Here is a 57,671-nt window from a genome sequence, read left to right as displayed (position 1 = left end):
TTCATGGTATGGCGATGGGTATGGCGAGTACTGCGACAGGAACGATCGTCGCCCAGATCATCCCGGCAACACGAAAAGGTGAAGGCATCGGCTACTACAGCATGAGCGCAACACTTGCGACGGCAATCGGCCCTTTCATCGGTCTGTACATGGCTCAACATACAAGCTTCCAAGTGATATTCAGTTTCTGCCTGGCTTTAGGGGTCATTTCTTTAATTACTGCATTCTTCCTATATGTCCCGGCATTGAAAGTGACGGCAAAAGTGACTGAAAGTAAAGGATTCAAGCTTTCCAATTTCATTGAGCCTAAGGCACTGCCCATCTCAATCATTACTCTGTTATTGGCATTCTGTTATTCCAGTGTCCTTTCTTTCATCAGTTTCTATGCCATAGAAATCGACCTGGTCAATACAGCAAGCTTCTTCTTTGTCGTTTATGCAGTAGCCGTATTATTATCACGCCCTTTCTCAGGACCGTTAATGGACCGGAAAGGAGCCAACTTCATTATGTATCCAGCCTTTTTGATTTTCGGAGTCGGTTTGCTCCTTCTAAGCATAACAACCAATAGTTTCACTTTACTGGCAGCTGGTTTCCTCATTGGCCTCGGTTTCGGTAATATGCAATCAAGCTCGCAGGCGATTGCCGTTAAGCTGACACCGCCCCACCGTATGGGGATGGCAACGTCCACCTTCTTTATCATGCTTGATGCAGGACTTGGATTCGGCCCTTATATTCTGGGATTCATCATTCCAGTAACAGGGTACAGCACACTTTATGTCATCCTTGGCGTTGTGGTCATCGCAACTTCCGTTCTTTACTACTTCTTGCACGGCAGAAAAGAACGTTCAGCCAGAGCGAACTTAGCTTCCGTTTCATGATAATCCGAACGAAGGGATATCCCATTGAAGGATATCTCTTTTTTCATGATTTTTATGCCATTTAAAGAATACCTTTACTAAAAAAAAGCTGTCTCAAAGTTATTGAGACAGCTTCTAATGATCATCGTCCTTATTTGACTTCCATGTAATCGATATAAAAACCAAATTTTTTGCCGTTGTTTTTATCGGTTGAGTGCATGACTGTTTCACCTTTATATAATATCTTTCCAGTCTTTAAATCAGCAATTAGTAGTTGGGCAGGTTTGGATATTAAATTGCCCTCTTGATCCATTCGATTGCTTAAAAGGAAGTATAAACGCCCATTCTTGATGGTGGTTTCGAAGGATTCCCCTTCCTTAGGAACAGCTAGGTCTAACTCCATGTCATTCGTTATCTTTTGACTGCTTAGATCAAACGTCTTAATGTGATATTTATCGGACTTGGTATCAACTACGTATAGACTTTTCCCATCCACGTATCCTGATCTTACCTCGTCCAGGCTAAGCGATTCTTTTTTGGGCAATTTAACCGTTTCTAATTTTTCCGTTTCATAATTATAAGATAACAGCTTGCTTTCCTTTAGTTTTTCCTCAAAGGGACCATCCTCATGATTTACTCCTTTAATTAAAGAAATTAAAACCATGTTGTTTGGCTGGGAGGGAGCAACATCAATTGGCATCTCAAAATCAACTTGATTAGGGTAAGTAAAGGTTTCAGATAAAAGGGTTTTATCGCTCAAGACTTTCTTATTAGCTAAATCGATCGTATATAGATGAACCTCTTTCGTTTGCTTCTCATTGTTTGAATTCACATCATTCATCGTTAAAACCTGTAGTTTTGAATGGACCAACTGCACATCCCTGATATCAGCATTCATGATTCTCTCTTGATCGGGAAGTTCAATTTTGAAAGAAGTTTCATCCTCGCCTTTCTTCTCCAGTAAACCGATTTCAAACTCCGCTTCCATTTTCCCGTTTTTCGTAATTTCGCTATTCACCCAAGCGTAAGCCAAAAAATCATCGTCTTCATATAAAGAACTAACGGAATCTTTGCCACGCATAAACGAACGATGTTCTTTTATTAATCTTTCAATTTGATGATCTGGTCTTCCAGTTAAGTTCTCCAAGTAAGACCTTTCACTGCCATATGTTGTTTGATTGGATTCAATCGTGAATGGTTCATAAAAACTCCCATTTTCAAGCGTAGCATGTATGATCACCGGATCAAGCTCTTTATCACTGCCTTCCAGTGTCTTGAACGTATACTTTGGAAGGCTGGAAGCGGAGGAAGCTACTTTGACATAATAGGTCCCGATGCTTAAAATGACAACCATTCCAATAATGATACTGCATAAATAACGTTTCACCTTGTTCACTCTCCTTTAATAGTTTTTGTTATACGGTAACGCGATTTTTCAATAACCAAGAACCAAGCCAAACTGATAATCCTGTCACGATGATTCCCAATGTGAGCAGAAGACCGAATAATTCTTTCGAGTAAAAATGGAAAATTCCACTATCCATTATGAAAACAGGAGCTAAAAACAACACAGCAGCAATTCCGCAATACACCAAGCCCATAACGATTCCTTTTATGCGGAAACTCCTTTCAAACATGATCGCCGTGAATAATATCGACATGATCATAAGGCCGCTGCCATAGGAAAGCAGGAATTGCGTGAACGTGCTTGGAATGATCAACATCAATACCCTATTGGCTGCCGCTATGGTGGAAGTGGACATTTCCATATTCAAGAAAGCTTCCGGCACATTTGAATTAAATAGGGCATTTTCCATGGGTAAAATGATAATCTGGAAAGCAATTAATCCTAACACCATCAAGAAGATGGCTGTGGCTTTGGAAAGGTAGATTGATAATCTGGATGTTGGTAACATCAATAGACGATAAATGAACGTATTCTTTCCAAACCAATCACGATACCAAATGAGAAAAATGTAAAAAATTAGGGCAACGGCACTCAGCGCGATCGGTCCTAGAAACCAGAGAGTATTGGCGATATGGGTAAAATCAATGCCACCATAAGTCGTAACAAAGGCAGCTTCGGATAGTTTTTCATCCGACATGGTTTCCTTAGCTCCATCAAGAAAATCCTTCGTTACCATGAATACACCAACAAATTGCGAAACCAAGGTTATCAACAATAAGCTAAGATAGATTTTACTAAAACGATTGATTTCAAAGTTCACTAGTTTTATATATCGCATCATGCTTGATACACCTCTCTCATTACATCGACTACCGATTTTCCTTCCTCTTCACGCATTTCTTCTGTATTGAACTCTTTAAGGACTGTGCCATTATCCAATAAAATGACCTTATCAATTAAATGTTCAATATCACCGATTTCATGGGTCGTGATGATGACTCCTCTATCTTCAATAAGGTGGCTCGCAAAGACATCGGCAATTTGCTCGCGGCTAAACATATCGATTCCCGAGAATGGTTCGTCCATCAGTACATAATCGACGTCAAGGGACAGACCAAGCATCAGGTTGAGTTTAGCTGTGTTCCCTTTTGACAATTCCGAAATGGGGGTTTCTTCCTTTAGTTTGAAAAAATCCAATAATTGATTAGCTCTTTCCGGGTTCCAGGTCGTATAAAAATCCTGCATAAATACCATTGCCTGTTTAACCGTCATTTGCGGAAGCATTGTCGGAGCGTCTGGAATGAAGGTGATTTTTTCATAACTGTCCTTAGTCATCTTTTGATCATCAATCAGGATCTCACCTTTATATGGCGTCAATCCCATAATGGCTTTGAGTGTAGTCGTTTTACCGACACCATTTATCCCGATCAGACAAGTGACTTCACCTTTATTGGCAGTAAACGAAACACCATCCAAGATTGTCTTCCGGCCGTATTTCTTAGAGATTTGTTTTACCTCTATCATTTTTCTTCCCCCTCCCTTATTTCTTCCGAGTATTTTTCTTTAACCACACGAAGCAATTCATCAACTGGTACATTAATCGGACGTATCGCATCGACAAACGAATCGACGGCTTCCAAAATCAATTCCTGCCTCACAGCCTGTAAAATCGTTTCATTCGTCGTGATTTGACTGGGAAAATTTCTTTCTGTATGAATCAAGCCCTGTTCCTCCATTTCTTTATACGCTTTTTGAGCTGTATTAGGATTAATGTTCAGTGAAGCCGCCAGTTCTCTTCTGGATGGAATTTCCTGTCCCGCTACGAATTTCCCTATGGCAATTTGTTCTTTAAAATGCCTAACGACTTGCAGATATACCGGTTCCCGGGTATTAACGTTCATAAAACCACCCCCTATTTATTTAGGAAAAAACTCTGATTTGAAATTTAATAACGAGTGTATGTATTAAGTAGTTCATACACCTTATAGATGTACTATACTCGTAATACACCTTCACTGTCAATCATAATTTTCAACAAAATGAAAACCCCGAATTTGCAGTGCAGCCGGGGTTTCTTTTATTGCTTTAATTAAAGTTTTTATAATCCCTTTGTTTTAATGGGAAGTGAGTGGATAAAGCTCATTGGAATAGATGATGAAGCAGCCGATCTTTATCTTCAAAAAACTGTTTCATCAACAAATAGTGATTGGACTCCTCTAAAGTCACTTCACTCATTCCCTCATCTGAAATTTGGAGGATTTTAGCATCCGGGTAGGCCATGATGATCGGGGAATGGGTGGAAATGATGAATTGGGAACCTTGTTTAACAAGCTCGTTTATCCTGGCTAACATCGATATTTGCCTTAATGGAGACAAAGCGGCTTCAGGCTCATCGAGGATGTACAATCCATTGCCTTGAAATCGTTCTATGAAGGCTGAAAAAAAAGATTCCCCATGAGATTGTTGATGAAGTGATTTCCCGCCAAAGGAATCGATGATCTTCCGTCCCGAAGATGCCTCCCTGTCCAATTCCTCTATATTTGTCGCTACATTATAAAAGGTTTCCGCCCTAAAGAAAAAATGATCCTTCGGTTTGTACACGCCTTTTTTCAAACGGAGGTATTCGTCCAAATTGGAATGCGAATCATAATTGGAAAAATTGAAGTTCAACGTTCCTCCTTCTGGATTGAAGCCATACGCAATCGCAATACCTTCAAGCAAGGTGGACTTCCCCATTCCATTTTCTCCGATAACATAGGTAACACTGGGATGAAAAGCCACTTCTTGAAGGTGCCTGATAACCGGCAGATCAAGAGGGAAATGGTCATACGAAGATATTCGGTCCCTATTCAGGTAGATGCCCCTGATGTACTGTGAATCATGATCTAGTTTCATTAGTAATCACCTTCTGTATAATAGATTTTTAGCATTGAATAAGCCATCATTTAAATGACAGCCCACTTTGGATGCAATTCAATTAAACTTCCTGTAATACGTTGGGTTGAATCTTTCACTACCGATTCCTTTATCAAGGCAGGCAATTCCTTATCCACGTACCGTTGATATGAATAGTCATTGTCCCATAATGAGGCGACCAGATATCTCCCGTTTTGCTTTTTACCGAATGCACCTGACATCATGCCCGGTGCATACATTATCCCTTTGTTCCATACTTCTTTTTGCATCTGCTCAAAGTGGGCTTGTTTATTTGTTTCAACATAACATTCAGTCACTCGAAGTAGTTTCCCCTTGCAAAAAAAAGCGGTAATATCTGTAGTTCCTATATTGAATATTTTCTCGAATATATCGACAGAAATATTTGTATAAGTACTTCTTTGGTCACTCTTCACGAATATTTCATCATGTTGATGCTGCATGAAACATTGATAAGAATGGAGATCTTTCCATACGGAGAGAATGCCTGCTTCAAGGGGCCCATTTTTATTCCACCCTCCGATTTGACCCATGAAACCAGCTGAATGGAGCAACTCTCCCCATCCCTCTTGTGCTGTAGAAAATGCACGCTTGTTTTCCCCATTCACTTGGCATTTAATCCACTTCATTAACATGATGATCCCCCTTCTCATTCAAGGACGCCGCCCATTTTTTCGCTCTTTCATCCACCTTTTTTATAAAATCATTTTTCCCGTTTACATACCCTTTGATATCATCTGGAAATTCCGCTGCCAAGCGCTGTTTCAGCTGACTATACTTTTGTGCTTCATAAGGGTGTGCCAGCATATAATCCCGAAAAGCGAGGTGTCTGGAAATTTCCGCATGTCCTTTTTGAAACATGTGAATATGGTGCGTCCTCTCATCCCCGCCTTTAAGAAAAAACCTTCGTCCAGCGATTCCATTTTCACCCCTAGCATCATAACCTATCCGTTCCATCTCTTTATTAAAACCAGCGACACATTCCACATCTTTAACCACTGCCAAAATATCTATTACTGGCTTGGCATGGATTGCAGGTATGGCCGTACTGCCAATATGGTATAAATTTATCATTTCATGCCCGAAAATATCCTGTAATCTTTTGCATTCATCATGAAATAGCTTGGACCATACTTTCTTATGTGAAACGACTTCGACCTTTCTCATGAAAGCCTCCCCCCTTTAGTTAATGTTTCTTCATTGAATGCTGCTTGTAAATTAGGCTTTCTTCTGTGAATGGTAGCCTGTTCGAAGGCATATGTCAGTTTTATCAGTAAGCCTTCACTAAAAGCGGTGCTGGCGATTGTTATACGAAAAGGGCGGCCGCTTTTCATGAGACCAGCAAGTACCGCAATGGACGGATATCCCGCTTTGGCGCAAATGGTGGAACATATGTACGAAAAAAAAGAATCGCATCAAGGTCATCCTTCTTCAAGGTAAAATCAATGCCCTGTTCCTGGAAAAAATATAAATCTTCCAGTTTCGCATTCAAGTATTATGGGTTTCTTAACGTACTAGGGAGACATTTTAATGCTCGTTCGTATTCTAGCTAGTGATCCCAATTTCCATTGCTTTCTGGACGGCTTCTTCCTTGTTACGGACTCCTAGCTTTAAATAGGCCGAGGAGGCGTAGTTTCTGACCGTGCCGTCCGACAAATACAGCTTGGAAGCTATCGTCTTGTACCGGAGCCCTTTGGCAACAAGCTGTAATATTTCTATTTCCCTGGTCGTCAGGTCATAGTCGTCAGCGGCTTTCGATTGCGATGATTCGATGCTCTCATCGAACTTCTCGAATATTTTATGGGACATCCCCTGATCGATTAGAGTGCCTCCCCGGTGAATAAGCCGAATCGTATTGGCCAGCTCGAGCGTTTCTGTCGATTTCAGCAGGAAGCCGTCCGCACCGTTGCGCAACAAGTCCAACGCTTGCTCCGAATCCTGGAACGTCGTAAGAATCAATACGCGGATATGCGGCCATTGCTGCTTGATCATTTTGGTTGCCTCGGCTCCGCCCATGCGCGGCATATCCAAATCCATAAGCACTACATGGGGCTGAAGGCGCCCGCACTGGTCGATTGCTTGTTCGCCATCCTCAGCCAAGCCATCTACGTTCAAATCTTGGTACCTGTCGAGCAACGTCCGCAGACTTTCCCGAATAAACGGCTGGTCGTCGACGATCAACAGGCGAATAAACCCGTCTGCCATTTCCGCTTGTCGCGGCAAAGTACAGGCGACAAGCGTCCCGTCCCCGGGATTCGTATAGACGGACACTTGGCCTTGCAAATTCATCGCCCTCTCCTTCATCGCGTTCATGCCGAAGCCCTCCCGCCACTCTTCCATCCCTCTTCCGTTGTCGTGGACCTCCAGCCTCGTATGTTGCTGCTCGAATTGCAGAGAAACGGTGATTTCCGTCGCCTGCCCGTGACGAACAGCATTCGTAAGCGACTCCTGCAAGCAGCGAATGAACGCCATCTTCGCTTGCCGGGACAGTTGGTACTCCTCTCCGAACACCCGAAAGCTTACATCGACCTGGGCATGCTCCTGAAATTCATCTCCAAGCTTTTGCAGAGACTGGACCAAGGAAAGCGACTGCTGCGGAGACTCCATTTGATGCAAGTATCCCCTCACTTCCTCGATGCTTTTGCGGCCCATCTCAAGCAAGGAATCAAGCCTTTGTATCCCCGTTTCGTCAGCAAGCTCGGGGCGCAGCGTTTCCATTCCCATGATGATGGAAGTATAAGCATGGCCGACTGTATCGTGGAGCTCCCTCGACAGCCTGCTTCGTTCTTCTGCCAGCGTAATGCGCTCGATTTGGGACATATATTGTTCAAGCACCGCATTTTGTTTACGGATCGTTTCATTTTGCCGATGATTGACGATCAATAAGTGAAAAGCGAATCCCAATACATAAGCAAATCCGTAGTAGGTTACCATGACCCAATAGCTGTTGCTTGGCGAAACCGCATGGAAAATTCCGGGCATCACAAAGACCGTTGCCGGAGCCGTCCAATGATAGGAAAGATGATTGCTGTTTGCCGCGATAAGAAACGCCGATACAATAAATGTAGAATAAGCATCCGGAAACAATGAGGTTAAATATATGCATAGTCCGCCATATAGCAGTATTTCCATGAACAAATAATATTTATAGTTGAGCAGCAAGCAGACCCAAGGAATGGAGAAGGCGGCAATCTCCCAAAAAATAACGATCCAAAGCGGCAGCGTTAGACCTTCCTGAAAACTTACCGTCGTAAGGATGAATGAAACGCTAGTAATAAGGCGGAGTGCCAACATAATCCAATCAAACCAAAACCACTGTTTAACCATATCCAACAAGTCGTTCACCCCCTAAGTAGCCTTCTGTTTTGTTCCTTATATTATAGACCTAACCTTCAATCAATTACATATTTTTCTAGTCAACACTGCAGTCCTACACAAAGTCCGGAAATAAGACCTTTATCGGTTTAGCTGCCGAATCATCATTCGTGTATAACCTCCCAATTTTTTCGCCAAAACATCTGCAAGCTTAAAGCTTATTGCAGTAAGCACCGCTCCCACAGCCATTATAAGGAGTGATTTCGCAAAAGTATCTACCTCCATATAAATGACATTCATATGGAGGTATCGATACAATAGTGGTGCAACCAGGAATGCAAGAGGTGCTAAATAGAGAACGGCTGCGCTGACGAGACTGAAAAGTCCGATCACGAACTTCTGCATTAACCAAAAGACGGCAGACCAGTTGCGGCGATCCGTAAGCTCTAATTTTGCTTGAGCCCAGACCGCTGCATCCGTTGTTACGATTCTGTCGTAAGGAGCCGTCGTAATATCGGTATAGATTTTCGTCTGCGTGCGCTCGAATTGGATGAACGTTGTAGTAGTTCGCAATACGCGTAAAACTAGTGGAATGCCGACTACCGTAAATGAAAGAGTTAAACTGAACGACAGTGCTACCATGTAAAAACAAAAGTAAAACAATCCTGTAACGAAAGTTAACAATAAAAAATAACCATTCTGGATGAAACCTGATTTCATAAGGTTCATCACTCCTCTCTGTGTAATATCCGCATCGTATAGCTTCTTCTGTCAACCGCACAAGTGTAAAAATGTCATATGACATTTTCGAAGAGTTACTTCCTATGCGGTTTGTGAAGTTTATTATGACGCCGATAATCGGAGTTGGAGTATTGGCTGTTCTCCTGCTTATTGGCATGTATAGCGAAAAATATTTTGAGCAATAAGCCCGCGAATGCCACAACGGCTCAATTGGTTTCAGGTGTCCAAGCTGTACTCCCAAACCGACAGCAGTCTAAAAACCTGGCGCTTGTTCCTGTTCCGAAAAACGAGATAAGCTTACGAAATAATCCAATATAGGATGGTCTCCAGACATGACAAAAAAGCAAGCTAACGTCATTTTAAAAATGACGTTAGCTTACGATGCCGCATATGGAAATCACTCTGAGATTTGGAAAGGAGAATCCGGTCTGATTACCGCTCTTATTATCTTTATTACTGCACTCATTGTGTCCAGAACCCCCAAGCTCGCAAAGCATGGAGTTGGCTGGAAACCATATATGGCAGAAACACACGCTGTAACCGGTATGCTCTGTCGTATTTCTCAATGGAAGAGCGGTCGTCAAAAAAGTGGAGTTAAGTAGGGTATCTTTCAGGAGGATTAAAGTTTGAAATAAAGTTTAATGAAATAGTGATTCAATCATAAAAGAATCCCACGCAATCTGAAAAAAGATTTAATCAGGATGCGTGGGATTAACTATATTCGTATTTCTTGGTTTCACATTAAATTTCATGACATTCCAATGGTACTTTAGCAATCTTGGTTACCTTTGCGGGCTATCCATAATCTTCATCAGACTTTGCTTTTCTTTTTTTTCATGAATCCACGAATGATCATTCCGGCAATAATGAGAACCGCCACAACTGCGATTGGCTGGATATATGGCTTGGCCATCTCATTAATCTGTCCCCAATTGCTTCCTAACTTCATCCCGAGGAATACAAAAAGTATAGACCACGGAAGTACAGCTAGTAGCGTATAATTCGTGAATTTCATTAAGGACATCTTAGAGATCCCTGCTGGAATCGAAATAGCATGTCTGACAACCGGAATGAACCTAGCCGTAAAAATGACGCTTGGACCATAGTTAGTAAACCAGGATTCTGCTAGTTCAATATGTTTTTTGTGAATGAATATATACTTTCCATATCGTTCTAAAAATGGTCTTCCCCCATAATATCCGATTAAATAAACAAAAATTTGGGCGATAGTTCCCCCAATCGTTCCAGCAATAACCGCCCCAACAAAACTGATGCTACCTTGGGAAACTAAAAAGCCACCATAGGATAATACAATCTCACTTGGAATAATTTCAATCATAAGACCAAGGGTAATTCCTAGGTACCCATAATCCATGAGTGTAAGTAAAATAGTTTGGATAAAGTCGTTCATAATTCAACTTCTCTCTTTCATTTTCGCTTTTCTCAAAACGAATCACAAATGTTGTTATTAACTTCCCGTGTTAATAGACCACTAGCGACAAGGATAATAGAATGACCAATTAGCTATAAATAACTTTTGACTGATTTGTGAGATAGGATGGCTTATTGACTTGTTTAAGATTAAGAATCAATTTCATAATGCTCACCATTTCCTCAGGGTTTTCCAATTCCATTTCCTTTTGATAAGTTTCGATGGATTTATCCCACTGATCCATTTTTTTATGGTCCTTTAATATATTAACCATTTGTTTTTCAAATGAGAATTTGCGATTGATTTCAAATACAAGTTTATAGTCTTTTAAATACTGTAGATTAATTTCCTCCTGTCCCGGCAACATCGAATGGACAAAAATCGGAAGCCTTTTTCGAAGTGCTTCACTAATGGTGACACCACCTGGTTTCGTAACGATTACATCTACTTCTTCATAAAGTTTGTTCATTTCCGATCTTGATGAAATATAAGGTAATGGTTTAATATGAGCTACATCCCATGTTTTGATCTCATCAAATAGCTTTTTGTTGTTGCCACAAAGTACAAAGTAATCAAAGTTGGTTGATTTCTTTAACTCACCAGCTAAATTCAATATCCCGCCAAGGCCACTATTTCCTCCTGAGATTAAAACTTTGGGCCGATCGGCGTTTTTTAAACCACTGGCCTTTTTAGTGATTTCCTCATGCACAGGAATACCTGTCACCATCATACTATGTTTCGGTATTTGATTCTTGCTTAATAGCTTTTCTTTCAATTCTTGACTTGGAATAAAGTGAAAATCAATCCCCTTGCTTCCCCAGACATTATTAATAAAGAAATCCGTATACACGTTGATAATTGGGACACTGCATTTCCCTTTTAATTTTAACTGGCTTAAGATTTGGGAAGGAAATCCGTGTGTACACACAATTAAGTCTGGATTTTCCTCATCTATCAATTGTTCCATTTTCTTCAAGAATATATGTTGACACCATTTAAATGGACGTTCCTTTTCCGAGTTAGCGTAAAAAAGGTTTTTGTAGGTGAGATTATAGGTTTCAGGTGCATAACGGATCCATTTCAAATATCCGGTCGTTATCACTTTTTCTAAAGAATTATTCGTATAACTTAACAGATCCACTTTTTTCAAAATGACTCCGTTTGTATGTTTTTTTAACAAATCCATTAAGGCCTCTGCAACTTGATGATGTCCCGACTGCATGCGGAAGAGAGGTAAAAACAAAACCTTCTTCATATATGTCATCCCCTATAGAAATCATTCTTTTTATCGATGGATACGTACTAAGAAAAAAGTCCATTTGTATGTTTCAATATCTTTTTTCCCCTTACAATATATCACTGTTTTTGTTAAAACCTTTCTTTTTAATCAATTTTTAATGATATGTTCATGGAATCATAAGCCCCAGTCCAAACTTAATAGCCCGATTAGAAAACCAATTATAGAACACTGGTTAATCCAATCGGGACGGTAATTTATTCTTTTTTTTCCTCTTCATATAATTGATTAAAATATATATCAATAAAAAGACTAAGAATACGACACCTAAAAGCGGAACATATTCCGGATTTATATGAAAGGCATTACCGATATAATACCCTGCCACTATAAGCGGGACAGTCCAGAGAAACGCGCCTAACAGGGAAAGGAGAATAAATTTGAACAGGGGAATATTATTGATTCCTGCGAAATACGGACTGATTTGTCTTATTCCAGGTAAATAAAATCCAAACACGATCGTTTTTTTGGTATTATTCATATACTTTTTCTGTACTTTCTCCCAGCGATCATTGGTAATGCCCACGAATTTCCCATATTTTTTTATAAATGGATACCCTACGTATTTCCCACATACATAAGCGATAAGCATCCCTATAAAGGCTCCGAGAAATGCACTGAGCACGGCTAAACCAAATGAGAGCTTATTTTGCCCAATCAGGACTCCGATTAGAAATAGAAGAGATTCTTCCGGAGCAGGAATCCCCACAATGCCCATGAGTAAAAAAAGAAATATGATAAGATAGCCATATAAGTTAATAAAATGCAGGATACTATCTATGTTCATAAAGTCCCCCCGAATCAGTTATAAGTCTTTTAATGTAATAAATTGAGTTCCCTTTTTTATAGTTTCCTCTAGGTAAATTTCCAAAACTTCAATCATATATCGGGGTGCTTCTTTATCCGCCCCTAAGGTTTCCCCACAGTCATGGAGCAGGAGGATCGAATTTTCCGTTGAGGTTGTCCGCAATTGATTAAGCAGGTCATTCCTGCATGTTTCCACTTTCCAATCTCCGAAAATGTCTGACCACATGATCACTTTATATTTCCTGCTGGCCATTTTCGTAAAAATATTAAAATGGCCCCAGGGTGGCCTATAAAAAGTGACTTTTTCATGCGTACATTCCATTATCGCCTTTTCCGTCATCCTCAACTGTTTCGATAACTGAAAGGGCGAGAGGATCCAGCTTGAAATATGATCAAAATGATGGATTCCAATTGTATGCCCCTCTTCATGCATTCGTTTAATGATATCGGGGTTATTTTTCACTTTACTGCCCACCACAAAAAACGAACCCTTTATCTCGTACTTTTTTAAAAGATCAAGTAATCGTGCCGTATATTCAGGGTTTGGGCCATCATCAAAAGTAAGGGCTATCCCATTATTTCTCTTGTTTGTTTTGGTGATGCCCAGTCTGCATACACGAATAATTACAGTAGGAAAAATCGAATAAATTAGAAATAACAATACTATGATACTCAGACTAAGTATCCCTATATGTGTCACTCAAAGAACACCTCATTCTTGTATTTAGCAGCAAATTACCTTTTGGGTAAGGATAATACCATCTCTGTTCCTATTCCGTCGATACTGGCCACTTTAATTTCCCCATTATGTTGATTCATTATATTTTTGGCTATCGACAAACCTAGCCCTGTTCCGCCTGTCTCCCGGCTTCTAGCCTTATCCACCCGGTAAAAACGTTCGAAGATATTTTCCATTTCATGCTCAGGAATACCAATCCCATAATCTTTTACCCGAATGACCGTAGAGTATAACTGATCCTCTACATATACATCAATTTTGCCTGTACTATATTTGATTGCGTTATCTAAAAGGATAATAATCACCTGTTTTATCTTCAATTCATCTGCTGTAATCGTAATGGTATCTTCTTGATAATGAAAATTTATTTCTCGCTCATAGACCTCTTTGAATTGTTTAAACACGTTCTCGCATAAAGTTATTATATTCACTGATTTAATATCTAAAGTATTTTCCATTTCTGTATCGGCTAATTCCAGCAGCCTTTCCGTCATTATCTGTATTCGGGTTGCCTCTGAATGAATTACATTTATAACATCCAATGCCTTTTCTTCGCTTTTTATCCGGCGGCGACGCAAGAGATCGGCATAACTCTTTATTATTGTTAACGGAGTCTTTATTTCATGTGAAGCATCTGAAATGAATTGCTTCTGTTTATCCAAATTTACATCCAATCTGCTCATCATCCGATTGAAAGTAACAGCCATTTTTTGCAGTTCATCCTTTGTTTCCTCTTGGATGATGATTTTTTTCGGAATACCGCTTTGTTCAATATCCTCCATCGTATTAATCATATTGGAAATAGGTCTCATAATTACACTCGATAACCACCTGCCGCCTAGCAGCGATAACCCCGCCCCTAATAGGGTACAAAAGGTGAGAATGGAAAGTAATACATCCTTCCCTAATTCCAGTCCTAGTAATCTATCTCCAATTTCTAAAGTTCCAACAACTTTACCTTTGGATTGGATAGGAACCCTAACGATTAATATTTGTTCTTCTTTATGCGCTTGTTTAATTGTGCTTCTTTGCGCTTCTTGTTTAGTAGAAAATTCCCCTTTAAATTTCTTAAGCAAATACTGGTCGCTGGACACTTCGCTACTGATTTTAGAATCAGGTTGAATGATTCTTATAAATGAATGATTCGTCAAATATGTGGTTAATTTTTTTTCTAATTCATGGGGCGTATCATCCATTTGTATTTCAGCAATGACATTTTGCGCTTTATGAATTAATATATCCTCTTCCATATTTACAGTAATCTTCATAAAAGAAAAAAATACAACAGCATTGACCGCAATCAACACACAGAGTATCCAAGCCGTAGTAATCAGGTTAATTTTTGTTGTAATTTTCATTACTTATTTCTCCCTTACAGTATAACCAATTCCTCTTACCGTCTGAATGATTGTCGGGTCAGAAAAACCTTCTTCCGTTTTCTTTCTTAAATGGCGGATATACACATCAATTACATTGGTCTCCCCTTCATACTCATAACCCCATACATTCATCAGGATATTTTCCCGCGTCACGATTTTGTTTTTATTGGATAGTAAGTAAATGAGTAAATCAAATTCCTTTGGGGTTAACGCTATGGAAGAATCCCCCCTCTTAACCTCTCTAGTATCGAGATTTATGAATAAATCTTTTATTGATAAGATCGTTTCCTCTTCTCTCGAAGCATTGGCAGTTATTGAATTATGACGTATAGCTGAACGTATTCTTGCCAATAACTCATCGATTTCAAAGGGCTTCGTTATATAGTCATTGGCCCCTTGGTCTAGTCCTGCAACCTTATCCATTGTAATATTGCGAGCTGTTAAGAGGATGATTGGCAGTAAGGAGTTCTCATTTCGGATCCTTCTTAAAACTTCAATGCCATTCAGCTCAGGTAACATAACATCTAAAAGTACTAAATCTAATTCTTCGTGCAATGCGGCTTCCAACCCCGACTTGCCGGTATGGGCAACAAGCACTTCATACCCCTCGTATTCGAGTTCTATCTTTAATATCGCCGCTATCTGGATTTCATCTTCTACAACCAAAATACGCTGTTTCATTTAAAACCCTCCTACTTGAGTGGTATATGGCAAGGAGTTCACACCCAAATGTGTTTATCGAATTTAGCTAGGAATATTCCTTGCATCTTATACACGAAAAATTGTCCTCCGCTAAATAATTCAATCCCCTTTAAATTTGCTCCAAAGTCCTGTATTTTAATCGGTTCCAATTATTCTTGAAACGCTCTTCCTTCAATTTAGCATTATTTTGCTTTTTATTTCGCTTTTTAATTGATTTTTAATCCTTTTTTCAAGTTGCGTTAAGGTTGAATTGATATATTGTCTCTAGGGAACAGCAGAAATTGCCAATGAAGTTTTATCGAAAACGAAATAAAACAAGAGAAAATCAGGAGGGTTCATTAATGAATGATATAAAAGGCCCGTCCATCGGGCGTCAGATGTTGAACAAAGTTCCTGAAGTCATCATTTACTTCTGGATAATCAAAGTAATGGCAACCACTGTGGGCGAGACGGCTGCAGACTTCCTGAGTGACAATCTGAACTTGGGCTTGGCCAATACGACCTTAATCATGAGTGTTCTTTTAATCATAACGCTTTTCTTCCAATTCAAAGCGAGTAAGTATGTGCCAAGGATTTACTGGCTCACGGTAGTGATGATTAGCGTTGTAGGTACGCTAATTACCGACAATCTCGTGGACAATCTCGGGGTCAGTCTGGTGACGACAACTATCATCTTCACAATCGCGATGGTGGCGACATTTGCGGCTTGGTATGCGAGTGAGAAGACGCTGTCCATTCACTCTATCTACACATCTAAACGAGAAGCGTTCTACTGGTTGGCCATCTTGTTCACTTTCGCCTTGGGTACAGCAGCTGGTGACCTCATAGCAGAAGGTCTCGATATCGGCTACTGGAAGTCTGCACTTATGTTCGCGGCGTTGATTGGGGTGGTTGCCATCGCCCACTACGGTTTCAAACTAAATACAGTGCTTTCCTTCTGGATCGCCTACATCTTGACCCGTCCTCTCGGCGCCTCTCTTGGCGACTATCTCTCACAGCCTCATGATAAGGGTGGACTTGGTCTAGGTACGACGGGAACCAGTTTGGCCTTCCTCGTTATAATCTTAATCCTGGTCGTCTATTTGACCAAAACAAGAAGAGATGTGAGCAAAGTTGTAGAGTAGGGCAAGTACAATCTTCTGATGAAATCAATGTCCATCACTTAACATATAGACGCCTTGGTTCAGAGGATTCCCCTCACTACACCCATGCCGGGCGACAACAGTAAAAGCCACCAAATTGGTGGCCTCAGTTTGTAGACAAAAGGGCTTCGGAAAACGTAACTTTGATCAAAATGGAACAAATTGATACCACCCTTACATCTCATTTTAAGAGTGATACGGTGCTTATTTCCGATGCTCACAATTCTTACAAATCTTATACGTCTAGTAACGATGTGGAGCACGTTATCATAAACGGCAGTAAGAAAGAATATGTAAAGAAAGGCATCTACCACCTCAATAATATTAATAATTACATTCACGTTTAAAGAAATGGATACGTCTTTTTAATGGTGTTTCTACGAAGTATTTACAACTTTATTTAGTGTGGCTTCAATTCCTCGACAATAGAAAAATGGAAAGTGATTTGAGCAAGAAAAAGCAAATGCTTATCTTGGCAAGTGTTCATGGAACTTGGGAAACCGCAGATAAGTTCAGACTGAGAGATTTTGCATTCTAAGTGCCAAGATTATTCGTTTTATACAGGAAATAAAAAATGAGCTGGGAAATGAATCTCCAAGCTCATTTTATTTTGGTGTCCATTTTTTAAAGCACCAGTTAGTACAATAACTAACTTGTTCGAAGTATCCATAAACTGAGCGATAAAAAGGCTCCTTAAATTAGGAACCAATAAGACTTTGAAAAAGATGGACGGTCAAAATTGTTGTTAACAAGCACCCAAAGGAAGTTAATAATATTATTTTTCTATTGTCTTGCTTTTCTTTAGGTTTAATTAATTCATAAATCTGTACAATCCATATCACCATAGTTACAAGGGTTAGAACCCCGGTGGACAAAACACTCACCTCCGAAAGATTATTCAGACTTGTTGTTTATTAAAAAGAGAAACAAGAGTGTATTTGGAAAGTTATTTATTTCGCAGTGACCAAACTTTTTGTTTACTTGTTCAACAAAACTGTTGCGTTAGTTTCAGTACATTCTTTCAAAAACTTATTTGTATTTTAACATAAATATCCATTTCGAGTGAGTCTTATTTTATTTGATATATGGCAGAATTCATAATACCACTTTTCGATAAATCAACCTTTACCTTTAACATAGCCATTTTATAACACAGTTGATTGGAGTGGAAGGTGCGAGACTCCTGAGGGAAAAGCGCGTCTGGGGGAGGCCCCGCAGGCGCAAGCCGAGGGCTGACCGCCCGCGGAAAGCGAGTTTCTTGAGCGGAAATCAACGTCCAAATTTTACTAGCCATAAAAAAACACCCCGTAAATGTTAGTTTCGTGTCTAACATTTACGGGGCAGTTCAGAGTTTGTCTACAGTCTGAAACACCCAAATACAGGGTGTTTTTTTAAAACATGTAGTTTGTTGTAAAACAATAATGTATAAGAGTTTATTTACTGGAAATTTCAAGGAAGTTATACTAGAGATATAAATACAAAAATGGAATAAAGACGAATTAAAATCAGTAAATCACTTTTAGGGGGACAAACCTTGCTTGCTTTTAAAAAAATTACTGTAGGACTTATTGTTATATGGAGTCTTTCTGCTTGCGATAACGATCAGGAAAAAGTCATTAAAAATGAAGAAGCAGACTTACCTCAACAAAACCAGGTTCAAGATTCTACACAACAGAACAAAGAGCCTTCGTTCAGCGCACCAAAGTATCATATGGCGGGCGGTTGGACAAATGATGAATTTTACATAATGATCAATGGCAGCAGCGACATTAAAGGTGCTGACAAGTATATACTGCAAAAAATCCCGAAAAAGGGAAAAGAGAAAGTCATAAAGCATTTACAGTTAACCGAATCAACCGGAAATAAGCTAACTGCTATAATCTATAGTGAAGATTCAAATAAGACTTCATTTCTAACGTTAGAAATGAACAACGAAAAAACTGAAATAACTATAACAATGCAAAATGAAAAACCCGTCACTTACAAAAAAACAGATCTTATTCCAAGCGAATTTAATCCTGAATATGTATGGGGCACTTAAAACCAAAGATAAATACACCCCCGAAAACATAGTGAGGATGTCAAAAAAAATAAAAATTAAACTCTAAAATACCCTATAAGAGGTATTTTTTTCTGACCTCTGAAATCAGTAAAAAATAAACAAAGGTGATAGATCACCTATCACCCAATTAAACCAATGTATCTTTATTTAAAAACTGATCGTTTAACAAAACAGCGGAATTAGTCCAAATCTTCAAATCCATACTTTTTAAAAACCTTGTCAGAATCTACACTTTGAAGATAGTCGTAAAATAGTTGCGCTTCCTTTGGGTGTGAACTATTTTTGATCATTCCTACCGGATAAATGATCGGATCGTGTAAATCTTCCTTGGCTGTTGCAACGATATCAACTTTTGATGAGCTCATGGCATCCGTTTTATAAACGAGTCCAGCGTCCACGTTTCCTGTTTCCACATATGTAAGCACTTGCCGGACATCCTTGGCATATATCAATCTATCTTCAGCCTCTTTCCAGAGATTCATGTTTTCCAATGTTTGTTTCGCATAATGCCCTGCCGGTACAGACTCTGGCGTACCGATCGAAATTTTAGTAGCCTTTTTGAGGTCTTTCAATGATCCCATTTCCTTATCGGAGTCCTTTGGCACCACCAGCACCAGTTTATTTCCGACTAAATCGATCCCGTTTTTCTCTTCAATAAGATCTTCATCTACTAATTTATCAAATTTATCTTCAGCAGCTGAGAAAAACAGGTCCACAGGTGCGCCTTGGGAAATTTGCTGCTGAAGAGCTCCCGAGGCTCCAAAGTTATAATTAACTTTCACATTTGCATTTTCTTTTTCAAATGAATCTTTTATATCATTTAAAGCATCTTGCAAACTTACAGCTGCGGAAACCGTCAATTCCACTTGCTCCGCCTTCATTTCTGTGTTTTCCGCTTCATCATTTGAACACCCTGTCCCCACTGTCACAAGCAGCATAATCGAAAAAATCATAAAGTATATTTTTTTCAAAATCACCCTTCCTTTCTAACCAGTTATAACTAGTTATATCTAATTATAACTAGTTAATCTAATATTTCCTATTTATCTATGAATTTACTTTTCAAAGGGCACTAAGATACAATAAGGACGGAGGGATGCACATGTCGCAGGAGCTATCCTATACAATCGAAGAAGTGGCACAGCTTTTAAAAGTATCTAAATTGACGATATATGATCTTGTTAAAAAAGGGGAACTGCCTGTATTCCGAGTGGGCAGGCAAATGAGAATGGATGCAAAGGACTTAGAGAAATATATCACTGACAGTAAGTCCCTTACATCCCCGGGTCCTATCGCCGAACCCCATCGGAACGAAGAGAAGGGCACACCACCCCTTGTCATCAGCGGTCAGGACATGGTTTTGGATATACTCGGGCAGTACATCGAGAAGGATTCCGGCCATAAAACACTACGATCGAACACAGGGAGTTTAAGCGGGCTTATATCCATGTACAATGGCGATTCCGACATCGTGAGTATGCACATGTTTGATGGAGATACGGGTGAGTATAATCTTCCATATATAAAAAAGATCTTGGTTGGCTATCCTTATATTTTATTTAATCTCGTTTCAAGGAATGCAGGTTTATATGTTAAAAAAGGGAATCCTTTCAATCTCACCACCTGGAATGATTTAAACAAGGATCACTTGACCATCATCAATAGGGAAAGAGGATCTGGTGCAAGGATCCTTCTTGATGAGCAGCTAAGGATCCATAAGATTCCGCCTAAAAACCTTAAGGGGTATGAAAATGAGGAAACCAACCATTTAAGTGTCGCATCAGCTGTTTCATCAGGCATTGCGGATGTCGGCGTTGGAATTGAAAAAGCGGCAAAAATAGTCGGAGTCGACTTCATTCCATTGATAACGGAACGTTATGACCTTGTTCTATTAAAAACTCCGAAAAACGAGCAAATCATAAAAATCGTCAAAAGAATTTTATCCTCGAATCCATTTCAAGCGGAAATCGATGCTTTAGGTGATTATGATATTTCCAGGACAGGCTCGATCATTCACGAGACATTTTAAAAAGGAAGGCTACTGCAACAGCAGCCTTCCTTTTTACTTTTCTTTTTTTCATATTTCCTAAAGAGCACATTCTTCGATTTCAAACCCCAGGTCTTCGATGATTCCCCAATCCGCCGTTGGTTCTTGACCAGCTGTCGTTAAATAATCTCCGACGAAGATGGAATTGGCTGCATAAAGTGCCATGGGCTGCATGGAACGAAGATTGACCTCACGACCGCCGGCCAGACGGATTTCTTTGCTCGGGTTGACGAATCTCATCATCGAAATCAGTTTCAGGCATTTAGTGGGGGTCAACTCGGAAGTTCCCTCAAGAGGCGTTCCGTCAATTGCATTGAGAAAATTACAAGGAATGGAATCCGCATCAAGGCTGCGTAAGGATAGAGCGATTTCCACTGCTTCCGCAGCAGATTCCCCCATACCGAAAATGGCACCTGAACATGGGGACATTCCAGCATCTTTCACAGTTTCGACTGTATCTACCCGGTCCTCATATGTATGTGTTGATGTAATATTGCTGTAGTTTTCCTGTGATGTATTCAAGTTGTGGTTGTAGCGATGAACGCCTGCTTCTGCTAGTTTTCCGGCATGTTCCTCATTCAGGAAACCTAAACAGCAGCAGATTTTAAGATCCGTCGTTTCACGGATTTCTTTTACCGCTTCAATGACATGATCAATTTCCCTGTTGGTCGGACGACGGCCAGAAGCAACGATGCAATATGTACCAGCTTTACGACGGATTGATTCTTGCGCTCCCTCGACAATCTTTTCTTTAGTCAGCCATGCATATTTATCGATCGGGGCTTCCGACACGATCGACTGCGAGCAGTAGCCACAATCTTCGGGACATAATCCTGATTTCGTATTGATGATCATATTCAATTTGACCTTTTTTCCATAATGATGCTTGCGTATGAGATATGCTGCATTCAAAATTTCCAAAACTTCGCCATCTGGGGCTTGTACGATTGATAATGCCTCTTCGGCCGTAACTTTATATCCTTTAATCACACTCTCCGCTAACAACTTCCAATCCCTTACTAATGTTTCCAAATTCAATCCCTCTTTTCTTTTAATGTTGTCTATTCCTTTCCATGAATCTGCCGCGATTCATTACGAAGGACTCGCGAAGTTCCAATCGATACGAATACTGGTGCCTAGATCCCGTGCTTATGTACTTCCTTGGGAAGGAGCTTGGCCCGGGCAAGAATCGATGCTTCCCTCCCGACACCTGCAGATAAAGTGAACGCTAACACTCCGACTCTAAAGAGATAGTCTATCAAAGACCTGCTTCCTGCAATTTATCCCACCTTCTGTTGCTACCGCTTTTAGAGCGTCCCCATTTCGATATCCATCTTTCCCTTCAAACCAAAATGTTCGGAAGTTCCTCATTTAGAATGGTAGAAAATCCCTGGTAATGGAGCATTAAGTGAAATTAATGGCATAAACGAACACCTAAAACACTCAATGTGTTAACTAAAATGGTTTAAAGTTAACATATGGATGAATAATACCATACAAACAAAATATTATTCAATGGCTATTTTTCAATATTTTCCTAGTTTGTCCTTGAAAAAATGAGAAAGCATGTGCTTTATATGTTAACTTAAATATAAATTAGTTGACATATAAAATAGGAATCAGGCAAACTAATAGTGGGCATTTTGCCTGCCATTTCTAAAAAAGGAGGTGAAAACCTTGAAAGCAAGAACGATTTCTTATGTGGCCCTTTTTACTGCGTTAACCGCAATTGGCGCCTTTATTAAAATACCTATCCCTTATATACCATTCACACTGCAAATTCTGGCAGTCTATTTGGCAGGCGCTTTGCTGGGGCCCCGTCTTGGGTTGCTCAGTCAGTTATGCTACGTCTTGATCGGACTTATCGGGTTACCAGTGTTTGCTGAAGGCGGGGGATTCGGTTATATATTCAAACCCACTTTCGGCTATTTGCTCGGATATATTCTGGGAGCCTATGTAAACGGATGGCTGATCAACCGGTTTTCCCTCTCCACAATTCGTTCCATATTCTTTGCTAACGCTGCCTCTTTGCTGACCGTTTACTTCTTCGGCTGCATATGGCTGTATGGTGCAATGAAGTGGATTGTGGAAACGCCGCTTTCAATCAACCAAACGATTCTTTACGGCTTCTTATTACCGGTACCCGGTGATTTACTGCTGTGCATTCTATGTGCTGTCATCATTCAACAAGTACGTCCGCGAATTGCAAGATACATAAACGTAAAGGAGCTGAATCATCCATGGGCCAAGCCTACTTCATAACCGGAACTGGCACGGATATTGGAAAGACCATCGTCACGAGTGCACTTTATCTGTCTCTTCAAACATTTGGAAAAAGCGTCACGATATTCAAGCCATTTCAAACAGGGTTCAATGAGGAAACGAATACATACCCGGATATTTCTTGGTTTGAGCAAGAACTAGGTGTAAAGGAATCAGGGTTTTACACACTGGAACCCGAAACCTCTCCACATTTGGCGATTAAATTAACTGGGAGTCTAATCGATGAGAAGAAAGTCGTGGAAAGGGTTCAGGAACTTGAGGAAATGTATGACATCGTATTAGTCGAAGGAGCAGGTGGATTGGCTGTGCCGCTCATCGAACGGGCGGAAGGTTTCTATATGACGACGGATTTCATAAGGGATTGCGGCATGCCTGTCCTCTTCGTATCTACAAGTGGTTTAGGAGCGATTCATAATGTTGTGACGACGCATTCTTATGCACAAATCCATGATATATGCGTTAAAACCATTTTGTATAACCATTACCGGCCAGAGGATCGGATTCATCAAGACAATATCGAAACCATTGAAAAGCTGACAGGGCTTAAGGGGCTCGCCTGCATTCCAACACTGGCCGATGTTAGAAAAGATTTGAGAATCTGCATCCTTGATTTACTTGGTGACCAAAATTATACCCAACAATTGAAAGAGGTGTTCAAAGCATGAACAGTCAGGATTTAGAACAATGGGATAAGGAATATGTATGGCACCCGTTCACACAAATGAAAACGTATCGGGAAAGTAAACCGTTAATCATTGAGCGCGGGGAAGGCAGCTATCTGATTGATGTGGATGGCAAACGCTACCTGGACGGCTATGCTTCATTATGGGTGAATGTGCACGGACATAACGAGCCGGAATTAAACGGCGCTCTTATTGAACAAGTGAACAAAGTCGCGCACTCAACGCTGTTGGGATCTGCAAATGTACCATCGATCTTACTGGCAAAGAAGCTGGCAGAGATCACTCCTGGTTCTTTATCGAAAGTCTTCTACTCTGACACGGGATCTGCCGCTGTGGAAATCGCCCTTAAAGTCGCTTATCAATATTGGCAGAATATCGATCCCATCAAGCATCAGAATAAAAACAAATTCGTCTCCCTTGACGAAGCATACCATGGCGATACTGTTGGAGCTGTAAGTGTAGGCGGGATGGATCTATACCATAGAATCTTTAAGCCCCTCTTATTTCAACGGATTTCCGCCCCTTCACCATATGCCTATCACATGACTGAATATGGTGATCAAGAAGCAGTGAAAAGCCATTGTTTGAAGGAACTGGAGAAGTTGCTGCAGGAACAATCAGAGGAAATTGCCGGATTGATCATCGAACCGCTTGTGCAGGGGGCGGCAGGTATCATAACCCATCCCCGGGGCTTTTTGAAAGAGGTTGAGCAATTATGCAAAAAGTACGATATCCTCCTAATTTGTGACGAGGTGGCCGTAGGGTTCGGTCGCACCGGTACGATGTTTGCCTGCGAACAGGAAGATGTCGTCCCTGATATCATGTGTATGGGCAAAGGGATAACTGGGGGATATATGCCACTCGCAGCCACCATCATGAGCGAGCAGATCTTTCAATCCTTTTTGGGAGAACGAGAAGAACATAAAACCTTCTATCACGGCCACACCTATACAGGAAATCAGCTAGCCTGTGCACTGGCCCTGAAGAATATCGAGCTAATGGAAAGCCGGAATCTCATTAAAGAAATCCAGAAAAAATCAAAATACCTATCCGAAAGACTGCAAGCGCTATCCGAACTTCCGATCGTAGGCGATATCCGCCAGCGCGGCTTCATGATTGGAGTGGAAATCGTTAAAGACCGCCAAACAAAAGAAACGTTCACACTCCAAGAGAACGTCGTTTCCGGAATCATCCATATCGCCCGGGAAAATGGACTGATCATTCGAGAACTCGGTCCCGTCATCACGATGATGCCCATTCTTTCCATGTCAGAAAAGGAACTCGATTTCATGGTCGAAACGGTCTACCGTGCCATTAAGGAAGTCTCCATTCATAAAGGATTGATCCAAGCAGCAAACTGATATAAAAAGAACCGGAAGAGCATGCCTCATTCCGGTTCCTTCTCGATTGGATTTTCATTTCTTCGCAGGAGACTTCGTGAAATACGCAGCCATTAAAAGAAAGATCACAGATAATGTCCACAGTGTAATTCCCTTCCATGGGAAATCAACTATTAAACCAATCATCTGCACGGCTGCACTTAATAAAATGCAAATCATCATTGGCCGGATTTTCATCCTGCACCTCCTCTGGTTAATTCATATGAGAATTTTTACTTTAATTCAATTTTCTTGGACCAAAACTCTAATGCCTCCATTGGCTCTTCTCTTGTGTGTATATAATACAATTCCACATCACTTGGTTTTATGTTCCTTGGGAGATTGAATGTAAATTCAAATTCACTGCTTGTATGTAAATCAAAAATTTGCGGTTCCCACTCGAGATGAGTTGTTTGCCCAATCCAATCTTCTACTTCTTTCTCTAAAAGTTTCCCATCCATTTCATTGTAGGATTTAACTCTATTTCGTTTAACATTGGAGACTTTCTCATTATTAGGGATATAGAACACAAGAAAATCAGCAGGAAATCGAAACGCATCTAACCGGTCCTTCCAAACTCCCCCTACGATGTATGCTTCATTTTCTTTATGAACAGTTAGTTGCAACGAGTCAGGTGTTGTGTGGTACAACGTATGATACATGAAGTATCCTATAAATGAAATTACTGCTAGTAAAGGACTCAACAAGAATATCGATACTACCCTTTTTCTCTTCCAAAAACGAATGCCTCCATATGTACAGCCTATAATGATGAGTATGATAATAAGAAACATGAAAAATCCCCTTAAAAAATTTTTATTAATGAATTCAACTTAATCTCTTAAAACAAAAAATTAAAATTTTCTAAACCCTTACATAAAAAAAATTATTAGGATAAAAATATAGTGAAAAGGAGTGATGATCCGGTGCTATATAAAATAGGTGTTGTTATTTTATTGTTTTCCTTAACTATTTCAACTACAGATAATGCACAAGCTCAATCGTTATCTAATCAAAATCAAAAGATTGTTTTTGAATATACGCCTAATTACAATCGTCTATATAGCTTTTTGAATATAACTGATCAGGAATATACAAATTCAATTAAGGCAGGAAAGACTATGGCAGAAATTGCTGAAAATCAAGGCATTTCAAAACAATCTTTAGTTAATTTTTTATCAAAAGAGATGACTGCTCAATTAGATAAACAGCTCAATGAAGGCAAAATCAATAAGGAAAGCCATGAACATATAAAAAGTAATTTAAACAGTACTATTCAACATGATATTAATTACAGATTTCAAAAACCTAATTCAAAACCTTAATGATTAGAAATTAAGGACAACAAAATAATGAAATTGAAAAGAGCTGCGCGTAATAGTCAATAAAACTGACTATTACGCGCAGCTCTTTTTTTAGATCATCTATAAATTTTAGCTCCAGGACTTATTACATAATACCAACCATTTGTATCATTATTAGTTTCAGCAAACCATGTAAGTGAATAATCCCCTCTTGGAATGTCTTTAAAAGTTATATTTGAGTTGAAGTCAGAAGTAACATAAATTCGTTTAACAAGCTTTCCTGTATCCATATTTACTAAATCCCATCTTGTTGAAGCTTTTTCACCAGAATGAACACCCCATTGTTTAATTCTAACCACGATGTTCCCACCCCCATGGTTATCAATAGTACACCCATCATATGTACCCTTACTTGTAAATCTAACTGGAAAATCATCACTGACTGTAGCACCAGCTTGAAATGGGAAAATAGAAACAGATAAAAATAAAACTAGTAATACAAGTAAATTCTTTTTAAGTTTCATAATATAAATGCGCCCCCTTTTATAAAACTACCATTATATTCTAATTATACTTTTTTATTACAATTTTTGTATTTAATTAATAATACAAATTTTTACATAATTAGACGTTTTTCCTTACAGACAAGGTACCTTATCGCCACCTCGACAGAAGCCCATAAATAGCATTCTATGAGCTTTTATTGTTTTCCCTTAAAAAGGCGCAAATTTGTTTGAAAGCATTATAAATGGAATTGAACAGGCAGGTAGAAACATACAATGGGAACAAACTTGTCAGCAACCACAATTTAAGGGCAAATCTAAAGGTATATCAAGAAAGCCTTATCAAGGCATGGAAAGAGAATAAAAAAAGGCTCCCTTAAAATGAGCCTTTTAGCCTTGAAGACTACTGATGTTTCTAATAATTTTCTGACGATTTCACATTTTTTGGAAAATTATGTTATTGTTCTTATTATAGGGTGTAAAGGGAGGCGTTTATTATATCCAGAGTACTAATATTATTGGTTACATTATTATTAGTTTTACAAATATTTGATGTGGATACTAAATTGAACATCGACCATAGAGTATCCGTAATAATAACACTTGTTATATTTTTATTAGCAATTTTGCTGAAGAATAGGAAAGGAAGAATCTAATGAAAAAATTCAAAGTTTCTGCCTCTATTTTGGCTTGTGGATTAATGTTTGCATCTATTAGTCCGTCATTCGCTGAAGCAAGTAATAATAAAAGTAATGAGACTACATGTAGTTGTAATGAAATTCCAGACTTTTCTACAGGAACACCAATAGATCCTAATTTTACAGGTCCCGTTGGTGATCAAACAGTTAATGGAATTTTATATAGTAAATATCACATCAACGCTACTCAAGCATCAAAAATAGGGAAAGCTTTAGCAGGAGGCGCTGGAGCTGCGGCGAGGCGAATCAAACAAAGGGATTTCGGGCGGCATCCCGGCTTCAGGCAAGAAATAAATGAAAATGGTGAAACAAATGATAAGCATGGAAAAGATGATGGCAATAAACGAAATGCTCAAGAGAAATTTCTTACTTGCTAAATATAAGCTGATCACCAGACTTGCAAACCCAATGATCAAATAAATGCTGGCACCAACATATGAATTCAACTTTGGGAGAATCCCCGTGATGAAAAGGAGAACGAAAGTCATTTGCAGGGATATGCATATTCCAAGTATTTCATTTTTACCTCCTTAGAAAAGTTGAGTGAGATATTTAGGGAAATATAACACTCACCTCTAACCGCTTCTTCATGAACCATTGATAGCCAAGTGGTTTCTGCATGGAAAATTCACACAGAATAAAGTTCTAATATTTTTTGTATGGGTAACTTATTCGCATGACTCAAATCAACAAAAAAGGGTAGTTGCCACTTTTGAGTTGTTATTGCCTGTTTACTAGTTGGATTATCCCAAATAGGATAAATCCTTATTGCCATTTTCCCTTTTACATTTTGCGTTTTAAGGATATTTTGTTTTGCGAGAATTTCTTTCGGAAAAATAAATTGCCCAAAATGGTTATTACTCATTGAGGTATTGATGACCAATAAGTCAGGAGAATGTTCATATGCAAAGGGTTGATTTTTATTATTTTCGTCTTTTTCCCAAAACGCAACAAACTGTCCCACTTTATTGGGTGTTATTTTTGCGACTCTAAATCGAACCGACTTTGCATTTAAGTGAAATGTTCCAGCTCCGTATTCCGAATTTTGATATTCATCTTGAATTGATTTTATAGACAGATGATTAGGTTCATAAACTATTTTGTTTACATGAGTTAAAGCTCTATAAAATTTATTCATTTCTCTGCTCCTATTTTCAGCTACTTTGGAATGAATCTTCATTGGTGTTTTAAGCATAAACTATGAGGCTGCTAAAACATCATATCAATTTTTTGGTAAAAATGGTATTTGATTATTCTGGCACGGTCGATACAATTTCAATGCGAAAAAGCAAGATACACAAAATCATTGTAATAAAAAAGATGACCCCGTTTAATAGAGGTCATCTTCATTATATAGTCCATTCCTTTTTTCCTTACTGCTGGTTAAGTGTTAGCGAATGCCTTTCATGTAACCTTGAATCTTTGGTGATAAGGCCATCAGGGCCAGTCCAAGGATTATTGAAGCAACGCCAATCACTCCAAAATAAGCCATTTCGGTTTGAGGAGTGTAGAATCTGACGATTTGTGCGTTCAGTGCTTGTGCTGCTGCACTTGCCAGGAACCACAGGCTCATCGTTTGTGCCGAGAATGCGGCCGGAGCCAATTTTGTAGTCGCTGAAAGTCCAACAGGGGATAAACAAAGTTCTCCAAGCACTACAAGGAAATAGCTAAGTACAAGCCATAGCGGATTGACTAATGAGTCTGATCCACCGAAATAAACAGGAAGCAGGATCACCAGGAATGATAAACCGGCGAACAGTAGACCTATTGAGAATTTTTGAGGTATGGTCGGTTGGCGCTTTCCTAGTTTAATCCATAACCATGCGAATACTGGTGCAAGGGTAATGATGAACAAAGGGTTCAATGATTGGAACCATGCCGGGTTTATTTGCAATCCAGCAAAATTCAACTGTGTCCGTTTGTCTGCATAATTTGCTAATATAGTTGCACCTTGCTCTTGAATCGCCCAGAACATGACAGCTGCTATAAACAAAGGAATATAGGCTATCAATCGTGAACGTTCAACAGAAGTTGTTTTAGGGCTGCGGTACATGAAAATGAAATATAGGGTTGGAATAAGGATCCCTAGGATACCTACAAGATTAATAAAGGTTTTAATCGTTAAGATACCATTAGCGGCAGTGATGCCGATGATGGCAGCTACGATCAATGCAGCTATTCCCAATTTAGTGAATACGGTTTTCTTTTCATTTTGTGATAATGGGTTAGCAGGAAGAGTTCCAGCTAGGCCTAGGTTCTTTTTCTTTGTTACAACAAAGACGATTAGCCCAATTAACATACCAATTGCCGCCAGTCCAAAACCAAGGTGGAAGCTGTAGTTCAATCCGACTGTACCAACAAGAAATGGTGAAAGGAATGCACCCATGTTGATACCCATATAGAATATACTGAAACCGGAATCCCGGCGATCGTCATTTTCCGCGTATATTTCCCCTACAATGCTGGAAACATTCGGTTTTAATAAACCAGTACCCAGAACAATGAGTACCATGGAAACAAAGAACATGGAGAGACTGCCTGGTACAGCAAGGACAATATGCCCGAGCATGATCAAGATACCACCGTAAAATACGGATTTTGAAGTCCCGAAAATCCTATCAGCAAGCCAGCCGCCAATTATACCTGACATATATACTAAAGATCCGTAGATGGATACAAGGGCAAGGGCTGTGTGTTCATCAAGACCTAGTCCCCCTTTAGAAACTTCGTAATACATATAGTAAACAAGAATGGCCTTCATGCCATAATAGGAGAAACGCTCCCAGAACTCAGTAAAGAAAAGGGTGAATAGTCCTTTTGGGTTTCCAAAAAAACCTTTTTGAGGTACACTATCCACAATTTTCTGTTTATTTATCGTTGCCATACCTAGCCCTCCTTTTATTATTGTATAATAACTTTTATTTTCTCTGTTGTAAACAAATATTTAGTATATTTAAATAATTAAATTCAAAATAAATAATAGTAGCTATTTAACAAAGCACAAATCACACTAAAATTCCCCTAAAAAAACACCCAATCAATTTAGTCAATAGGAAGCTGCCATGAATGAATGTTGCCCTAACTTCACCCATGTATTACGTTTGATATCTGTTTGGTTATCATTCACAAATTAATGAGAATGATATAAAGAAAAAAACCCCAACCAAAACCGCTATATACATCGTATAATAGAAATAACAAAAAATGAGGAGGCACAAATATGATAGGGCTAGTAACCGTTGTATTGATATTTTCCATTCCCATTATTGCAATCCTAACAAGCCATTTCGAAAAACAAGCAAAAACCAAACAAAATATGATTAAAGACGAATTGGAACTCGAAAAACTTAAACACGCGAACTTCCTTATTGAAACGGAAAAAATGAGGCTCGAACTGGATCAGATGAAATTTGAGGAATCAAAAGACGAACCAAAGTTACTGTAATCGCGTAACTTTGATTCGTCTTAAATTAACGAGTATTTTGAGTTCTCCGTTTTAAAAACAAATCGCTCCTCATACATATAAGTTTAAATAAATAAGTTCTTAGTGAATATATTGATCCCCAACAAGAAGATCTGAAATAACCTTGGTCGGGATCGTAAATTCAACAGCACCCATATATCCTGGTGCTGCTTCATAGCTGTTAAAAGCGATCACAAGCTTGCCATTTTTGTTAATATAAAAGTTTTGTTTTGCATCAATACCTTTAAATTCAACAAATTCATCATCATCCACCCAATATATTTTATTGGGGTCCTCAGCCATTTGCTGCTTCATCTGTTCCTTAATATTTTCGTTTATTACCTGAAGATAGCGGTCATCTTTAAACAAGCTATTTAACGTTAATAGCACTTCATTTTTCTTGTCAACTGTATCAAATTGGCTTTCTGTAGAACTGGAAGCAGAAATCTTGTCGGTATAACGCTGGACGGATAATATCGTGTCATTATCGGTCAATATCTTATATCCGCTTTCGACTGAGATATTTCCATTTTCTCCTTCCTTCAGAGTAGACATGGAGTCCGTGAATTCCTTATAGAGCTGTTTGCTTTCCGCTAAGTATTTATCATTTAAGCTATTTTCTAGATGTTTATTTTCCAGACCTGAAATAGCTGGTGTTTTAATAACTGCTGAGGAATTATTTTCTTCTTTGTTCCATTCAATGAATGTAATCACTTTGATGACTTTTTCCACTATCGGAATGACGCTCATTGCTTTCGCCACTGCCGGGCTTATGTTTACGGAAGCTGTCACAATCAGAAGCGCTGCAGCCGCTGACACGAGGATATTCCTTCCAACCCTTGGCTTCTTCCTCGGCTTTTCATTCAAGGCTGCTTGAACGACATCTTTCAATTCTTTAGGGATCGGTGTTTTAAGATACTCTTCCCGCAGATCTTTTAGTTTTTTTTCCATTTTTTCGTTTCCTCCCGTTCAGTCATGTTGATCCGCAATAGTTGCAGGGCTTTATATAATCTTGTTTTAATCGTGCTTACATTCTCTTCCAGCACTTCCGCTATCTCTTCCAACTTCAGGTCTTCAAAGAAACGAAGAACGACTACTGTTTTATACTTGACCGAAAGTCCTTCCAGGGCCTTTTGCAAATCCAGGTCGGGGTAGTGATCTTCCTCTCCGCTGCGTAAGTATTCTATTGTTTCGTCATCGGCGACTGTCAGCTTCTTTTTCTTTCGCAAAACATCAAGTGACGTTCGGACTATGATCTTATATAACCAGCTATCTATAGAAGCAGTGTCTTTTATTTTGTTGCTGGAGGCAAGCGCTTTTCTAATCGATTCCTGCACGATATCTAGCGCATCCTCTTGATTTTTGACATAGTAAAAAGCAAGTCTGTACAAATTTTCTTGCCGTTCGGTTATCCGGGCCGTTATTAGTTGATTCATATCTAGATTTTTCATTGCATGCTAGAGCTCCTTACATTTAAATTACGTATCCTAGGTACAAAGGATAGACGCTCGACGGGCTTTAAAAGTTTGAAAATAGCTAAAGAAAAATTTCCATATAAAAAAATGAAATTTTTTACAAACTTTTAAGGCTTTTGGCGCGTCTATATAGTAGAATGATTATCGAGGTGGAATGCAACATGAAGAAACTAAATTATAAAAAAGTCTTTATTTTTCTATTTTGTCTAACAGCTGCAGTGGGAACGATGGGGTTAGCCATCAAAAGCCTTGCTTTTGATAAGAAGAGTACCGTTTCAGCCTATACAAACGATAAAAATTACCCAGAAGCTGATATTCAAACGTATTTGAAAGATAATACGAAAGGCGGTTATTCTGCCAGCAGACCCGTTCTGCATTTAGAAAATATCGACAAGCAACTAGAAGCTTACATAAAGAAAGAAATTAAGGATTATGAAAAGAAATGGAAAGCATCCGACGGAGAAGCATCCGAGCTTAACCTCACATACACAATCCTCCATTTCAGCAAGCAGACCATTACCATTTCCTTCGATAAATATGAACAAGTGGAAGGAAAGAAGCAGTCCGAATCTCGGATCTTCACTTATGATATTCCATCTCAGCAAAAGCTCTCTATAGAAGACATCTTTGCCACGGATACTGATTATTTATCCGTTTTATCCGATATTGTTTTAGAAGAGTTAACTGGGAAGGAAGAAGAAGGCATTTCACAGAGTCTTATTAAAAAGGAAAACAAACTGAAGGCGGCCAACTTCGATTCTTTTTCAGTCTTGAAAAATACGCTTGTATTCTACGTTAAGACTGATGATTCAACTAAGACACATACAATAGCCATCAAGAAGGAACTTTTTAACGATAGTTTGCTAGATTCATATCAAAGTAAAGAATTGAATGAGGATCGTGTAAAGGAATGGCAGCCGAAACATATCGTCGCTAAACTTCCCGTGCAAAATGAATGGATTGACCCATCAAAAAAGGTCATTGCCTTGACGTTCGATGACGGGCCACATCCAATTCACACCATGTCCATTCTTGAAGACCTGAACAAGTATGATGCACACGCGACCTTCTTTGTGCTTGGAAGCCGCGTACAGCACTATCCGGAAGTTCTGCAAAAAATGCTTGAACAAGGAAATGAGATCGGCAACCATTCATGGGATCATCCGCAGCTGACTCGCTTAAGCAAGAACAAAATCAAGAGTCAAATCGAACAGACCCAAGAAGCTGTAGAAAAAGCTACAGGTGCTGAGCCAAGTCTCGTCCGTCCCCCATATGGAGCGATTAACAGTAATGTGCGTGAATACATGGAGGATATGGAAGTCACACTCTGGGATGTCGATCCCGAAGATTGGAAAGAACGCGATGAAAAGAAAATCGTAAGCAAAGTGATGAGTAAAGCCAAAGACGGCAGAGTCATCTTAATGCATGATATCTACCAAACTAGCGCCCAGGCTGCAGGAAAAATCATCAAACAACTGCATGACAAAGGCTATCAGCTGGTCACTATTTCGGAATTGGAAAAGGTAAAGAAAGACCGTGAACTTTCCGGAATCGTCATAAATGAATAATCAAAAGGAAAGAGCCTGTTTCATCAACCAAAACAGGCTCTTTTGCATCAGATAAAATAAGCAGGCCTTTGATCATATAGCAAAGGTCTGCCCGTTTTTTCATTCACCAAGATCTACATTATGATAAACTTGTTGCACATCTTCCAAATCTTCCAATGCATCAATCATCTTTTCGAATTGTACCTGTGCATCTTCTGGAAGGGTTAGGTCATTTTGTGCAAGCATCGTCAGCTCTGCCACTGTAAAATCGGTGACTCCCGCATCCTTGAATGCTTGTTGTACAGCATGGAATTGTTCAGGTTCAGCATAAACGATGACCGCTTCTTCTTCTTCAATGATGTCACGTACATCAACATCCGCTTCCATTAACAGTTCAAGCACATCATCAGCCGTTTTACCTTCAATCCCGATGACAGCCGTTGCATCGAACATATAAGCAACAGAACCGCTGACACCCATATTCCCGCCATTTTTCCCGAATGCGGCACGTACATCAGATGCCGTTCGGTTCACATTGTTTGTCAATGCATCCACGATGACCATTGATCCATTTGGACCGAATCCTTCATAACGAAGTTCGTCATAGCTTTCTTCCGAACCGCCTTTAGCCTTTTCAATCGCACGGTCAATGATCGCTCTGGGAACATTGTACGTTTTGGCACGCTCAAGCACGACCCTTAACGCCTGGTTGGATTCCGGATCTGGTTCACCTTGTTTCGCCACTACATATATTTCCCGTCCGAACTTAGCATAAATCCGACTTGTGTTTGCATCTTTTGACGCTTTTTTTTCTTTAATGTTATTCCACTTACGGCCCATTATAAACACTCTCTTTCATCATTGAATATATACGAATAGATTATTAAGATACTGCCCCACGAGAAAACCCTTTACGGGAATCCTTTTGAAGATAGGCTATACGTTTACTAGATTATATTATACATCAATTGTATAAGTTTGAAAAAGTCCTGTACATCCCTCACTCGCATTAACCGGCGGCTTGGCGCTATATATTAAAAAATGCTATGGTGAACTTCAAGAGTGGTATAGTATGAAGTGATCGGAAAGGAGAGATGATTCATGACGGAAAACCAAATCATCATCGGGATACCCGGAAAGTGGAAGGACAGGGCAGAATTGATTCAAACGGTCGCTTCCCAAAGCGAAGGGTATCTGTTAGCCGGGAATATTTTTCATAACAAGGATAAGAACATAACTTTTCAGGCAGAAATCCAGGATTATGAACCCACTTTAAAAGAGACCTTCTCTTACGCTAGTAAAGATGCCTTTTCAGAGAGTTTATTAGCGGAAATAAATGAACATACCTTTACCGTTTATATAATAGCCGATATATCCGATATGGGAAATGTTACGGACTTGATCGATGCTGGGGCAGCAATCCTTAGGGCAGGCGGAATGGCAGTGAAAATAGAAACAGCTGGCATTGCGCATTCAAAGGAAGATTGGCAACAGCTTCATCAAAGCCCCGATATTCTCTCGGTATATGCCCATTTTGCCACGATTATCGGAGAAGAAGATTATTATTGTTCATTCGGAATGAAAGCTTTTGGTCTTCCAGATGCCGTGACACTTAACACAATGAGTCCGAAAGAGGCGGCTTCCCTACTTAACACATTTAATTATTACCATCTAGGTGAACGGCCTCTCTTTACAACTGGCGAAACCTTTAGCATACAACAAGATGCCCCCGACTTTATATTGACGGGCCTTCGGGACTTTAGATATGAAGAAGACCATCCCTTCTACAACCCGTTTGGATTGTGGAATTTAGGGACAAGTAAATAGAGGAGCGATGCGCTCCTCCTTTTTTATTTTTTCAACCGAATTTTTCACTGTTTTCCCCTTCATGTTCTTTCTTCACGAGTGACATGCCGCTCGCTTGGTATTTAAGAATCTTTTGAATGACCGTTCCAAGATGTGCACCCGCTTCAACTGGCGGGATGCCTCCTTTATGAATGTTGGAAATGACCATCCTCTCTGCTTCAATGATGCCCAAACAAGGTTTATAGCAAATATAAGCGCTTAATGATTCCGCACTGACAAGACCGGGCCGTTCGCCGATCAACAGGACAATGACCTCAGGCCTAAGGATTTCTCCAATATCATCCATCACGGCAACACGGCCCTTTTCAATATAGAACGGTGTACCTGCATCCAATTTTAACCCTGCCAAAGATTGTCTGAAAGATAAATAGACGTCCTCCACATTCTCTTCGATCGCCTTGGCACTTAATCCATCGGAAATGATGATTTGAACCGTTGGAGCCTTTATGCATTTGGCTTCGATTATCCGCTTTGCTTCATCCGAAAGCTTCCTACCATAATCCGGACGCCGTAAATAGACTTCCTTATCATCGGCCTTCGTTTTCACCTTGAATAAATCCAAGCGTTTCAATAGAGTTTCACTGACTTCACCATAAACAGCATCAACGGCCGCCGCATGGTCAAAACGGAATTTCAGCCAAGAATCCGTTTTAGGACGTGTCCCCGATCTGCCTATCCCTATCCGGGCAGGGGTTTTCGCTATCAAGGCATCCAATTCTTCTTTATTATTCGGATCTTTCATTCCCATATCATCCACTCCTAATGGTTAAATATAGTTGGATCACCGGCACGCTTCGTTAACTTGCCGTTTTCCAGAATCCCCATCTTCTCCAGCCAAGCTTCATATAATGGGGCAGGCCGCTTATCCATCGTTTGTCTCAATGTCGCTATATCGTGATAACTCAAAGACTGATAGTTTAACATGCAGTCATCCCCCATCGGAGTTGCGATGATGAAATTCACACCAGCCGCTGTTAAAAGTACACCCAGGTCCTCGATATCATTCTGATCCGCCTTCATATGATTCGTATAGCAAATATCCACTCCCATCGGCAGACCATGCATCTTTCCCATGAAGTGATCTTCCAACCCGGCGCGGATGACCTGCTTGCTGTTATATAGATATTCAGGTCCGATGAATCCAACGACCGTATTGACAATGTACGGATCAAAATAGCGGGCAAATCCATAGTTCCTGGCTTCAAGCGTCACCTGATCGATTCCGAAATGCGCTTCCGCCGATAGCTCGGAGCCTTGCCCCGTTTCAAAATAAAGATGCTGCGGACCTGTTCCGGTCCCATGGGCCTTTGCCACCTCGTTGGCTTCTTCGAGCAATTGAACGTCAATTCCAAAAGAACGATTGGCCGCTTCCGTTCCGGCTATGCTTTGAAAGATCATATCAGCAGGCGCCCCCTGCTGTACGGCCTTCATTTGAGTGGTCACATGCGCAAGCACACAATTCTGGGTCGGGATGTTCCACTTCTGGATTACGTCCTGTGTCGCATGAAGCAGCCGCTTTACACTTTCGACTGAATCATCAACAGGGTTGATTCCAATGAGAGCATCCCCGATTCCATAGGAGAGACCTTCTTTCAAAGAAGCGAGCATGCCAGCCACATTGTCGGTCGGGTGGTTAGGCTGAAGGCGCGAGGCAAGCGTTCCCTTGTATCCAATCGTACTATTATTCTTGGTGAGCACTTCGACTTTATTGGCAGCATGGATAAGGTCAAGGTTCGACATGATCTTGGCTGCAGCAGCAATCATTTCACTATTCAACCCCCTGCTTATTCGCTTTAAATCGTCGCCTGTCGTTTCGTCACTCAAAATATACTCACGAAGCTCGGCAACGCTCCAATTCTTCACAGATTGATAGATGGTTCCATTGATGTGACCATCTATGATCCGTGACACTTCATCCTCTTCCGGGGAGAGTAGTGGATAATTCCTAATGTCTGCCAAAGTCAATTCGCTAAGCACACCTTTCGCCGCAATCCGTTCTTGGACAGAATCCGCTGCAATTCCCGCAAGCCTATCTCCTGATTTCTCTTCATTCGCTTTTGCCAAGACTTCTTTCAACGATTTGAATTGATGGATTTCCCCAAAGTATTGAGTAGATAATTTCATCGTATACTCCTCCGTTTCTTAGTTGTGGAAGGTCAGTGTTTTTACGACAACCGGAACGACCCCTGTCCGCAGCAGCTTTCCTATATCTAAATAATCACCATGTTCCACTTGTGTCTGATCAATGCAGATGACCGGCAAGTCTGGTTGGTTCGCTAGAAATGTTTGACCAAGCACCTTCCCATAATCACTATCCATGACAATTATCAGGGGCTGCTGCTGATTTGGTTTTTGCTTCAACGCCTCGGTAAATTCGGCTGAGAGCTGCTGTATGTCCCGAAATGATAGATAAGGCAAATTCGTTAAATAAAAGGCAAAATTCAGTCCCTCCTTTAGTGGATCGTATATCGTTATCGCATCCTGAACCGATTGTGCCATTATCCCGGTTCCATCATCCAGCACGCCTTGAAAATCGATGCGGTAGACTGGGATATTACGGACTGGGAGATGAGAATCATTCACCTCGATGGTAGCTCCGCTAATTTCAGTTGTATGTGTGCCTGCTCCTAGAACAGTCGCCCGAACTGTTTCAACGGGCTGTTTCCACTCCCATGCAGCCAATACTTCATTTTCCTTTATAGAGGTTGCAAGCATCATGCCGATATCCTGAAAGCGTTTGTCCATCCGTTCTTCATGATAGATGCAATCACTGACACCTCCCGAGAACATCAACCCCTCTATTCGTCCTGTCCAAGATGGCTCCTTCCCGACTAAAAGAAGTTCATCTTCTTTTGTGTATGAACCAGCCAAAAACCTCGAAAGCACCTTAGACATTTCATTTGCGATGATTACCCCATCAACATTCAAAGGTGAATACCCTTTTGATTTCAGCCATTTTCCTATTGAGGGAGCAACCTTAACCTTCGCTCCCTCCCATTCCACCAAACGGCCTCCTATATGCAGTGTGCAAGTTCCGCAAAGCATACCGGAACGGTATACGGCAATATTCGCCGTTCCCCCGCCAATATCTATATTCGCTATAGTCTTACCTGTCTCGATCGAATGTTGATAGGCACCAGATCCCTTTGCGGCAATGATTCCCTCCAAATCCGGACCAGCTGCCGCTACAAGGAATTCCCCTGCCGCTTTGGATAACCGGTATACCATTTCTTCTGCATTTTGTTTGGTTGCCGTTTCACCTGTGATGATGACGGCCCCTGTTTGTATGTTTTCCATCGTAATCCCGGCTTGATGATATTCACTTTCCACCATTCTTTGAACAGCAGGTATATCAATTACCGTATCGGATAAAAGCGGGGTCTTGAAAATGGGACTTCGATACAGAATTTTCTTATCGGTAATTTCTATTTTTGGCACCTGTCCGCCACCCGCCACATTCCTAAGCGAAAGCTCACTGATAACAAGTTTTGTCGTACTAGTGCCAATATCGATTCCTGCACTGATGATTCGTTCCGCCTGTTCATTCATTAAATTCACACCTCAGTTTTACACCACTTGGATTTCATCGCTTTCTTCTTCCTGGTTTTTCGTTTTATATTCATTTATGCCGATGACTCCCGCTGCACGATCTTTTTCTTCTAATTCCAAAGCTTTCGGAACGGACAGCCAGTAAGCAAGACCGATTCCAATAGCGCCGGCAGATAGCTTGCCTACTATGACGGGTAAAATTAAGGATGGCTGAAAGTTGGCTGTGAAAGATAAATGATCGCCTAATAGGAAAGCTGCACACACAGCGAAGGAAATGTTTATGACCTTATCCTTCGGCGGCATATCTTTAACAAGTTTGAACATCGCCAATATATTGGCTACCGTGGCTAATATCCCTGCACTCCCCGCTTTGCTCAATCCGATTTTCCCGCCCATCGCTTCAAGCGGCTTGCCTGCATATTTTTGAATCAGGTAAATCATTGGAAAAGCACCTGCCAGCATAATCCCGATATACCCCGCCGTTTCCAGGGCACGGAACTGGTCCGCCTTATCGGCCATGATGGGATGGAACCCCCAAGCACCAAATACATTGGAAAACAGTCCGGTGAAAATCTCCACGATTGAAACCACGAGTACAAGTTTAATCGCGGCATCCAATATTTTCCCAAACCACATGAACCCTTTGATCATCAAATCCGGCAGGAAATAAAGACCTAAAGCAAGCAGCACCACAAAAATAAGAAGAGGAGAAAGATTCATGGCAATTTTCAAATAGCTCAACGCGAATTCGTGTGTCGAGTCCGCATTCGTGGAAATCACTTCGCGAATTTTCGAATTCGTTGCCACCACTAGCACGCTTGAGATAAAGGCGCCAATGGGAATCGTCAGGATCCCTGACATGACACCAAGTGCCATATATTTATGATCACGCTTCTCTAGCATGGCAAGCCCCATTGGAATCGAGAATACAATCGTTGCTCCAGACATGAATCCGACAATCATCGCCATGATCCAGCCTTCATATGATTCCTGCAGCTCGGCCGCCAATTGGTAACCGCCCATATCCGTTGCCAAAATCGTTGTTGCAGCGAGGGCGGGATCTGCACCGATCGCTGCGAAGATCGGGCCGCATACTGTATCTATGAACCATGATAAATAAGGGATTGAGGCCATGATTCCAGCTGCCGGGATAAATATATGGCCAACGGTATGCAAGCCTTCCATGAACTGTTTGCCCAAGCCTTGCTCACTGTCTTTAATCGATGCCAAAGCACCGACAACGGCACACACCATAATGATATAAATAACGAATTTACCTACCATCTCCATACATATTCCCCCTGAATTTACGATTTGATTTGGCCTATCGACTTTTAAAAAAGGGTATAAAAAAAGACGCCTTTTATAGCCCAAACTTTGGTTATTTCAGTAGAATTGCCTACCTACAACCAATTTGGTCCATCAAAGCGCCATTGCTTCATCTATTTACTTGTTTTTGATCCTTTGTAACGATTAGGCGTGCCACTGTCTCCATGGAAAGCTGCTTATCCATGCTTAGCTTCCTCAGCTTGTTGTAAGCGGTTTCTTCCGATACATTCTTCCTTTTCATGATAATCCCTTTTGCCTTTTCAATGACTTTACGATTTGTGAGCGTTTCATCCAATTGGGCATTTCGTTCCTGATACTTTTTTGCATTGGCTGCTTGCAGTAAAGCTATCTCCACTGCCGGAATCAAATCCGCCTCCGTTATTGGCTTTACAAGATATCCTACGATATTTGCCCGTTTCGCCTCGTCGATATATTCACGCTGGCTGAATGCAGTTAAAAGCAGGACCGGTATCTGAAAGGTATTGGAAATCACCTCGCTAGCCTTAAGCCCATTCATTTTAGGCATTTTTATGTCCATCAAAACGAGATCCGGCTGCAGTGCATGTGCCAATTCAATCGCCTTCTCGCCGTCACGTGCATGTCCAACCACATCGAAGCCTGCATCCTTAAGCATAATCGTTATATCAAGGAGAACGATCGATTCATCTTCCACGACCAAAATCCTCTTGACCACGTCCCCCACCTACCCCTTGTATGGAAATCTTACAGAAGCCAGGGTACCACCTTTAATCCGATGGATCGAAAACTCCCCATCCAAATCATTTTCCACCGTCATGCGGATGATATCCAGCCCCAAAGAAGGTTTCACTGCCGGCGAATATCCGATGCCATCATCCTTAACTTGAATCTCCAATTCAGAACCATCCTTTTGAAAGCATACGGTAATCTTCCCTTCCGTTCCTTCCATGAAAGCATGCTTCACACAATTATGAATGAGCTCATTCACCACCAGCGCGACGGAAATGCCAATGTCGGAATCAATGGAATGAAGCTCCCCCGTATATTCAATGCTTAGGAAATTACGGGCATGATCCTCCGTACAAATAATCATATCTCCTATTTTCTTAATGAGCTCCAATAAATCAACGTGATCGACATGTCTGCTTGCCAAAATGATTTCATAAACCGACGATATGCTTAACACCCGGTTCAAACTGACTAATAAATGGGGCTTGCTTTCTTCAGGGGCCCCTATCCTCATTTGCAGCCTAAGTAAACTGGCAACAGTCTGCAAATTATTCTTCACCCTATGATGAATTTCACGAATGGCTACTGACTTGCTAATCAGCTCTCTCTCTTTATCCCGCAGTTCGGTCAGATCCCGGATGATGATGAACGTTTCATTGGAATTCTTGTTGCCTAAATGGAACTTCTTTATTTGGAAAATCTTTTTACCAATGTTCATTTCCATCATTAAAATCTCTTCTTTTGAAGCAAGAACATCGGCAAAGCCAGGAAAATACTTTAAAATGGGGTCCCCTAACACACATTCGGTCAAACATATTTCCGTTACTAAATTAATGGCGGCAGGATTCGTATAGACAAGTCGGTTCTGGCTATTAATCAGGAAAATGGACTCTTCGATAAATTCAGGAACTAAGGAATTTTGTTGATCTTGCCTCCCAAACTGATTTAACGTTTCAGGTTCTTCTTGAATCACCTTTTCCATGATCAAAACGGCTATGACCCGATTGCATTCTCCCTTGACCGGAACGACACTTTGCTGGACCATAGCTCCCTCTTGAGTCAATGCCCGATTCACGAACATGTCCTTTCCGGTCCGCAATACATAAAATACTGCCGGCTCAAAAGCCTCATAGGCAAATTTCCCGACAACCGGATGATCATAAACCGATTTTACGGAATGTGCGCATGCCTCTGCCACGACTACGGCATGCTTCCCTTCAAGCACCGGACAATCAATAAAGACATTCGCTTTATTCAAATTGGCTATCAACGATAAATTCGCAGACAGGTTTTCAAGAGTTTGAATATCCTTGTCCAGTAAGTGAGTATGCATCTCACATAATTCTCGGACAGTAGTTGTCCGTTCCATAGGCAAAACCCCAATAAACGTTTATTCATGGATATTATTATTGATTATTATAGTTACCTCCCTTATTTTTGTCAATATTCAAAATATTCAAATGTTATGTATTCTAACATTAGATAACGATATTTAAATAGTATTCAATTTCATGGCCGCCCTTGCATTAGCAGGAGTCATCTGGCAAAATTGGGTCCACTTTTACCTGCCCTTGTTTTTTATCTGGTTCCTCTTAGCTAGCTCTATCTTATCATCGCTCAAACAAAAACGTTCATCATTAAATTGCTTAGTTGAATGACAAACAATTTAATTTAAACGAAGTCTCCATTTACCCTAACCGACTGACCCGTAACCCATTGGGCTTATTTACTCACTAAAAAACGAAACCACATTGGCAATGTCGATCCTGCCCTCGACCTCTATATATTTCAAGACTTGTGTTTCATTTCTTAGTCCATATAATACCAACTGCTCCCTGCCAAAAGATTTAAAAATATTCACGGAGTCAGTTGTCCCCTTCCATACTCATGAATTTCGTCTATTCTGGTTATAGTAAAAAAGAAAATAACGGAGGAGGTACATTCCATGAAAAGTTCAAAGGAATTTGTTGAAAGCATTCAAGAGCAGCAGAAAAAGGAAGAAGGCAATTTTCGCCGGCAAGGTAACGGCAACCCCGCGCAGAAATTACCGAATAAAAAACATTAATGCCCATCACCAAAAAATCCCCGCCTTATATTAAGGCAGGGATTTTTTCATTCCGATGTACCTTTTTTCTTCTTCATCACTTCGATTTCTTTTGAAAATGCATCTTCTATCTCCCTTTTATCTCCATACAAAAGGAGGTTATCCCCTAATTTAATTTTATGCTCATATAACTCTTTCCTGATTATCACTTCTCCGCTTTCAATAAATAAAATATTGATGTCCGCTCCATGTGGTATGACATCAAACGCTTTGACATCTATGAATTCGGAGTCCTCATAAATATCAATCTCCATGACCACGTCTTCATCTTCTAAAAATAGGACATCTTCTATCGGATGTTCCCATAATTCATAATGATTGTACATCTCACTGCGCATCTTATTCGATATTCTATTATTCAGGAATGGAGTTTTCACAAAAATGGCTAAGGCCACCAATATTCCAATAATGATGCTTAACTCCATCAACCGAAGGTCATCTGTAAGCAATGTACTAATCGATGAAATGATGACAGCAAGTGAGAAAACACCAAATAAAATTAAAAACATGCTTATTTTCCTTCGAACGGGATGATCAATAATGGATTTAGACTCGTCAGTTGTAAAACCAGTACCTGTCAGCATGGAGATAACCTGAAATCTGGCTACAGTGCTTTTTAATCCAGTCAATTTCAACAAGGTAACCGATATTTCAATAACAAGAACAATGATTATAAAATAAAGTAGCATAAACACTAAATTCATCATAAAGATCACTTCCTCATTTATGGTTTACCCCAATCCCGGCAAAGAAATCGCAATTGTTCTTGTTTTTATTTTCAAGTTTCCCATCATTCACTTACTGCGAAGATGGCATGACAAACAAAAAAACACAGTAAGATCCAAATCTGAATCCTACTGCGTTTCTTATTTATAAAACAGGATCTACAACTTCCAATTTCATTATGATTATGTTTCATATCAAATGGTCTTCAGCAGCAGTTTTTTTAACAGCGGTGTAAATTGTTCGGGTAATTCAGCTACACTCGGAATCATTAACCGTTCTTTTCCATAGATGTTTTTCATCGTCATTTCTTCACTTTCATCTACACTGCCATCCGCTAAAAACAAGCCTAGGACTTCTATTCCTTTTTTCCTTGCTTCTGTTACGGCAAGATGTGTATCGACAATTCCATTTTGATCATAATCGCTTGCTGCCGGCTCACCATCGGAAAATACGAGCAAGAAACGGTTTTTTTCACGTCTTTTTTCCAATTCCATTGTGGCCACCCTGATACTGTATCCGTCCCGGTTGTCTTCCTCCGGTTCAAGCTGCATGATTTTCGCTCCTGAATTCAGATAAAAAGAATCGGAATGGGACTGGATTACATGGAAGTAATTCGGCTGATATCCTTCTCTCACTTCATTTGCATCTTCCCAAAATCCTACGATCGAGTGAGGAATCCTTAATTTTTTCAGCACTTCATGAAACAGGACGACTCCCCGTTTCGTTTCATCCATTTTGTTATGCATTGAAGCCGAGCAATCGATAAGCAATGTGAATACGGCATCCATTTCATTTGAATCCTGGTTCTTTTTATAAAAGACCCTTGGATTTTCTTCAAGTACAAGCGGCAGTAATTTCTTCGATAGACGGCCAAATACCAAATCTTTTCTTGGTGCATTCTTTTTATTTTCCAATGTCTTTTCAATTGTACTGGAGAGTTTTCTCTTAAACGGTTCGATATCGGCAACAAACTCACGGTAACGTTTCTCCTCAGTAAGTGTTGGTATTTTGGCTTCTTTAATTACCTGGACGACGTCTTTATTTTCTTCACCAAATGGATGTTCACCACTTTTGCCAATATTCGTTTGTTTCTTCTCTAGCGTTTCCTGCTGATTGTATTCCTTTTGCTGACTTTCCCCTGATGAGCCCTGAATCGAAGCCAGTGCTTGGTCGGCATCTTCCGCTTCACGCGCACCTCCGCCCATCAGATTTGTTTTCGTTCCTTGCTCCAATTCAAATTGAAGAAAGGTCGAATTATTCTCGCCGTTCTTATTCTCTCGATGCCAAGTCGAGAACTTTTCATCAATGAACTCACTTTTTTCTTCGTCTACATCTTCTGTATCATCGTTCAACAGTTCATCATTTCTAGTCAGTTCATCAAATAAGGTATTTGCTGTATACTTCTCCACATTTGCAATGGGGAAGATGAAATATTCATTCATCGTATCATCGTATCCATCGTTCACACGGAAAACGATTTGCTCGCAAATCCTCGTGATATCACTGGTTTTAGTGGCTTCAAAGACAGAATGGATGAACGGTTTGAGTTTCTCCAGTTCTTCCAGCTGCCGTACATTGGCTCTAGGAAAAATCGGATCAGGCCTGTCAGATTGAAGCAGTAAATATATGAGGCAGTATAATTCATCCAGTGCAAAACTTCTGGTGACATTCGTTGCTAATTGGCTTTCGAAATATTGTTTAAGGTAAGCCCTCCTTACCGAAAACCATTTTTTCGTGCCTGGCCTTTCCTTCTTCACCAATTCTTCCAACCGCAAGTCTTCCAGTATAGCGAATAATTGGGCTGCAAACTTCGGAAGCGAACTTTCCCCGATTATGTCCTGATATTCCTTCATGTTCTGGATTGTTGAATGATGCAGCGTACCTATCGTTCTAAGCAGCACATCTGTTTTCAGCCCGGCTTCCTTCACTTCCTTATTTCCGTTTTCCCAAAAATGGCTGGCTGTTACCTTATTCTCGATCAAATCAATGAAAGAGCCATAATTGTATTCGAACTCCAACTCAGGAATGCCGGATAAGACAGTCGAGAGATCCTGCAGCTGTAAAAAAAGGGCCGTATCAATTATTGAATCATTGAATCGGATATACTTCATGAGGCATTCTCCTAGTTAGAATAATGTGTCAGCCAAGTTCTTCACAAACTCACGCTCCCGTTCCTCGTCCAACTTATCCACAACGGAACGGAGAATTGCCCGTTTAGGCGGGATCAATACACTCAGATCGCAAGCATCGAGCAAAGCCCGGATCGATGCCGCATCTTCAGCCACTTTTCCTTGATTCACGGCGTTTATCAAATCACTCGACAGTTTAACGAACAATTCTATATTTCTTGGATCTTTCAGCTTTGTATTGGTTTCTATCAATTGCTTTAACTGCTCCCCTTCGATATAAGGAACTTCGATTACAACAAACCTATTTTTTAGAGCTTCATTCAGCGGCACTGTACCGACATACCCTTCGTTGATTGCAGCAATTACATTAAAGCCATCTTTTGCAGTAATGACTTCATTCGTGAACGGATTCGTTATCGTCCTTCTGTAATCAAGCACCCCATTGATAAGCGGAAGTGTTTCCGGTTTCGCCATGTTGATTTCATCTATATATAGGAAATGACCGTGAGTCATCGAATTGATCACAGGCCCAGGTACGAATTCTATCACCTGTTTTTCATCTTTATAAGCCAACGTCTTGAAGCCCAATAAGCTTTCGGCATCCAAGTCGACTGAGCAGTTGACACTGAACATCGGCTGGTTGAATAAATTAGATAATGTCTCGGCAAACTTTGTTTTCCCTGCCCCTGTCGGCCCCTTCAAAAGGATATTCTTCCCCATGCTTAAGGCAGTGATGGCATCTACCATCAACTCGATCTCGGGAGGCAGATACCCGCCGCTCCTGATCAATTCCTCAAATTGAGCAGGATTTTTTTTATTTGCTTGTAATATATTTGCGATTTCTAATGGTAATCGATTAATCATTATGTCCCTACACCCCTTTCTGAACATTTTAAGGCTCTTTCCCATTAAAAACAAACACTAAGGAAAAGAGCTGTCATCAAGACAGCTCCAGTTTATAGACAAACTCGAAGTAACGCAGTTTTTTTATTTAAAAAACGTTCCAGTTGATTTCAGAAATAAAGTTTCTTCAATCTTTTCAGTAAATTAGACTATGAACTAGTCCCAGTCCAGCCTAAAGTTTTTCTAAAATTCAAGTTGATTGGAACGGGTGCGCGGGACTCCGGGAAAAGCGAGTGCCTGGAGTGGAAATCAACAGGCCCCTCAAAAAAACAGTAGGCAAACTCAATTATTATCGAGTTTGCCTCCTGTTTAAAGAGCTGTCATCAAGACAGCGCCTTTCATGATTTGAAGTTCATTCTCATATAGTTAATGAAGACCTTAATAGGCTTCCTCAGGGTCGGTTTCATCAAGCTTATCATATAGCCCAATAAACCGCCGATTATGGCAGGAATCACCCACCCTATCCCCACACTATATAGTGGAAGGTATTGGTTGAAAAGAACCGAAACAGTTTCCATTTTAATTCCTGATGCTATTAATCCATCCATTGTGCTGATGATGGCCGTTAATAATAAGCTTACTAAGTATACCTCCGATTTCCCTTTGAAAAGGGAATGGAAGAACGTTAGCACAATCAAAACGATCGCCACGGGGTAAAGCGCCGTTAATACAGGCACCGTAATGGAAATCAGCTTGGCCAAACCTACATTGGCAACAGCCGCACTAAAAACGGAGAAGATGACGACAAATGATTTATACGAAATAACAGGCAGTATTTTATTGAAGTACGTAGAACAAGCCGTTATCAACCCAATGCTTGTAGTTAGACATGCTGCGATCACAATCAATCCCAATAACACTGCACCGGCCGATCCGAAAAAATGATTGGAGGCTTGAGCCAAAACGTCTCCGCCATTATCCAGTTGACCCAGTTTTTCCACACTTGTCGCTCCGACATAAGTCATGGCCGTATAAACGATCACCAACAAAGAAGCGGCTATTATGCCGGCTTTTATACTTAAGCCTAACACTTCTTTTCTTGAAGTGATTCCCTTATCTTTGATTGTATTAATGATAATGATCCCAAAAGCAAATGCAGCCAGTGTATCCATTGTCAAATACCCTTCTTTAAATCCTTTAAAGAAAGAATTATCTGAATAATCTGCCGATGGTGACTGAATTTCACCCATTGGGCTAATAATTGCGACCACAATGAGGATCCCGATGAAAATCAATAATAATGGTGTTAATATTTTTCCGACAACATCCAGCATTTTTGATGGATTGATGGATAATAAACAGGCAATTCCAAAGTATATGATCGTGAATATCAGCAGTGGTAAAAAACCGACGTCATTGGAAAGGAAAGGTTTTATCCCTATTTCGTAAGATACACTACCCGTTCTCGGAAGAGCGAAAAGCGGTCCCAATGATAAGTAAAGAACGACCGTGAAAATGAGGCCGAACAAAGGGTGTGCCCTGCTTGCAAGCGATTGGACATCATTTTCTCCTGAAAAACCAAATGCCAATATTGTAATGAATGGCAATCCAACCCCAGTAATGATGAATCCTAAACTAGCCGACCATAAATTGGTCCCAGCGGATTGACCGAGCATGGCAGGAAAAATTAAGTTTCCTGCACCAAAAAATAAGGCGAAAAGCATTAATCCTGTAATAATAATAAAAGAAAGTGGTGCTTTCTGTGACATAATGAGGCCTCCATTGTTTTGATTCTCTTAAACGAAGAAAAGAGTTGTCCATCAATTTCCGATAAAGGTGAAATGAACTTCTGTCTACTCTATCTATCTGTTAACATGTACCTACATGAAACTATGAATTACACATAACTCTTCTTACTATAAAATCCGATTGAAGGTTTGTCAAAACTATTTCATTAATTATTCGGAAAAATCTTTCTTTTCTTACTTCTTATTATGAAAATGAGTGAGGCATTTAGATTCAACAGGAAATTTGAGTAAAAAGTACTGCAATTCATTTTGCGAATAAAATATTCTAATATTCAGTTATTTTTTTATATCTATATAAAAACAAGAAAAAAGGAGAAGGAAATATGATTACTGAAAAAGAAAAGATGGTGAACGGGGAACCTTATATGGCTGCGGATCCAGAATTAATAAGGGATAGGGAAAATGCGAGAAAGTTAACCCGGTTATACAATCAGACAACCGAAAATGAAGGGGATGAACGAACCGCACTGCTGAAACAGCTTTTCGGTTCCATTGGAACAAATATATATATTGAACCCACTTTTCGCTGTGACTATGGATATAACATTACTGTCGGGGAAAACTTTTATGCTAATTTTGATTGTGTCATATTGGATGTTTGTGAGGTAAAAATTGGCAGGGACTGCATGTTGGCTCCCGGAGTGCATATCTATACTGCCACACATCCGCTGGATCCCTTCGAACGCTGTTCTGGAGTGGAATATGGAAAGCCGGTTACGATAGGGGATCATGTATGGATTGGCGGAAAGGCCATCATCAATCCTGGCGTTACAATTGGGAGTCATTCCGTCGTCGCTTCAGGGGCCGTCGTAACAAAAGATGTTCCTGATGGGGTTGTTGTCGCTGGAAACCCAGCGAAGGTCATCAAGCAAATTGAAGGAATTGAATAGCAGAGCTCACCTCGTCCTTGAGTGGCCCTGCCTCCATTTGTCCGTTAAATATTCCTTAATGCTTCCGCTATCACAGTATCCCCAGAGATTAAATCGAAAGAACGCTTGTAGGTATTTTCCTCGGTCAATGAAGCAAAAATCGTTCGAGCCACATCTTCCCGTGAAATCGAACCCCTTTCCAATTCTTCAGCGGCAGTCACTTTGCCCGTTCCCGGTTCGTTCACAAGCCCGCCAGGCCGAATGATAGTAAATATTAAATCGCTATGTAACAATGCCCTATCCGAATAGTGCTTGGCCACATAATACGGTTTGATTGCTTCATTCCAGTTTTCGCGATTATTGGCCTGAAAAGCACTCACCATGATAAATCGGTCGATTCCCAAATTTTCTGCCGCTTCAATCGTTTTAACAGCACCATCCAGATCAATCAACAGCGTTTGATCAGCTCCGGTGCTTCCTCCGGATCCCGCTGTAAATACGATGGCATCACAGCCTTTTGCCGCATTCGCAATCTCATCCACTGATCCAATTAAGCTGACGACTGCAGATTCAATTCCATTTTTCTCAAAATGTTTCCTTTGTTCTTCTTTACGAATCATTGCCCTTACACTATGATCCGGGCTACCTTTTAATAAATCTACTAAGTGTTTACCGATCTGCCCATTTGCCCCAACTACGAATACTTTCATAAAGTCAGCTCCCATAATGGTTAGTTTGGTTACAATTCAAATTATTTCATGTACTCAGAACATTATCAAACAATCAGCCCGTCATACATTGGAAAAAGTTTGGCAACCACCTATATATATTTTATAATAATGACAATACGTGTTCTTTAGGGACATAAAGGGGAGGTGTAAAGATGGCAATAAGAATATTGATGCCACCTTCTGCAGCGTCTCATGCAAAGCCTAGTGTTGGAGGCGATACTTTGCATGGGGTTAAATTAAGCTAAACTTAATCGCCCGACTTATCATTTCTAATATTTGGCTTTGCACCTTATTTCATTCTTAAAAAAGAATAAGGGGCTGGCAGAAATGAAATATATAAAAGCAACGGCCGTTTTGCCTGAAAAGCTGATCGTTGAAATTCAAAAGTATGTACAAGGAGAAACCATATATATCCCTAAACCTGAAAAGGCCCACCACAAATGGGGAACCTGTTCGGGATCAAGGGAATTGATCGATGACCGAAATGCCTCTATCAAATATGCATTTAATGACGGGCATAGCATCCATCAATTAGCCGAAGAACATTTTCTCTCCGCGGAAACCATAAAGAAAATCGTTTATTCTAAATAAGATTGCATGAATAGCACTGATAGTGATATCAGTGCTATTCATATGCCGAGTATGTTTCTTAGTCGTTTTCCCCCTTTTAATGCAGGTGCGATTTCTGTAAAGTAATAAATAGAAACGGGTATCATGTGACAAGTATCGCGCATCAGAAACAGGAGTGAAGAAAATGGAACCTTTTATCAGAAGCGAGCAGTATAACTTCATTAAATCACAAACACAGATTCTCATAAATGGACACGCGACCGCCAACGATAAGGATGTGATCCACACCCTGAAAACAGTCGCAAAAGAAAGAGTTTTAAGCTTATTCAATGACTTGAGCGAAGAGCAAAAACAACTTCTGGATCCAGTGGATACCATTAAAGATCCCGCACAAGCCGAAATCTTTCTCTTACAGGTAAAACCCTTTGTGATCCCATTTAAAGAAGTAACCGAAAAAACGATAAAAAAGTTATTTCCTAAGGCAAAGAAATTAAAAGCGCCTTTGTTGGAAAACATGGATTTGAGAGAGATTTCATATTTGGGATGGGATGATGTCGGATCCGGAAAGAAATTCATCATTGCCCACAGGCAAAATAAACTCACCGGATTGCACGGAACCATTAAACCAGCCAACAAAAAAGGGATTTGTGCCATTTGCAGCCGCTTTGAAGAAATAGGGATGTTTATGTCTGAAACAAAAGGAACCGTCCAAGGGACATTCATAAAAAAAGGGAATTATATTTGCCTGGATAGTATGAAATGCAACCAGAACATAACCACTTTAGATAAAATGAATGATTTCATCGAGCGCTTGAAATAGTACGGAAAAGCAATCCTTTATAGCGAAGGATTGCTTTTTGGCGTTTGGACTTTTACTCATGAATTTCGTATCCTCGTAAGTTTTGGTGCTTTACTCGATTAGTTTTAGTGTCTTACTTGTGAGTTTTGGCCTTTACTCGTGAGTTTAGTGCATTTACTCGTGAGTTTTGCCCTTTTACTCGTGAATTTTGGGCTTTTACTCGTGAATTTCGCCCTTTTACTCGTGAATTGTACGTTTACTCGTGAGTTTCGGCTTTTACTATTGAATTTGGTACATTTACTTGTGAGTTTTGGCCTTTACTCGTGAGTTTAGTGCATTTACTCGTGAGTTTTGCCCTTTTACTCGTGAGTTTAGTGCATTTACTCGTGAATTTCGCCCTTTTACTCGTGAGTTTCACTTTTCCCAACACAAACAAAAGAAGCACCATAATGATTGATTATGGCACTTCTTTTGAGATTAAGGCAATACCGATGCGCCCATCAAGTAGCGGTCCACTTCACGTGCTACTTCACGGCCTTCATTGATCGCCCAAACGATGAGGCTTTGCCCTCTTCTTGCATCTCCGGCGGCGAAAACGCCTTCGACATTCGTTCTGTATTCGCCATAGGCGGCATCAATTTTTTGATTGACTGTTTCAACGCCAAATTGAGTTAAAAGCGGCTGTTCAGTCCCTTCAAACCCGATTGCGATGAAAACGAATTGTGCAGGCCATACTTTTTCAGTTCCCGGAATTTCCCTAAAAATGTATATTCCATTATCGCCTTTGACTTTTTCCATGGAGATTGTATGCAGTTCTTTAACATTGCCATTTTCATCGGCTATGATTTTCTTTGTTTGGATTGAATATTGACGCGGATCTTCACCAAATTTCGCTTCCGCTTCTTCATACGCATATTCAAGTGAAAAAACATTTGGGTAGGCAGGCCACATATTATCGGATGTACGGGCCGTCGGAAGGATTGGATGCTTCCCGAATTGTACGACGCTCTTACATTCTTGGCGAAGGGCAGTCGCGACACAGTCAGCTCCTGTATCCCCGCCCCCGATGACGATGACATCCTTACCCTTTGTATCTAAAAACTTGCCGTCTTCAAAATTGGAGTCCAACAGGCTTTTAGTCGAAGTGGTCAAGTAATCCATTGCTAGGTGAATGCCTGATGCCCCGCGACCTTCAATTTCCAGGTCACGCTGCTTTTGGGCACCTGTGCATAGGATGACTGCATCGTATTGCTCTTGCAGTTCTTCGGCTGAAATATCTTTTCCCACTTCTGTATTGGTAATGAAATCGATGCCTTCCTGGGTCAATAATTTGATTCGGCGTGCAACGACATCCTTTTCAAGTTTCATGTTTGGGATGCCGTATGTCAACAGCCCGCCTGCACGGTCGGAGCGCTCATAAACCGCGACCGAATGACCTGCTTGATTCAACTGATCGGCACTCGCCAATCCTGCCGGGCCAGAACCGATGATGGCAATTTTCTTGCCGGTCCCGCTCTCAGGGATGCGGGGCGTGATCCAGCCATTTTCAAATCCTTTATCGATGATGGTCCGTTCAATGTTCTTGATGGTAACGGCAGGATCGCTTATCGCTACCGTACAAGACCCTTCACATGGGGCCGGGCAAACGCGCCCGGTGAATTCAGGGAAATTATTCGTTTTCGACAAACGGTCCAATGCTTCTTTCCATCTGCCGCGGTAAACCAAATCATTCCACTCCGGAATCAGATTATGGATCGGACAGCCCGTGGTGACTCTGTTCAATTCCATGCCCATATGGCAGAAAGGGGTGGCGCAGTCCATACACCGCGCTCCCTGTGTACTTAACTTTTCATCAGAGAAAGGAGCTGTATACTCTCTCCAGTCGCTTAAACGAGTGAGAGGATTCCGGTCTTTTGGCTTTTCTCGCGGATAATCCATAAATCCTGTTGCTTTTCCCATCTTTCTCTCCCCTTCCTTATTGCATCACAGCTTGTTTAGTGATTTTTTTATCTTGAACGGCATTTGCCTGAAATGCACTCATGACCGCTTCCTCATCCGATAACCCTGCATGCTTATGCTCATTGATGCTTTTCATCATCCGTTTGTAATCTTTCGGAATGACCTTTACGAATTTCTTAGCGAAATCCTCCCAGTTCTCCAATACATAAGATGCCTTGGCACTCTCTGTATAATGAAGGTGGCTGTAAAGCATTTCTTTTACCTCGTTTGCATCTTCCCCAAGCGTTTCGAACTCTATCATTTCACCATTGCATAATGCCTTGAATTCTTTTGCATCATCAGCAAGTACATAAGCGATGCCGCCTGACATGCCTGCCGCAAAGTTTTTGCCGACGTCGCCCAGAATGACCACACGCCCGCCTGTCATATACTCACAGCCATGGTCTCCAATTCCTTCAACGACGACATTGACTCCACTGTTCCGTACTGCAAATCGTTCTCCGGCACGGCCATTAATGTAGGCCTCGCCGCTTGTTGCACCGTATAAGGCGATATTTCCGGCAATTACATTGTCCCCGGCCTCAATCTGATTGCCAGCAGGTGCCGTGACAATGATCTTTCCGCCAGATAAGCCTTTCCCAACGTAGTCATTGACATCACCTGTCAAATACATCGACATCCCTTTTGGAATGAACGCACCGAAGCTCTGGCCCGCCGATCCCGTAAAACGAAGTGTGATGGTATCTTCAGGCAACCCTTCTTCCCCATAGCGTTTGGATACTTCACTGCCGACAATCGTTCCGACCACTCGGTTCACGTTTGTAATCGGGAAGCTGACATCCACTTGGGTTTGATCTTTTAAAGCAGGCTGTACCACAGGTAAAATCTCACGGATATCCAAGGATTCTTCGATTTTATGGTTTTGTGGACGCTGATACGTACATATTCCCTCCGGTTGGAAAAGAAGTGTCGTCAAGTCCAAATGCTTCGCTTTCCAATGGTTTTGTGCCCGCTCGCTCACTTGTAAAACATCCGTGCGGCCAACCATCTCTTCTAGTGTTCTAAAACCAAGTTCAGCCATCGTTTCCCGGACTTCCTCAGCGATGAAGCGCATAAAATTCACGACATGATCCGGATCTCCAGCGAATTTGCTGCGAAGCTCAGGGTTTTGAGTAGCTACCCCCACTGGACATGTATCCAAATGGCAAGCACGCATCATGACACAGCCAAGGACCACAAGCGGTGCCGTAGCAAAGCCAAATTCTTCCGCACCAAGGATGGCTGCCATGACCACATCGCGCCCCGTCATTAACTTTCCGTCCGTTTCAAGGACTACACGGCTGCGCAGGCCATTCAGCATCAGTGTTTGGTGTGCTTCAGCAAGGCCCAGCTCCCAAGGAAGACCGGTATGTTTGATACTTGTTTTTGGTGAAGCACCCGTACCGCCATCATACCCGCTGATAACGATGACATCCGCGGCTCCTTTGGCCACACCGGCTGCAATCGTGCCTACGCCTGCTTTTGACACAAGCTTGACACTGATCCTGGCATCACGATTCGCATTTTTCAAATCATGGATCAGCTGTGCCAGATCTTCAATCGAATAGATATCATGATGCGGAGGCGGTGAAATCAGGCCGACACCTGGTGTGGAACCACGAACCTCTGCGACCCAAGGATATACTTTGTTCCCTGGCAGCTGGCCGCCTTCACCCGGCTTTGCACCTTGCGCCATTTTAATTTGAAGTTCATCGGCATTTACAAGGTAATGACTTTTTACACCAAAACGTCCAGATGCAATTTGTTTAATCCCGCTGCGGCGGTTATCACCGTTTTCATCCACTTGGTAACGGCTAGGGTGTTCCCCGCCTTCACCGCTATTGCTTTTTCCGCCTAAACGGTTCATGGCTATCGCTAATGTTTCATGTGCTTCCTGACTCAATGAACCGAATGACATAGCACCCGTTTTGAATCGCTTCACGATGGATTCCACGGATTCCACTTCATCTATTGAAATCCTTTGGCGCGTTTGATCGAACGAGAATAAATTCCGTAAAAACCCAAGTCTCTCTTCATTCGCCAAGTTTGAATATTGTTTAAATAAATCATAATTGCCTTGCCGGCAAGCCCATTGCAGTGTATGGATCGTTTTGGGGTTGAAAGCATGATGTTCCCCTGTTTTTCTCCACTGAAAATCACTACCGCTTTCAAGTGTTTGATCATACGAATCAGCTGCCGCTTTCCTATGGCGAATCAACGCTTCTTCCGCTATCGTTTCCAAATCTATTCCACTAAGCTGTGATGCCGTACCGCTGAAATAACGTTCGATTACGTCAGCACCGATTCCGACCGCTTCGAAAATTTGTGCTCCGCGGTAACTTTGAATCGTGGAAATGCCCATTTTCGACATCACCTTTACGATGCCTTCGGTCAATGAGCGGACATATTTCCTTACCGTTTCTTCGTAGCTGATGGCTAAACTGCCATCCAATATAGCCTGCTTATAAGTCTCATAAGCAAGGTAAGGGTAGATAGCATCCACTCCATACCCGATTAGGGACGCATAATGATGGACTTCCCTTGCTTCCCCCGTTTCAACGATAATACTCACTTTTGTACGGTTCCCATGACGGATCAGCTCTTGATGAAGGGAGCTCGCAGCCAGTAGGGAAGGAATCGCAGCTTTTTCTTTGCTCATATCCTTGTCAGATAATATCAAAAGGCTTACACCTTCAGCGATTGCTTGTTCCGCTTCACGGCAGATGCGATTGAGTTCGATCTCTAAATCTTCTGAAAATAAAGTGTGAATGACTTTGCTTCTGAATTCCGGATAGGCATTTTCTTTCAACTGCTGCATTTGACCTGGCGTCAATACAGGTGAATCCAATTGAATGCGGCGGCTGTTCGTTTCATCCGGTTTCAGCAAATCCCCTTCCGCACCTAGAAATGTCATCGTTGACGTGACGATTTGTTCACGAAGCGAATCGATTGGCGGGTTGGTTACTTGGGCAAAGGATTGCTTGAAATAGTTGAAGAGCGATTGCGGACGATCGGATAAGACCGCTAACGGAATGTCATTCCCCATGCTGCCCAGTGGATCTTTGCCTTCCTTAATGACCGGCAATAAATACTTTTGGACATCTTCATAGGTGTATCCGAACGCTTTTTGCCTGAATAACAAATCATTCAATGGCTCCCCTTCAATCACTGGTTCTTCATCACTTAATTGGACAAGCTGTTCGTTCAGCCATTGCTGGTATGGATTCTCCTGTGCCATTTCGGACTTGATTTCTTCATCGGAAACAATCCGCCCTTCCTCTAAATCTATTAAAAGCATTCTTCCTGGGCTTAAACGATCTTTATATAATACATTCTCCGGCTCCACATCGATCACGCCGACTTCAGAAGAGAAAATGATGTAATCATCTTTTGTCACATAATACCTTGCCGGCCTTAAACCATTTCGATCAAGGATTGCCCCGAT

At 40.8% G+C, this 57,671-nt stretch carries 55 protein-coding genes and 4 pseudogenes (2 of these 59 running past the window's edge); 18 read left to right on the top strand and 41 right to left on the bottom strand.

Annotated elements, in window-relative coordinates; all coding sequences use genetic code 11:
- Positions 1-878 carry the 3' portion of an MFS transporter gene (locus ACQKKK_RS19895; protein WP_427618453.1) on the top strand. 325 nt of this gene lie to the left of the window's left edge, so only the last 878 of its 1,203 coding nucleotides appear in the window; the start codon falls outside the window, past its left edge; its stop codon occupies positions 876-878.
- 130 nt (positions 879-1,008) lie between these two features.
- On the opposite strand, the gene ACQKKK_RS19890 is transcribed toward ACQKKK_RS19895, so the two are convergent.
- The 10 genes and pseudogenes from ACQKKK_RS19890 to ACQKKK_RS19845 all read right to left on the bottom strand — a co-directional run bounded on the left by ACQKKK_RS19890 (position 1,009) and on the right by ACQKKK_RS19845 (position 9,234).
- The gene (locus tag ACQKKK_RS19890) at positions 1,009-2,244 is read right to left on the bottom strand and encodes a hypothetical protein (protein WP_427618451.1); all 1,236 of its coding nucleotides are present in this window, start codon (positions 2,242-2,244) and stop codon (positions 1,009-1,011) included.
- 28 nt (positions 2,245-2,272) lie between these two features.
- Entirely contained in the window at positions 2,273-3,106 is an 834-nt protein-coding gene (locus tag ACQKKK_RS19885; RefSeq protein WP_427618449.1) for a hypothetical protein, read from the bottom strand.
- Positions 3,103-3,789, bottom strand: coding sequence for an ABC transporter ATP-binding protein (locus ACQKKK_RS19880; RefSeq protein ID WP_427618447.1), 687 nt, complete (start codon positions 3,787-3,789; stop codon positions 3,103-3,105). Before ACQKKK_RS19880 ends, ACQKKK_RS19885 begins: the two co-directional genes overlap by 4 nt.
- A complete protein-coding gene (locus ACQKKK_RS19875) occupies positions 3,786-4,166 on the bottom strand; it encodes a GntR family transcriptional regulator (RefSeq protein WP_427618445.1) in 381 nt (126 codons plus the stop codon). Before ACQKKK_RS19875 ends, ACQKKK_RS19880 begins: the two co-directional genes overlap by 4 nt.
- 238 nt (positions 4,167-4,404) lie before the next feature.
- Positions 4,405-5,160 (bottom strand): AAA family ATPase, encoded by a 756-nt coding sequence (locus ACQKKK_RS19870; RefSeq protein ID WP_427618443.1) that lies wholly within the window; start codon positions 5,158-5,160, stop codon positions 4,405-4,407.
- 50 nt (positions 5,161-5,210) lie between these two features.
- Positions 5,211-5,834: a YdbC family protein gene (locus ACQKKK_RS19865; RefSeq protein WP_427618441.1), complete on the bottom strand. Its 624-nt coding sequence runs from the start codon at positions 5,832-5,834 to the stop codon at positions 5,211-5,213.
- A complete protein-coding gene (locus tag ACQKKK_RS19860; protein ID WP_427618439.1) occupies positions 5,815-6,366 on the bottom strand; it encodes a GrpB family protein in 552 nt (183 codons plus the stop codon). Before ACQKKK_RS19860 ends, ACQKKK_RS19865 begins: the two co-directional genes overlap by 20 nt.
- A pseudogene (locus tag ACQKKK_RS19855) lies at positions 6,363-6,727 on the bottom strand (hypothetical protein); the annotation flags it as partial. The pseudogene ACQKKK_RS19855 and the gene ACQKKK_RS19860, both read right to left, overlap by 4 nt.
- Positions 6,728-6,744: 17 nt before the next feature.
- Complete coding sequence (locus ACQKKK_RS19850; protein ID WP_427618438.1) at positions 6,745-8,535, bottom strand: response regulator; 1,791 nt, start codon at positions 8,533-8,535, stop codon at positions 6,745-6,747.
- 120 nt (positions 8,536-8,655) lie between these two features.
- Positions 8,656-9,234, bottom strand: a complete 579-nt coding sequence (locus ACQKKK_RS19845; protein ID WP_427618436.1) for a sensor domain-containing protein — start codon at positions 9,232-9,234, stop codon at positions 8,656-8,658.
- Between the two features lie 404 nt (positions 9,235-9,638).
- On the opposite strand from ACQKKK_RS19845, the pseudogene ACQKKK_RS19840 reads away from it, so the two are divergent.
- A pseudogene (locus tag ACQKKK_RS19840) lies at positions 9,639-9,749 on the top strand (CPBP family intramembrane glutamic endopeptidase); the annotation flags it as partial.
- Between the two features lie 317 nt (positions 9,750-10,066).
- Here ACQKKK_RS19840 and ACQKKK_RS19835 read toward each other — a convergent pair.
- From ACQKKK_RS19835 to ACQKKK_RS19810, 6 genes are all read right to left on the bottom strand, one after another.
- A complete protein-coding gene (locus ACQKKK_RS19835) occupies positions 10,067-10,666 on the bottom strand; it encodes a DedA family protein (RefSeq protein WP_427618434.1) in 600 nt (199 codons plus the stop codon).
- 109 nt (positions 10,667-10,775) lie between these two features.
- Complete coding sequence (locus ACQKKK_RS19830; RefSeq protein WP_427618432.1) at positions 10,776-11,942, bottom strand: MGDG synthase family glycosyltransferase; 1,167 nt, start codon at positions 11,940-11,942, stop codon at positions 10,776-10,778.
- Between the two features lie 217 nt (positions 11,943-12,159).
- Positions 12,160-12,771 (bottom strand): DedA family protein, encoded by a 612-nt coding sequence (locus ACQKKK_RS19825; protein WP_427618431.1) that lies wholly within the window; start codon positions 12,769-12,771, stop codon positions 12,160-12,162.
- 18 nt (positions 12,772-12,789) lie between these two features.
- Complete coding sequence (locus tag ACQKKK_RS19820) at positions 12,790-13,491, bottom strand: polysaccharide deacetylase family protein (RefSeq protein ID WP_427618429.1); 702 nt, start codon at positions 13,489-13,491, stop codon at positions 12,790-12,792.
- 35 nt (positions 13,492-13,526) lie between these two features.
- Positions 13,527-14,888, bottom strand: a complete 1,362-nt coding sequence (locus ACQKKK_RS19815) for an ATP-binding protein (protein ID WP_427618427.1) — start codon at positions 14,886-14,888, stop codon at positions 13,527-13,529.
- Positions 14,889-14,891: 3 nt separating this feature from the next.
- The gene (locus ACQKKK_RS19810) at positions 14,892-15,590 is read right to left on the bottom strand and encodes a response regulator transcription factor (protein ID WP_427618425.1); all 699 of its coding nucleotides are present in this window, start codon (positions 15,588-15,590) and stop codon (positions 14,892-14,894) included.
- 362 nt (positions 15,591-15,952) lie between these two features.
- Between ACQKKK_RS19810 and ACQKKK_RS19805 the strand changes: the two genes are divergently transcribed.
- From ACQKKK_RS19805 to ACQKKK_RS19795, 3 genes and pseudogenes are all read left to right on the top strand, one after another.
- Complete coding sequence (locus ACQKKK_RS19805; protein WP_427618424.1) at positions 15,953-16,735, top strand: hypothetical protein; 783 nt, start codon at positions 15,953-15,955, stop codon at positions 16,733-16,735.
- Positions 16,736-16,899: 164 nt separating this feature from the next.
- Positions 16,900-17,291, top strand: a pseudogene (locus tag ACQKKK_RS19800) (IS1595 family transposase); the annotation flags it as partial.
- 996 nt (positions 17,292-18,287) lie between these two features.
- Positions 18,288-18,794 (top strand): hypothetical protein, encoded by a 507-nt coding sequence (locus ACQKKK_RS19795; protein WP_427618423.1) that lies wholly within the window; start codon positions 18,288-18,290, stop codon positions 18,792-18,794.
- A gap of 200 nt (positions 18,795-18,994) precedes the next feature.
- On the opposite strand, the gene modA is transcribed toward ACQKKK_RS19795, so the two are convergent.
- Complete coding sequence (modA, locus tag ACQKKK_RS19790) at positions 18,995-19,786, bottom strand: molybdate ABC transporter substrate-binding protein (RefSeq protein ID WP_427618421.1); 792 nt, start codon at positions 19,784-19,786, stop codon at positions 18,995-18,997.
- A 131-nt stretch (positions 19,787-19,917) separates the two neighbouring features.
- Between modA and ACQKKK_RS19785 the strand changes: the two genes are divergently transcribed.
- Complete coding sequence (locus tag ACQKKK_RS19785; RefSeq protein WP_427618420.1) at positions 19,918-20,844, top strand: substrate-binding domain-containing protein; 927 nt, start codon at positions 19,918-19,920, stop codon at positions 20,842-20,844.
- A 57-nt stretch (positions 20,845-20,901) separates the two neighbouring features.
- Here ACQKKK_RS19785 and bioB read toward each other — a convergent pair whose 3' ends face one another.
- Positions 20,902-21,894: a biotin synthase BioB gene (gene bioB / locus ACQKKK_RS19780; RefSeq protein WP_427618418.1), complete on the bottom strand. Its 993-nt coding sequence runs from the start codon at positions 21,892-21,894 to the stop codon at positions 20,902-20,904.
- A 104-nt stretch (positions 21,895-21,998) separates the two neighbouring features.
- Positions 21,999-22,124, bottom strand: a complete 126-nt coding sequence (locus ACQKKK_RS19775; RefSeq protein ID WP_427618416.1) for a hypothetical protein — start codon at positions 22,122-22,124, stop codon at positions 21,999-22,001.
- A gap of 415 nt (positions 22,125-22,539) precedes the next feature.
- Between ACQKKK_RS19775 and ACQKKK_RS19770 the strand changes: the two genes are divergently transcribed.
- The 3 genes from ACQKKK_RS19770 to bioA are packed head-to-tail and all read left to right on the top strand — an operon-like array spanning position 22,540 to position 25,189.
- The gene (locus tag ACQKKK_RS19770; protein WP_427618414.1) at positions 22,540-23,124 is read left to right on the top strand and encodes a biotin transporter BioY; all 585 of its coding nucleotides are present in this window, start codon (positions 22,540-22,542) and stop codon (positions 23,122-23,124) included.
- Positions 23,103-23,810: a dethiobiotin synthase gene (bioD, locus tag ACQKKK_RS19765; RefSeq protein ID WP_427618413.1), complete on the top strand. Its 708-nt coding sequence runs from the start codon at positions 23,103-23,105 to the stop codon at positions 23,808-23,810. Before ACQKKK_RS19770 ends, bioD begins: the two co-directional genes overlap by 22 nt.
- The gene (gene bioA / locus ACQKKK_RS19760; protein WP_427618411.1) at positions 23,807-25,189 is read left to right on the top strand and encodes an adenosylmethionine--8-amino-7-oxononanoate transaminase; all 1,383 of its coding nucleotides are present in this window, start codon (positions 23,807-23,809) and stop codon (positions 25,187-25,189) included. The genes bioD and bioA overlap by 4 nt, the downstream gene beginning before the upstream one ends.
- 54 nt (positions 25,190-25,243) lie before the next feature.
- Here bioA and ACQKKK_RS19755 read toward each other — a convergent pair whose 3' ends face one another.
- Together ACQKKK_RS19755 and ACQKKK_RS19750 are read right to left on the bottom strand one after the other, a co-directional pair.
- Complete coding sequence (locus ACQKKK_RS19755) at positions 25,244-25,405, bottom strand: hypothetical protein (RefSeq protein WP_427618410.1); 162 nt, start codon at positions 25,403-25,405, stop codon at positions 25,244-25,246.
- 35 nt (positions 25,406-25,440) lie between these two features.
- Entirely contained in the window at positions 25,441-26,001 is a 561-nt protein-coding gene (locus ACQKKK_RS19750) for a hypothetical protein (protein ID WP_427618408.1), read from the bottom strand.
- 132 nt (positions 26,002-26,133) lie between these two features.
- Here ACQKKK_RS19750 and ACQKKK_RS19745 point away from each other — a divergent pair, with 132 nt between their 5' ends.
- Positions 26,134-26,532 (top strand): hypothetical protein, encoded by a 399-nt coding sequence (locus ACQKKK_RS19745; protein WP_427618406.1) that lies wholly within the window; start codon positions 26,134-26,136, stop codon positions 26,530-26,532.
- Between the two features lie 95 nt (positions 26,533-26,627).
- Here ACQKKK_RS19745 and ACQKKK_RS19740 read toward each other — a convergent pair whose 3' ends face one another.
- Complete coding sequence (locus ACQKKK_RS19740) at positions 26,628-27,035, bottom strand: hypothetical protein (RefSeq protein ID WP_427618404.1); 408 nt, start codon at positions 27,033-27,035, stop codon at positions 26,628-26,630.
- Positions 27,036-27,669: 634 nt separating this feature from the next.
- Here ACQKKK_RS19740 and ACQKKK_RS19735 point away from each other — a divergent pair.
- Positions 27,670-28,089: a hypothetical protein gene (locus tag ACQKKK_RS19735; protein WP_427618403.1), complete on the top strand. Its 420-nt coding sequence runs from the start codon at positions 27,670-27,672 to the stop codon at positions 28,087-28,089.
- 251 nt (positions 28,090-28,340) lie between these two features.
- On the opposite strand, the gene ACQKKK_RS19730 is transcribed toward ACQKKK_RS19735, so the two are convergent.
- Positions 28,341-28,850, bottom strand: coding sequence for a MepB family protein (locus ACQKKK_RS19730; protein WP_427618401.1), 510 nt, complete (start codon positions 28,848-28,850; stop codon positions 28,341-28,343).
- Positions 28,851-29,102: 252 nt separating this feature from the next.
- Entirely contained in the window at positions 29,103-30,596 is a 1,494-nt protein-coding gene (locus tag ACQKKK_RS19725) for a peptide MFS transporter (protein WP_427618399.1), read from the bottom strand.
- Between the two features lie 336 nt (positions 30,597-30,932).
- Between ACQKKK_RS19725 and ACQKKK_RS19720 the strand changes: the two genes are divergently transcribed.
- Positions 30,933-31,157, top strand: a complete 225-nt coding sequence (locus ACQKKK_RS19720; protein WP_427618398.1) for a hypothetical protein — start codon at positions 30,933-30,935, stop codon at positions 31,155-31,157.
- Between the two features lie 99 nt (positions 31,158-31,256).
- Here ACQKKK_RS19720 and ACQKKK_RS19715 read toward each other — a convergent pair whose 3' ends face one another.
- Together ACQKKK_RS19715 and ACQKKK_RS19710 are read right to left on the bottom strand one after the other, a co-directional pair.
- A complete protein-coding gene (locus tag ACQKKK_RS19715) occupies positions 31,257-32,126 on the bottom strand; it encodes a DUF3298 domain-containing protein (RefSeq protein ID WP_427618397.1) in 870 nt (289 codons plus the stop codon).
- Positions 32,111-32,626 (bottom strand): RNA polymerase sigma factor, encoded by a 516-nt coding sequence (locus ACQKKK_RS19710; protein WP_427618395.1) that lies wholly within the window; start codon positions 32,624-32,626, stop codon positions 32,111-32,113. Before ACQKKK_RS19710 ends, ACQKKK_RS19715 begins: the two co-directional genes overlap by 16 nt.
- A gap of 185 nt (positions 32,627-32,811) precedes the next feature.
- Here ACQKKK_RS19710 and ACQKKK_RS19705 point away from each other — a divergent pair, with 185 nt between their 5' ends.
- Positions 32,812-34,218 carry a polysaccharide deacetylase family protein gene (locus tag ACQKKK_RS19705; protein ID WP_427618394.1) on the top strand — a complete coding sequence of 469 codons (1,407 nt, stop codon included), beginning with the start codon at positions 32,812-32,814 and terminating at the stop codon, positions 34,216-34,218.
- A 99-nt stretch (positions 34,219-34,317) separates the two neighbouring features.
- Here the strand turns inward: ACQKKK_RS19705 and ACQKKK_RS19700 are convergent, their stop codons facing one another.
- Positions 34,318-35,037 carry a YebC/PmpR family DNA-binding transcriptional regulator gene (locus tag ACQKKK_RS19700; RefSeq protein ID WP_427618393.1) on the bottom strand — a complete coding sequence of 240 codons (720 nt, stop codon included), beginning with the start codon at positions 35,035-35,037 and terminating at the stop codon, positions 34,318-34,320.
- A gap of 261 nt (positions 35,038-35,298) precedes the next feature.
- Here ACQKKK_RS19700 and ACQKKK_RS19695 point away from each other — a divergent pair, with 261 nt between their 5' ends.
- Entirely contained in the window at positions 35,299-36,024 is a 726-nt protein-coding gene (locus ACQKKK_RS19695; protein WP_427618391.1) for a DUF4261 domain-containing protein, read from the top strand.
- Between the two features lie 31 nt (positions 36,025-36,055).
- On the opposite strand, the pseudogene eutC reads toward ACQKKK_RS19695, so the two are convergent.
- From eutC to ACQKKK_RS19660, 7 genes and pseudogenes are all read right to left on the bottom strand, one after another.
- Positions 36,056-36,808 (bottom strand): annotated as a pseudogene (gene eutC / locus ACQKKK_RS19690) (ethanolamine ammonia-lyase subunit EutC); the annotation flags it as partial.
- A gap of 14 nt (positions 36,809-36,822) precedes the next feature.
- Positions 36,823-38,187, bottom strand: a complete 1,365-nt coding sequence (locus ACQKKK_RS19685) for an ethanolamine ammonia-lyase subunit EutB (protein WP_427618389.1) — start codon at positions 38,185-38,187, stop codon at positions 36,823-36,825.
- Positions 38,188-38,205: 18 nt separating this feature from the next.
- Positions 38,206-39,612, bottom strand: coding sequence for an ethanolamine ammonia-lyase reactivating factor EutA (locus ACQKKK_RS19680; RefSeq protein ID WP_427618387.1), 1,407 nt, complete (start codon positions 39,610-39,612; stop codon positions 38,206-38,208).
- A gap of 18 nt (positions 39,613-39,630) precedes the next feature.
- A complete protein-coding gene (eutH, locus tag ACQKKK_RS19675; RefSeq protein ID WP_427618386.1) occupies positions 39,631-40,902 on the bottom strand; it encodes an ethanolamine utilization protein EutH in 1,272 nt (423 codons plus the stop codon).
- A gap of 148 nt (positions 40,903-41,050) precedes the next feature.
- A complete protein-coding gene (locus ACQKKK_RS19670; RefSeq protein WP_427618384.1) occupies positions 41,051-41,635 on the bottom strand; it encodes an ANTAR domain-containing response regulator in 585 nt (194 codons plus the stop codon).
- A gap of 9 nt (positions 41,636-41,644) precedes the next feature.
- Positions 41,645-43,018, bottom strand: a complete 1,374-nt coding sequence (locus tag ACQKKK_RS19665) for a histidine kinase N-terminal domain-containing protein (protein WP_427618382.1) — start codon at positions 43,016-43,018, stop codon at positions 41,645-41,647.
- Positions 43,019-43,375: 357 nt separating this feature from the next.
- Entirely contained in the window at positions 43,376-43,510 is a 135-nt protein-coding gene (locus ACQKKK_RS19660; protein ID WP_427618380.1) for a hypothetical protein, read from the bottom strand.
- A gap of 84 nt (positions 43,511-43,594) precedes the next feature.
- Here ACQKKK_RS19660 and ACQKKK_RS19655 point away from each other — a divergent pair, with 84 nt between their 5' ends.
- Positions 43,595-43,714 (top strand): DUF4023 family protein, encoded by a 120-nt coding sequence (locus ACQKKK_RS19655; RefSeq protein WP_061465287.1) that lies wholly within the window; start codon positions 43,595-43,597, stop codon positions 43,712-43,714.
- Between the two features lie 47 nt (positions 43,715-43,761).
- Here ACQKKK_RS19655 and ACQKKK_RS19650 read toward each other — a convergent pair whose 3' ends face one another.
- From ACQKKK_RS19650 to brnQ, 4 genes are all read right to left on the bottom strand, one after another.
- Positions 43,762-44,460, bottom strand: coding sequence for a TrkA C-terminal domain-containing protein (locus tag ACQKKK_RS19650; RefSeq protein ID WP_427618378.1), 699 nt, complete (start codon positions 44,458-44,460; stop codon positions 43,762-43,764).
- A 213-nt stretch (positions 44,461-44,673) separates the two neighbouring features.
- A complete protein-coding gene (locus tag ACQKKK_RS19645; protein WP_427618377.1) occupies positions 44,674-46,590 on the bottom strand; it encodes a vWA domain-containing protein in 1,917 nt (638 codons plus the stop codon).
- A gap of 15 nt (positions 46,591-46,605) precedes the next feature.
- Positions 46,606-47,472, bottom strand: coding sequence for an AAA family ATPase (locus ACQKKK_RS19640; RefSeq protein WP_427618375.1), 867 nt, complete (start codon positions 47,470-47,472; stop codon positions 46,606-46,608).
- 377 nt (positions 47,473-47,849) lie between these two features.
- A complete protein-coding gene (gene brnQ, locus ACQKKK_RS19635; RefSeq protein WP_427618373.1) occupies positions 47,850-49,220 on the bottom strand; it encodes a branched-chain amino acid transport system II carrier protein in 1,371 nt (456 codons plus the stop codon).
- 362 nt (positions 49,221-49,582) lie between these two features.
- On the opposite strand from brnQ, the gene ACQKKK_RS19630 reads away from it, so the two are divergent.
- Positions 49,583-50,149, top strand: a complete 567-nt coding sequence (locus ACQKKK_RS19630) for a sugar O-acetyltransferase (protein WP_427618371.1) — start codon at positions 49,583-49,585, stop codon at positions 50,147-50,149.
- Positions 50,150-50,193: 44 nt separating this feature from the next.
- Here the strand turns inward: ACQKKK_RS19630 and ACQKKK_RS19625 are convergent, their stop codons facing one another.
- A complete protein-coding gene (locus tag ACQKKK_RS19625; protein WP_427618369.1) occupies positions 50,194-50,838 on the bottom strand; it encodes an SDR family oxidoreductase in 645 nt (214 codons plus the stop codon).
- A gap of 348 nt (positions 50,839-51,186) precedes the next feature.
- On the opposite strand from ACQKKK_RS19625, the gene ACQKKK_RS19620 reads away from it, so the two are divergent.
- Both ACQKKK_RS19620 and ACQKKK_RS19615 read left to right on the top strand, forming a co-directional pair.
- Positions 51,187-51,450 carry a CD3324 family protein gene (locus ACQKKK_RS19620; RefSeq protein WP_427618368.1) on the top strand — a complete coding sequence of 88 codons (264 nt, stop codon included), beginning with the start codon at positions 51,187-51,189 and terminating at the stop codon, positions 51,448-51,450.
- 163 nt (positions 51,451-51,613) lie between these two features.
- Entirely contained in the window at positions 51,614-52,249 is a 636-nt protein-coding gene (locus ACQKKK_RS19615) for a FusB/FusC family EF-G-binding protein (RefSeq protein WP_427618366.1), read from the top strand.
- Between the two features lie 456 nt (positions 52,250-52,705).
- On the opposite strand, the gene gltD is transcribed toward ACQKKK_RS19615, so the two are convergent.
- Both gltD and gltB read right to left on the bottom strand, forming a co-directional pair.
- Complete coding sequence (gene gltD / locus ACQKKK_RS19610; RefSeq protein ID WP_427618364.1) at positions 52,706-54,187, bottom strand: glutamate synthase small subunit; 1,482 nt, start codon at positions 54,185-54,187, stop codon at positions 52,706-52,708.
- 16 nt (positions 54,188-54,203) lie between these two features.
- Positions 54,204-57,671, bottom strand: the 3' portion of a protein-coding gene (gene gltB, locus ACQKKK_RS19605) for a glutamate synthase large subunit (RefSeq protein WP_427618362.1). Its footprint extends 1,077 nt past the window's final position; the window shows 3,468 of its 4,545 coding nt (coding positions 1,078-4,545); the start codon falls outside the window, past its right edge; the stop codon is at positions 54,204-54,206.

It is taken from the genome of Peribacillus sp. NPDC006672, from assembly GCF_050274955.1.
In the GTDB taxonomy this organism is placed as follows: domain Bacteria; phylum Bacillota; class Bacilli; order Bacillales; family DSM-1321; genus Peribacillus.
This window is presented reverse-complemented; position numbering and strand designations above follow the sequence as displayed.

Bases quoted from the DNA above. Each gene is read 5' to 3' on its own strand.
- ACQKKK_RS19885 (WP_427618449.1), bottom strand. From the start codon at position 3,106: ATGATGCGATATATAAAACTAGTGAACTTTGAAATCAATCGTTTTAGT.
- ACQKKK_RS19880 (WP_427618447.1), bottom strand. From the start codon at position 3,789: ATGATAGAGGTAAAACAAATCTCTAAGAAATACGGCCGGAAGACAATC.
- ACQKKK_RS19875 (WP_427618445.1), bottom strand. From the start codon at position 4,166: ATGAACGTTAATACCCGGGAACCGGTATATCTGCAAGTCGTTAGGCAT.
- ACQKKK_RS19870 (WP_427618443.1), bottom strand. From the start codon at position 5,160: ATGAAACTAGATCATGATTCACAGTACATCAGGGGCATCTACCTGAAT.
- ACQKKK_RS19865 (WP_427618441.1), bottom strand. From the start codon at position 5,834: ATGTTAATGAAGTGGATTAAATGCCAAGTGAATGGGGAAAACAAGCGT.
- ACQKKK_RS19860 (WP_427618439.1), bottom strand. From the start codon at position 6,366: ATGAGAAAGGTCGAAGTCGTTTCACATAAGAAAGTATGGTCCAAGCTA.
- ACQKKK_RS19845 (WP_427618436.1), bottom strand. From the start codon at position 9,234: ATGAAATCAGGTTTCATCCAGAATGGTTATTTTTTATTGTTAACTTTC.
- ACQKKK_RS19835 (WP_427618434.1), bottom strand. From the start codon at position 10,666: ATGAACGACTTTATCCAAACTATTTTACTTACACTCATGGATTATGGG.
- ACQKKK_RS19830 (WP_427618432.1), bottom strand. From the start codon at position 11,942: ATGAAGAAGGTTTTGTTTTTACCTCTCTTCCGCATGCAGTCGGGACAT.
- ACQKKK_RS19825 (WP_427618431.1), bottom strand. From the start codon at position 12,771: ATGAACATAGATAGTATCCTGCATTTTATTAACTTATATGGCTATCTT.
- ACQKKK_RS19815 (WP_427618427.1), bottom strand. From the start codon at position 14,888: ATGAAAATTACAACAAAAATTAACCTGATTACTACGGCTTGGATACTC.
- ACQKKK_RS19810 (WP_427618425.1), bottom strand. From the start codon at position 15,590: ATGAAACAGCGTATTTTGGTTGTAGAAGATGAAATCCAGATAGCGGCG.
- ACQKKK_RS19805 (WP_427618424.1), top strand. From the start codon at position 15,953: ATGAATGATATAAAAGGCCCGTCCATCGGGCGTCAGATGTTGAACAAA.
- ACQKKK_RS19785 (WP_427618420.1), top strand. From the start codon at position 19,918: ATGTCGCAGGAGCTATCCTATACAATCGAAGAAGTGGCACAGCTTTTA.
- bioD (WP_427618413.1), top strand. From the start codon at position 23,103: ATGGGCCAAGCCTACTTCATAACCGGAACTGGCACGGATATTGGAAAG.
- bioA (WP_427618411.1), top strand. From the start codon at position 23,807: ATGAACAGTCAGGATTTAGAACAATGGGATAAGGAATATGTATGGCAC.
- ACQKKK_RS19755 (WP_427618410.1), bottom strand. From the start codon at position 25,405: ATGAAAATCCGGCCAATGATGATTTGCATTTTATTAAGTGCAGCCGTG.
- ACQKKK_RS19750 (WP_427618408.1), bottom strand. From the start codon at position 26,001: ATGTTTCTTATTATCATACTCATCATTATAGGCTGTACATATGGAGGC.
- ACQKKK_RS19740 (WP_427618404.1), bottom strand. From the start codon at position 27,035: ATGAAACTTAAAAAGAATTTACTTGTATTACTAGTTTTATTTTTATCT.
- ACQKKK_RS19735 (WP_427618403.1), top strand. From the start codon at position 27,670: ATGAAAAAATTCAAAGTTTCTGCCTCTATTTTGGCTTGTGGATTAATG.
- ACQKKK_RS19730 (WP_427618401.1), bottom strand. From the start codon at position 28,850: ATGAATAAATTTTATAGAGCTTTAACTCATGTAAACAAAATAGTTTAT.
- ACQKKK_RS19725 (WP_427618399.1), bottom strand. From the start codon at position 30,596: ATGGCAACGATAAATAAACAGAAAATTGTGGATAGTGTACCTCAAAAA.
- ACQKKK_RS19720 (WP_427618398.1), top strand. From the start codon at position 30,933: ATGATAGGGCTAGTAACCGTTGTATTGATATTTTCCATTCCCATTATT.
- ACQKKK_RS19715 (WP_427618397.1), bottom strand. From the start codon at position 32,126: ATGGAAAAAAAACTAAAAGATCTGCGGGAAGAGTATCTTAAAACACCG.
- ACQKKK_RS19710 (WP_427618395.1), bottom strand. From the start codon at position 32,626: ATGAAAAATCTAGATATGAATCAACTAATAACGGCCCGGATAACCGAA.
- ACQKKK_RS19705 (WP_427618394.1), top strand. From the start codon at position 32,812: ATGAAGAAACTAAATTATAAAAAAGTCTTTATTTTTCTATTTTGTCTA.
- ACQKKK_RS19700 (WP_427618393.1), bottom strand. From the start codon at position 35,037: ATGGGCCGTAAGTGGAATAACATTAAAGAAAAAAAAGCGTCAAAAGAT.
- ACQKKK_RS19695 (WP_427618391.1), top strand. From the start codon at position 35,299: ATGACGGAAAACCAAATCATCATCGGGATACCCGGAAAGTGGAAGGAC.
- ACQKKK_RS19685 (WP_427618389.1), bottom strand. From the start codon at position 38,187: ATGAAATTATCTACTCAATACTTTGGGGAAATCCATCAATTCAAATCG.
- ACQKKK_RS19680 (WP_427618387.1), bottom strand. From the start codon at position 39,612: ATGAATGAACAGGCGGAACGAATCATCAGTGCAGGAATCGATATTGGC.
- eutH (WP_427618386.1), bottom strand. From the start codon at position 40,902: ATGGAGATGGTAGGTAAATTCGTTATTTATATCATTATGGTGTGTGCC.
- ACQKKK_RS19665 (WP_427618382.1), bottom strand. From the start codon at position 43,018: ATGGAACGGACAACTACTGTCCGAGAATTATGTGAGATGCATACTCAC.
- ACQKKK_RS19655 (WP_061465287.1), top strand. From the start codon at position 43,595: ATGAAAAGTTCAAAGGAATTTGTTGAAAGCATTCAAGAGCAGCAGAAA.
- ACQKKK_RS19650 (WP_427618378.1), bottom strand. From the start codon at position 44,460: ATGATGAATTTAGTGTTTATGCTACTTTATTTTATAATCATTGTTCTT.
- ACQKKK_RS19645 (WP_427618377.1), bottom strand. From the start codon at position 46,590: ATGAAGTATATCCGATTCAATGATTCAATAATTGATACGGCCCTTTTT.
- ACQKKK_RS19640 (WP_427618375.1), bottom strand. From the start codon at position 47,472: ATGATTAATCGATTACCATTAGAAATCGCAAATATATTACAAGCAAAT.
- brnQ (WP_427618373.1), bottom strand. From the start codon at position 49,220: ATGTCACAGAAAGCACCACTTTCTTTTATTATTATTACAGGATTAATG.
- ACQKKK_RS19630 (WP_427618371.1), top strand. From the start codon at position 49,583: ATGATTACTGAAAAAGAAAAGATGGTGAACGGGGAACCTTATATGGCT.
- ACQKKK_RS19625 (WP_427618369.1), bottom strand. From the start codon at position 50,838: ATGAAAGTATTCGTAGTTGGGGCAAATGGGCAGATCGGTAAACACTTA.
- ACQKKK_RS19620 (WP_427618368.1), top strand. From the start codon at position 51,187: ATGAAATATATAAAAGCAACGGCCGTTTTGCCTGAAAAGCTGATCGTT.
- ACQKKK_RS19615 (WP_427618366.1), top strand. From the start codon at position 51,614: ATGGAACCTTTTATCAGAAGCGAGCAGTATAACTTCATTAAATCACAA.
- gltD (WP_427618364.1), bottom strand. From the start codon at position 54,187: ATGGGAAAAGCAACAGGATTTATGGATTATCCGCGAGAAAAGCCAAAA.